This is a genomic window from Anoxybacillus sp. J5B_2022 (assembly GCF_026847645.1).
In the GTDB taxonomy this organism is placed as follows: Bacteria; Bacillota; Bacilli; order Bacillales; family Anoxybacillaceae; genus Anoxybacteroides.
Window position 1 is genome coordinate 1 of record NZ_JAPSMC010000014.1, and the last position, 57,309, is coordinate 57,309.

Sequence of the window (57,309 nt, forward strand, 5' to 3'; positions counted from 1 at the left end):
ACTGCATATTGTTTTTGAATCTTTGCTTGATCTGTAGTAAAATGAAAGCGCTCTTGCATGGGGATTCTCCTTTCGAATGTTGGATAACACTTTCATTCTACAGGAGATCCACAAGCAAGGGCTATTTTTATGCTTACTCGATTTTATCTAGCACCACGGGTTAAACAATGTTAAAAAAACGAACAAACATTCCTTTTGTGATATAATAAACAAAAATCATTACGTTTGCAGGTGATCCAAATTGCGTTATCATACTCACATTATCACGTCGCTCTGTATTGGGGCGGCGGTAGCATCATATACATCCTTGCCGTTTACCGCGAGCTATACGGCAGGAGTGGTAATAGGGAGCTTGCTTCCGGATATTGATGAGCCGAAGTCGTATGTCGGACGGCGTTCGCTCGGAATGTCTCATAAAGTGAAGGAAGCGTTTGGTCATCGGGGCATGACGCATTCGCTGTTTGTATGGGCAGTCATTGCTTTCATTGTGACGGTTGAATCGTCTTCTACATTTTCGATCGGATTGGTGTTAGGATATTTGTTTCATATTATCGAGGACTTTTTGTCGGTTCAAGGAGTGCCGCTTTTATGGCCGTTTCAAACAAAACGTTATAAAATTCCGCTCTATCGAACGGGAAGTGCGTTAGAAACCGTGTTGTTTTACGGAGCGTTTGCGCTGTTGATTTACATAGGAAGCCAATATCATTTGTTTTATGAATGGTGGCGATCGTTTCTATTACTGCTGCGCCAATGGATGTGAGTGGATAAATTCTTCTTTTCTTTGTCAGTGGAATCTGTTATGTTTATGTATGTAAGTTGAATGAAGAGAGGTGGGGCTGATGGAAACGCCCTTCGATTTATTGCCGTATTTATTTTTGTTTAGTGCGTTTTTCGTAGCGATGAAATGCTACATGAATCAATATAGAAAAAATAAAGCATTTCTTGGCCACGTTACGTTTTATGATGTCAAACGATTTGATCATCATCAATACGATTGCGTTGTATTGTTTCCAATTTATCGCTTGTTTACATCGCAACAACGGAAAATCCCTGTGCGGGAACGATCGAACGTTTCCGATGAGGAAGGAAGGCCGCTCCTTGTTCGTTTCATCAGTCATTGAACAAACAAGGAGGATCAATATGAAGAAAAAATGGGTTTTCGTTTTACTCACGCTGGCAGCGCTGTTAAGCGGTTGCAGTAACAATGCACCGATTAATGAACATAGCCAAGGAATATGGGATCATTATTTTGTTTATCCGATGTCAAAATTGCTTTTGATGCTCGGAAGCGGATTTGGCGGAAACTACGGGTTAGCGATTATTGCTGTGACGCTAATCGTTCGCTTTGCGTTATTACCGTTAATGTTAAAGCAGTTCAAAGCGTCGCTGGCGATGCAAAAACTTCGTCCAGAAATGCAAAAGTTGCAAGAAAAGTATAAAGGCAAAGATATGGAAACACAACAAAAGCTACAGCAAGAAATGATGCAGCTGTATCAGAAGCATGGGGTAAATCCGGTGAGCGGCTGCTTACCGGCGCTCATTCAAATGCCGATTTTTATGGCGCTTTATTACGCCATTCGGCGTACGGAAGAAATTACGACGCATTCGTTTTTATGGGTGGAGCTCGGTCATCGTGACCCATATTTTATTTTGCCGGTTTTAGCGGCGGTGACGACGTTTATTTCAATGAAGCTGTCGCCATCCATGACAGATCAGCAAATGCCGCAAATGGCGATGATGATCTATATTATGCCGCTCATGATTTTTATGGGGGCAAGCTCTGTTCCGTCCGCTTTATCGCTCTATTGGGTCGTCGGCGGGTGCTTTTCGATCATTCAATCATTGATTTTGCGAATGCAGTTGAAATCGGTGAAAGTAGCAAAAAAAAGACATATAGGGTAAAAAAGCACGCTGCTTCTTGCTAAGGGAAGCAGCGTATTTGACCGTTTAAGATATGGTAGTTATTCTTTTTCGTTTTGGACCTTTTTTATCCATATCTGTAATTCTGTTTTTTCGGTGAGTGTTTCAGTATGGTTGTATAAGTAGTCAAGGTCGATTTTTTCAAAATACGTATAAAGCAGGCGATAGCCCCATTCGCGATCGACCCCGCTTTTCCAATGCACAGCTGCACGAAGACGATCTAAAATAATATCTTCAATTCCAATCACATACACTTTTCGTTGACCAATAGGAAAGACCGTTACTTTGTTATAGTCCCCAGCTAAAGTACGATCAGGGATTTCGATGGCTAGCCCGATGTCTGGATGAACCCAATATCGCCCTTCTTTTTCAAAGCCTAGATCGAGCAAAATTTTGTCTGCCTTTTCGCTGCCGCTAAGGACAAAATCAATATCTTGTGTCGTGTATTCTTGCAGTGTATAGATTTCAACAGAAAGTCCGCCTACGATAATTGGCTTTAGCTTTTCTTGTTCCATTATTTCGGTAATAATGGCCGCTGCTTCAATCATTTTTTCGAATTTGTTTTTATGCTTTAAATTGACAAGTTCCTTCCTTGCTTTTGCAATATTTTGCAATGATAAACACCCTGCTTTCTGGATCATATGTTATGTCTCCGTTTTTTATCGCCCTCTGAATTTTTTGCCGACAAATGCGATTTAGCGCACGAATTTCATCCTCATCTCTAGGGCGTCTTCGTTTCATATCCCATCCTTCCTCTTTTGTTTGGGCACGAAATTTACCGACCGCATAATCAACTGTCCGTCCTACGTCTCCTAACAGGCGTTTCACTTCATCTAATGACATATTGCGCATACATACCACATCCATATAGAATATTGTCATTGTGTTTGGTCATGCCAAAACTTTTAAAGAGGTTTGCTCACGGGTGTTGATTACTCATTATTTTATTAAAAAACATAGAATTATATGGCCGAACACAAGCTTTTCTGCCTTTGCCCTCGAACAAGAACGCCGGCGGGCAAATGTCATTTGTCCGCAAAGCGTCCATTGTTCGACAACGGCAGAAAAGATAGGAATAGAGCGATGTCAACTGGTTTTTATTGGTTAATCAACACGCCTGATATTTGCTACAAAAACTTTAGAAATAGCTACTTGAAATCAATCGTGCGAGTGGCATGATCCTTGTGTCATACAATATTATAGCACAGCTAAAAAGTCCGTTCACAGAAAATGCTACAGTTTCCTTTGTTTGCGTAAAAGTTGTTCCATTTCGTCAACGAGCGAGTCGAAGTAGGTGAGAAGGTTGTTGAGCGGCTTCGGTGACATCATATCGACTCCGGCTTTTTTCAATAACGGAATCGGATCATCAGATGTGCCGGAGCTTAAAAACTGCAAATAACGTTTCGTCGCTGTGCCGGATCGATCTTCTTTTATTTGTTTCACGAGTTCGAATGATGCAGCCAAAGATGTTGCATATTTGTAGACGTAAAACGCATCGTAAAAGTGAGGGATGCGCAGCCAGCCGAGCGCTGTTTCCGAATCGACGGCATACGCAGGTCCGTAATATTTTTTCAGCAAGCGAAGCCACATCTTATTCAGTTCTTCCGCAGTTAAACTTTCCCCGTTGCGCACTTTCTCGTGAATGGCCTGTTCAAATTCGGAATACATCACTTGCGTATATAATGCGCCACGAATTTGGTCGATTTGTTGGTTCAGTAAGTACAGTTTTTCTTCATCTGTTTTCGCCTGTTGCAGTAAGTACTCCATCATGAGCCATTCGTTCGCTGTTGAGGCGACTTCGGCGGTAAAGATCGACTGGCCGGAATAATGGTACGGCTGCGTTTTATTTGTAAAGACGGAGTTCATCGCATGGCCGATTTCGTGGGCAATCGTCAGCACTTCATCTAGCGATTGATCGTAGTTTAATAAAACGAACGGGTGCGTATCATACGCGCCTGTATTATACCCGCCTGTATATTTTTTTGGACGCGGATAAACGTCAAGCCAGCGATGGTGAAAAGCATATTGGACTTGTTTTACATATTCGTTTCCTAGCGGTTTTAATCCTTCCAGAATAAGCGCTTGCGCTTTTTCGATCGGAAATTTCATGTTGTTCGCGACAGATGGCGATATAAGCGGAACATATAAATCGTAGCTATGAACTTGTTCCAGTTGTAACGCCTTTTTTCTCAGTTCGATATAGCGATGCAGCGACGGCAATCGATCGTTGACGGTGGAAAGCAAATTGTCAAATACTTGTTTTGGCACGTCATCGGCAGCGAGCGCCGCCTCAAGGCCAGAGTTGTACCGCCGCGCTTTTGCGTATAGTTCGTCTGCTTTTACAGAGGCGTATAATGTGGCGGCCGCCGTGTTTTGTATCCTTTCAAAGCTGTTAAAAAATGTTTGAAACACTTGTTTGCGATACGCGCGGTTAGGATGTTCCAACGCTCTTAAAAAGTTTCCTCCGGTCAAAGATACCGCTTTTCCGTCCGCATCTTTCATCGTTGGCGGAGTGTAATCGCCGCGCGCAGCATGGTTATAAATGTTTTCTGCCTCATCAGCGAGCGGTGAAAGCTTAGCGAGTAGTTGTTCTTCTTTTTTCGATAATGTATGTTGCTTTCGTTCTAGTAGTTCGGCAAAATAGCGAGCATACGGCTTTAATTGCTTGCTTTTTTGCCATTTCACTAGCGTTTCTTTTGGAAGCGATAAAAGTTCTGGTTCGATAAAAGCGGTCGCTGTGGCGTAATCGGCAGCGAGCGTTTCAACTTTTGCTTTTAAACGTGCCGCTTGTTTGTCTTCAATGTCTAAGTCTTGTTGCAGCTGGGCATACAGTGATAGTTTTTCGAGTTTGCGCGCTACTTGTTCGTGTGTGGCAAATAGTTGAGCGACAGTGCTTTCTTTCTTTAGCTTTCCTTGATACGATGATAATAGCGGCAGCATGTTCGCCACGAGCTTATAATCTTGATTAAAATCGTGCTCGGAAGGGTAAATGTCAGCAAGATTCCATGTGTATACCGAATCGTTTTTTATTTCTGCCGCTTTCGTTTCGCTAGGCAAGATGATCGATAGCGCAAGAGCGATGGAACATAATCGTTTCATGTGGCAGCTCCTTTCCTTATTTTTCTATTGTACAGGTAGTATGCACAAAATGATCATGTTTATGAAAGGAAGAAAAAATAGATGAAAGTCATTATCGCGGAAAAGCCGGATCAAGGCGCGACGTTGGCGTCGATTTTTCAAACAAAAAAGCATCAAGGTTATATCGAAATTTTTCCGAATGAGCTTTTTCCAAAAGGGGCGTACATGACATGGGCGGTGGGGCATCTTTTGCAGCTCGCGCCTCCTGAACGGTACCGTCCGGAATGGAAGCAGTGGAAGCTTGAAACGTTGCCGATTATTCCTGATCGCTTTCAATATGAAGTCGAAAAAGCGAAAGCAAAGCAATTTCATATTGTGAAAGAGTTACTTCGAAAACCGGAAGTGACGGAAATTATTCATGCCGGAGATGCCGGAAGAGAAGGGGAATTAATTGTTCGCAACATTATCCATATGAGCGGTGTGAAAAAGCCAATGAAACGGCTTTGGATTTCGTCGTTGACACCAAAGGCGATCGAAGAGGGGTTTCGAACGCTTTTAGAGGAGAAAGAAACGCGTCCTTTATATGAAGAAGCGTATGCGCGCGCGTGCGCCGATTGGCTCGTCGGCATGAACGCCTCGCGCGTTTATAGCATTTTATTAAAACAAAAAGGCATGAACGACGTCTTTTCCGCCGGACGGGTGCAAACGCCGACATTGGCGTTGATTGTGAAGCGGGAAAAGGAAATTGAACGATTTCAGCCGGAGCCGTTTTGGGAAGTAATGGCGACGTTCGATATCGGGGGCAAGCGCTATGAGGGCAAATGGGTAAAAGATGATGAGTCGCGGGTCAACGATCCAGAATTGGCGAAAAAAATCGCCGCGTTTTGTGAACAAAAGCAGGCAGAAGTGAGCGAAGTGAAAACAGAGCGAAAAGTATTTCAGCCGCCGCTTTTATTTAATTTATCTTCGCTTCAAGCAACGGCGAACAAGCTGTACCAATTTTCGCCGAAAAAGACGTTGGATATTTTGCAAAAGTTATACCAAAAAGGAATCGTATCGTACCCGCGGTCGGATTCGAACTATGTGACAAAGGGAGAAGCGGAAACATTTCCCGAGATTTTGCAAAAATTAAGCCAATTTCCAGCATACCAGCCGTTTTTCCCGCTGCCAACTAAAACAATTTTACATAATAAACGTTATGTTAACGAAAAGAAAGTAACCGACCATTATGCGATTATCCCGACGGAACAAGTGGTCGATCCAGAAAAATTATCTGCCGACGAGCGCAACATTTATGACTTAGTCGTCAAGCGTTTACTTGCGGCGCATCATGAAGATGCTATTTTTGATTACACGACGGTGACGACGCTTGTCGATGGACGGGCGACATTTATTTCAAAAGGAAAACAGCAAATTCAAGAAGGGTGGCGAAAAATTATTGTTCAGCGTGATGAAGACGATGCCGCGATTCTTCCGCCTCTTGCCGAAGGGGAGCACGGACATGTCGTAAACGTTCATGTGAAAGAGGGAAAAACGCAGCCGCCGAAGCGATATACGGAAGGACAACTCATTACGCTGATGAAAACAGCAGGAAAGTTTTTAGAAAACGAAGAATTGGAAAAAGTGCTGGCGAAAACGGAAGGGCTCGGCACGGAAGCAACGCGGGCCGGCATTATTACGATGCTGAAAGAACGAAAGTATATCGAGGTCAAGAAAAATCAAGTATATGCGACCGACAAGGCGAAAGTATTGATCGAGGCGATCGGCGATAAAATTTTAGCGTCACCGGAAATGACGGCGAAATGGGAACAGCGTTTAAGCGAAATTGGCGAAGGGAAGGCGTCGGCTTCCGCGTTTATGGAACAAGTCAAAAAATTATCGGCGAAAATCGTTGCCGATGCGCTGGAAATGTCGAAAGCATGGGATTTCACCGGTCTTGATACCGCTTCGATTCAACGGACGACGTCAAAAGCAACGCTCGGAAAACCGGTCGGTACATGCAAATATTGCGGCGGTACCGTCATTGACAAGGGGCAGTTTTACGGCTGTACCAACTATGGCAAAACGAAATGTACGTTCACGATTTCGAAAATGATTCTCGGGAAAAAAATATCGCAAACGAACGTAAAAAAGCTGTTGCAACACGGCAAAACCGATTTAATCAAAGGATTTAAAAAAGGCGAAAAAACGTTTGATGCGTATCTTGTATGGGATGACAACGAGAAAAAGATGATTTTCTCGTTTCCAAAAAAATAGCGTTGCTTCTTCAAGGAGTAACGTTATTTTTATACGATAATAATGTTATGTAAACTTAAAAAATCGTACATTTTAGCAGGATTTTGCCGATCCGTATCAAATAATAATAATAGAAAAGAAAATGGGGAAGGAGATTTTTGTGAAAACGGCGGATTTATGTGATCAATTTTTAGAAAAGTTGCAAGTTTGTCAATTGCCTCTGCATTCTTACGGAGGGAAAAAAGAGTTTTCCGGACCGATTGCTACGGTCGATGTGTTTGAAGATAATGTGCTCGTCCGCGAGGCGCTTGAAACGGTTCCAGCAGGGACGGTTTTAGTCGTCGACGGAAAAGGATCGCGAAATTGTGCGCTTCTTGGCGACCGTCTGGCACAAATTGCTTGCGAGCGCGGTCTTGCTGGTGTCATTATCAACGGCTGCATTCGCGATTCGGCGGAAATCGCCGCGATGCCGCTTGGAGTCATGGCCATTGGTACATGTCCGGTCAAAAGCAAAAAAGAAGGAAAAGGATTGCGCGATGCCGTACTTGAATTTGGCGGCGTGCGCTGGGAGCCGGGCACTTATGTATATGCTGACAGCGATGGCATCGTTGTTTCGCAAACAAAACTTTCTGAAAAATAAAAAATAGTTGACTCTTTTCCAAAACTTATCTTATTATTGTGAATGAACAACTTGTTCCGTAAAAACTGAATAAATCGTCAAAAGCAAGTAAGGTGCCTTTCTCATGTGAGAAGAGGCTTAAAAGGGAAGTACGGTGAAAAGCCGTCACGGTACCCGCCACTGTGATGGGGAGTTTCATTGCAATCATGTCACTGAAGAACACTTCGGGAAGGCGCAATGAAGCGATGATCCTAAGTCAGGAGACCTGCCTTATTTGCTCGGACGGATACCTACGGGATTATAGGTAGACGTGCGGGGGAATCGTATACTTTTTTGGATCATTTGTATGCATTTTTCTGCACCTCTACATATAGAGGTGCTTTTTATTTTGGAAAAAAGGAGAGGGTTTGTATGGCCACATGGAATTTAGTAGGGACGAAACATCATGTATTGATTTGCAACGGCGGAAGCTGCATGCGAAAAGGGGGAGAGGAAGTCACGAGCGCCATTCGTGAAGAAATTGCACGGCTTGAACTACATAGCGACGTCCATACAACACGGACGCGCTGCAACGGCCGTTGCGAAGATGCGTGCGTTGTCATCGTGTATCCAGAAGGCATTTGGTACAAGGGGATTACCCCGGAAGTCGGAAAAAAACTTGTCCAGCAACATCTTCTGAACGGTCAGCCGCTAGTGGAAGCGATCACGTATCAATACGAACAAATGAAAGGATTTGTTCGTTCAGAAATGACAGATGTTTCCCTTGGAATTTCAAAATGAGGTGAGGAATAATGGAATTTATGACGTATGCCATGTTAGCGATTTTTCTTGGAATGAGGCATGGAATGGACAGCGATCACGTGGCGGCGATTGCTGATATGGTAGGGAGTGAGTCGCATCGCAAAAAACAAGTGTCGTTAGGGATTATGTATGCATTTGGTCACGGGCTGATCGTATTTTTAATGGGGCTGACCGCAATTTTTATCGGATTTCATCTTCCTGCCCAAGCTGTCCGTGTGGTAGAGGCAGTAGTAGGGTGCACTTTGGTCGTTCTCGGAGGGATGATGCTCTTTTCGCTCTTTTACAAAAATGAAGTAAAAAGCCGAATCAAAGTGCTCCATGAATTAATCGATGCCATACTTCGGCGTTTGCAAAGAAACAACGGTTCTAATCGCTCTGTTTCATTGCTTCGCTTCGGTTGGATCAGCGCCTTTATCATTGGCATTATTCATGGAATTGGTGTCGAAAGCCCGACTCAGCTCGCTATTTTAACGCGTGCAGCGGGGAAAGCGGACATGAGCGCGGCGATGTTGCAATTGTCCTTATTTGTCATTGGTCTATTGATTGCGACAATTGGGATGACATTTTGTTTATCATGGGGATTTATGAAAGCGAGAATGAGAGAAACATTGTTTTTTATTCTTGGGACGGCAACGAGTTTTTACAGTTTATGGTTAGGGGTATCCATCATTATTGAAACGTGGAAAGGGGGCATGTAAGATGAGCGGAAAATTGCTCGTCATCGGATTCGGACCAGGGAGTGTCGACCACATGACAAAACGGGCGCGGGAAGCCATTGAAGAAAGCGATATAGTCATCGGTTATAAGACATATGTGGAACTTGTTTCCGATTTGATCGGAGATAAACCAATCATTAGCACTGGCATGACGGAAGAAGTAAGCCGGGCGCAAGAAGCAGTGAAGTGGGCGGAACGAGGAAAAAAAGTAGCGGTCATTTCAAGCGGGGATGCGGGCGTATACGGAATGGCAGGTCTTATTTATGAAGTACTAATTGAAAAAGGATGGACGAAAGATAGCGGAATCGAAGTGGAAGTCATTCCTGGCATTTCCGCGATTCATTCATGTGCGGCGCTATTAGGCGCACCGATTATGCATGATGCATGTACCATTAGTTTAAGCGACCATTTAACGCCATGGGCGCTCATCGAAAAGCGCATCGAAGCAGCGGCAGCAGCTGATTTCGTGATCGCTCTTTACAATCCGAAAAGCGGCAGACGAACGCGGCAAATCGTCGAAGCGCAACGTATTCTTTTGCGCTACCGCTCACCGAAAACACCTGTTGGCCTAGTGAAAAGCGCCTATCGCGAACGGCAACAAATTGTTTTGACCGATTTAGAGCATATGCTCGAGCACGACATCGGCATGTTAACAACGGTCATTATCGGCAACTCGTCGACATTTGTTCACGACGGCTTGATGATTACCCCGCGCGGCTATCAGCGAAAATATACGTTAAATGCTCTTGAACAACCGCTAAAGCCGCATGAACGCCTGCGCAAAGAAGCGGAGCCGTGGGCGCTCGATCAAGTAAAAGCGAATGTTCGCGATACAGCAGAGGAAGCATTGCAGAAAGTCGCCATTCAGCAACGCAAACAGCTAACGATGGCGCCAGCGATTTTAGAAATAGCCGTCAGTTCGGGAATAGCGAACAAAACGTTTACACCGAAGCAAATGATGGTGCTTGCTGAAATCGTCGGGGAACAAGGAACGATGATGTACACGCCAGACCATTACTTGAAGCTTGCAATACCAACTTCCGACCCTGACCGCATCATCGCTAGATTGAAAGAAGCCGATCTTATGATCGCTCCGATTGGCGATGTATTGACGGTAAAAGCGTGCGATTTTTGCGATGGTGAGAAAAAAGATTCGATTCCGTACGCTGAGCAGCTGCATGAGCAGCTTAGCGGGCTCGCGCTGCCAAAAGAATTAAAACTCGGCTTTAACGGCTGCGGCATGGCATGTTACGGAGCAGTGAGAGAAGATATCGGCATCGTCTATCGAAAAGGAGCATTTGACTTGTTTTTAGGCGGGAAAACGGTCGGACGGAACGCCCATCCAGGACAGCTCGTGGCGGAAGGAATCCCGCCTCATGAAATCGTGCCGATTGTGACTCGCATTATTCAAGAATATAAGGAACACGGACATCCGAATGAGAGATTCTATAAGTTTTTCCAACGTAAAAAGCAAGTAGGAGGATTTGTTTATCAAGAAGAACATTCAACAGCAAAGATTGAAGTGCCCGCATGCGGGGAATGAGGGGGAAGAGATAACGTGAAAGCTATTTTATTTGTCGGACACGGGAGCCGTGATCCGGAAGGAAACGAGCAAGTATTTCAATTTGTCGAACAGCTCCGTCCGAGTATCGATGTTCGTTTTCATGTGGAAACATGCTTTTTAGAGTTTGGTTTGCCGACGATGCTTGAAGGAATGAAGCGCTGTGTCGATGCAGGAGCCGATGAAGTCGTTGTTATTCCGCTTATTTTGCTACCGGCTGGCCATTCAAAGCTTCATATTCCAGCGGCGATTGACGAAGCGAAGCGACATTATCCGCACGTGAAATTTACGTACGGCCGCCCGATCGGCATTCATGAACAAACATTTACAATTTTACAAGAAAGATTGCGAGAAATCGGCGAACATGTGGAAACGCCTGATCCAAATACAGCGGTTCTTTTACTTGGGCGCGGTGGAAGCGATCCGGATGCGAACAGCGATTTGTATAAAATTTCCCGCCTCTTTTGGGAGTGGACAAACTATTCGCTTGTTGAGCCCGCGTTTATGGGAGTGACAAATCCGCTTTTAGATGAGGGAGTAGAACGCTGTATCAAGCTAGGAGCAAAAAAAGTAGTCATTTTGCCGTACTTTTTATTTACTGGTGTGTTGATTAAAAGGCTTGAAAGAAAAGTGGACGAGTTTCATAGCCTCTACCCGGACGTGCAGTTTTCGTTAGCCGGATATTTCGGCTTTCATCCGAAGCTGAAAACGATCGTGCTTGACCGTTTAGAAGAAGCGCTCGGCCAAACCGTCACGATGAACTGCGATTTATGTCAATATCGTCTTCATATGACGGAACACCATCATCACCACCATCACCATCATCATTAAGGAGGATGTTATGATTATCGTTTTAGCAGGAACGAGCGATGCGCGCCAATTGGCACTTGAAATTCAAAAGGCCGGGTATCATGTCATGGCGACTGTCGTGACCGAACATGCGGCGGAACAATTGCAGCATGCTGGTTTATCGGTACACCTCGGGAGGCTAACAGCCGCGCAATTGACAGAGCTCATTCAGCAAAAGAAAGCGAAGGCGGTCGTAGACGCAAGCCATCCGTTTGCGGAAGAAGCATCGAAAAACGCGATGCAGGCCGCCGCTGATGCGAACGTTCCGTACATTCGTTACGAGCGAAAAGCAACGCCAGTCGCTTCCGAATATGTAACGTTTGTCGACAGCTATGAAGAAGCAGCGGAATACGCAGCGCAGAAAAAAGGGGTTGTGATGCTCACAACGGGAAGCAAAACACTGCATATTTTTGCAAAAAAATTGCTCGGTTTACCGGATGTGCGCGTCATTGCCCGCATGCTTCCGCGCAAAGACAATATGGAAAAATGCGAACAACTGCAATTTCCGCAAGAAAATATCGTCGCGATGCAAGGACCGTTTACAAAAGAATTGGATATCGCGCTTTTCAAACATTTTGGCGTCACGCTATTGATTACGAAAGAAAGCGGCAAAGTCGGGTTTGTCGATGAAAAAATTGCCGCTGCCGAAGAGTTAGGAATTGAAACGGTGATCATTCGTCGTCCAACGATTCAGTACCAAACCGTGTATTCGGAATTTTCTGATGTCATTGCTGCATTGCGCCAGCATGTACCATTATCGATTAATCAATGAAAGGGGTTTTATTAGTGGATTTTCGTACAGAGTTTCGTCCTATAACTGTTCAACCGCAACAAATTGAAGAAAAAAGTTTTCAAATCATCGATGAAGAAATCGGGGAGCACCATTTTACGAAAGAACAATATCCGATCGTTCAGCGCGTCATTCATGCATCGGCTGATTTTGAGTTAGGCAAAAGCTTACTGTTTCATCCAAACGCCATCGAAGCGGGCATTCGCGCGATTCGCTCTGGAAAAAAAGTCGTTGCCGATGTGCAAATGGTGCAAGTCGGTGTGAATAAAACACGTATCGAAAAATTTGGCGGAAGCGTTCATGTATACATTTCCGATCCAGATGTGATCGAAGAAGCAAAAAGGCTAAACACGACACGCGCCATCGTGGCGATGAGAAAAGCTGTCAAAGAAGCAGAAGGCGGCATTTTTGCGATCGGCAATGCGCCGACGGCACTGCTTGAACTCATTCGTTTAATTAAAGAAGGAGAAGCGCGTCCCGGTTTAGTGATCGGCCTGCCGGTCGGTTTTGTATCCGCGGCAGAATCGAAAGAAGAGCTGGCGAAATTGGATGTTCCGTTTATTACGAACATCGGCCGCAAAGGGGGAAGCACCGTTACGGTGGCGGCGCTTAATGCGCTTTCGATTTTAGCAGAGCGAGGGTAGACAATGGGAGAAAAACAGTTGCGTGAAGGATATACGACAGGGGCTTGCGCAACCGCCGCGACGAAAGCGGCATTAACGGCTCTCATTACCGGCATTCCGCAAGCGGAAGCAAAGATCTATTTGCCGGTTGGGCGATGGGTGACATTCTCAGTAGAACGATGCGATATTCAAGCTGATTCCGCAACAGCTGTCGTAATGAAAGATGGCGGCGATGACCCAGATGCAACGCATGGAGCATCCATTGTTGCGACCGTGTCATGGACCGATGGAACGGACGTTGAACTAGATGGCGGGGAAGGCGTTGGACGGGTGACAAAGCCAGGCCTTCCCGTTCCGATTGGCGAAGCAGCAATCAATCCAGTGCCACGCAAAATGATGATGGAAGTAGCGCATCAAATACTGGAGCAATATGGAATTGAACGCGGTGTGCGCATCGTCATTTCCGTTCCAAACGGGGCTGAAATTGCGAAAAAAACGTTAAATGCCCGGCTTGGTATTATCGGCGGCATCTCGATTTTAGGAACGCGCGGCATCGTCGTTCCGTTTTCGACGTCCGCCTACCGCGCAAGCATCGTTCGGGCGATACAAGTGGCTAAAGCGACCGGCTGTGAACATGTGGTCATTACAACGGGTGGCCGAAGCGAAAAATACGCAATGAAACAATACGCTCATTTGCCAGAGGAAGCGTTTATCGAAATGGGCGATTTTGTCGGCTTTACGTTAAAACAATGCAAAAAACACGGCATGAAAACAGTATCGATGGTCGGGATGATGGGGAAATTTTCGAAAGTCGCTCAAGGCATTATGATGGTTCATTCCAAAAGCGCACCTGTTGATTTTCACTTTTTAGCAGCGATTGCCGAAGAAGCGGGTGCTTCCTCTGAGCTCATTCATTCGATTCGCGAAGCCAATACGGCCTCACAAGTCGGCGATCTTATGCAAGAAGCAGGAAATACGCTATTTTTTGAAAAGCTATGTGATTACTGCTGCCTTGCAGCATTAAAAGAGGTTGGCGGCGGACTCGTCATCGAAACAACATTATATACGTTAAGCGGTCAATTTTTAGGAAAGGCGGTGCGAAAAGATGCAACCGATTAAATTGATTGGCATTGGGGCCGATGGAAAACAAAGTTTGCCTTCTTTATATGAACATTGGATTTACGAAAGTGAGTTGTTAATAGGGGGAGAGCGCCATTTATCATTTTTTCCAGATTATCAAGGAGAAAAAATCGTCATTCAAGGCGGTCTCTCTTCCCTTGTCGAGCGATTGCGTCATGAAGCGAAACGAACGGTCATTTTAGCTTCCGGCGATCCGTTGTTTTACGGCATCGGCAGCTATTTATCCCGCAAACTCCCGATTGAAGTGTATCCGGCAGTTAGCTCCGTGCAGTGGGCATTTGCGAAAATGGGTGAAAAATGGCAAGATGCAACATTTATTAGCGTCCATGGCCGAAGTATGAAGGGGCTTGCTCAGCGCATTGATGGTCGGGAGAAAATAGCCATCTTAACAGATGATACGAATTCACCGAATGAAATTGCGAAATATTTGCTTTCGTACGGGATAACTGAATATCGCGCATTCGTTGGAGAAAATCTTGGCAGTAAAGACGAACGCTGCCGCTTTTTTGAATTGGAAGAGATGGCTGAGACCGAGTTTCTTCCATTAAATGTAGTCATTTTACAAAAAGTAAAAGTTGGTCCGACTTGGTCACTCGGGATCGACGATGATGAATTTTTTCAGCGCAAACCGGAAAAAGGATTGATTACGAAAAAAGAAATTCGTATTTTAAGCATTAGCGCGCTTCAGTTGCGGGAAACGAGCATCGTTTGGGATATCGGCACATGCACCGGTTCGGTGGCGATTGAAGCGGCGAAAATCGCGCGCGAGGGAGCAGTATTTGCGATTGAAAAAAATGAACATGATATCGAGATTTGCCGGAAAAATATGCAAAAATTTCGCACCGATTTTACGCTTGTTCACGGTCGGGCGCCGGACCATTTACATGAATTTCCTGATCCTGACGCCATTTTTATCGGCGGAACGTCTGGAGAAATGGATCGACTTCTTGATGTTTGTTGTCATCGCTTAAAGCCAAACGGACGCATCGTTGTCAATGCAGTGACGATCGAAACATTGCATGAAGCGGTTGAAGGTCTTAAAAAACGCGGTTTTCATGTGGAGATTACACTAGCTCAATTATCAAGAAGCAAACCGATTTTACAATTAACGCGCTTTGACGCATTAAACCCGATTTATATTATTTCTGCGTACAGAAAGGACGAAAGCGAATGATTGGGACATTATATGGTATCGGCGTTGGTCCGGGCGATCCGGAATTGTTGACGGTGAAGGCGTTTCGCCGCTTAAAAGAAGCAGATGTGATTGCGTATCCAAAAAAGCAGCGCGGCAGCAAAAGCTACGCCCAACAAATTGTTGAAGCGTATTTTTCGCCAGACGAAAAAGAAATGCTCGGTCTCGTTTTCCCGATGACGAAAGACAAAACGGTTTTACAGGAAAAATGGAACGAAACGGTGAATGCCGTATGGATGCATCTTTCATCGGGAAAAAATGTCGCGTTTGTGACGGAAGGAGATCCGCTCTTATATAGCACATTTATTCATTTTATGCGAACGATGCAGCAACACTACCCAAACGTTCCGATTGAAATTGTGCCAGGGATTTCATCGATTAACGGAGCAGCGGCTCGTCTGCAGCTACCGCTTGCTGACGGTGATGAACATGTGGCGATCATTCCGGCGCGGGATGATTATGAGGCAATGAAAAAAGCGTTGGAAGATCATGATTGCGTTGTCTTTTTGAAAGTCGCGAAAGTGATCGATATGGTGTTACGGCTGCTGCGTGAATTGGATTTAGTGCAAAACGCAGCTGTTGTGACGAAAGTAACGTCCAATGAAGAAATCATTTGGAACGTTGAACAACTTGAAGGAGCAGAGCTCGAATATTTAACGCTCATGGTGGTGAGAAAATGAAGGTGTATATTGTCGGTGCCGGTCCGGGAGATCCACAACTGATCACAGTAAAAGGAATGACGTTATTACAAGAAGCTGACGCGATTTTTTATACCGACTCGCTCGTCAATGACGCTTTATTGCAATACGCCAAGCCGGAAGCAGAAGTGTTTCAAACAGCGGGGATGCATTTAGAACAAATTGTTGCGATGATGGTTGAACGAGTGAAAAGAGGAAAAAAAATAGTGCGCCTTCACACCGGTGATCCATCGATTTATGGAGCGACACTCGAGCAAATCGCTCTACTAAAAAAAGAAGGAATCGGAGTGGAAATCGTCCCTGGCGTCAGCTCGGTCTTTGCCGCTGCCGCTGTTGCGCAGGCTGAGCTTACCGTTCCCGATTTAACCCAAACGGTTATTTTAACGCGTGCAGAAGGCCGGACGCCTGTTCCAGAAAAAGAAAAACTCGAGGAATTGGCGAAACACCATTGTACGTTGGCATTATTTTTAAGCGCCACGTTAACAAAAAAAGTAACGAAAGCACTGCTTGAAGCAGGGTGGAGTGAGGATACGCCAGTCGTTGTCGTGTACAAAGCAACATGGCCTGATCAAAAAATCGTTCATTCAACGGTCGGAACACTTGATGAAGATATGCGCGCAAACGGCATTCGTCAACATGCGTTGATCCTTGCTGGATGGGCGCTTGATCGGTCAATTACAGAACATAACTACCGTTCGAAATTGTATGATAAAACGTTTACGCACGGATATCGGCGAGGGGAGGGATAAGAATGTACGCTGTCGTTGCCATTACGAAACATGGGGTCGATATTGCGCGCCGCCTTGGCGAACAGCTTCCGGGCGCCCACGTATACTATACGAATAAGTTTGCCAAAGGCGATGAAGAAGAAAAAGGCATTCGTCTATTTGAAGGAAATGTTCGGCTTTTGTTGCCGTCTCTTTTTGCTACATATCGTGGACTGATTTTGATTATTTCGCTCGGAGCGGTTGTGCGCATGATTGCACCACTATTAAAGGATAAAAAAACCGACCCGGCGGTTGTTGTCATTGATGATAAAGGCGAGCATGTCATCAGCGTCTTATCCGGCCATCTTGGTGGAGCGAACGAATTGACGCGCCAAGTCGCTCATCTATTACAAGCGCATCCGGTTATTACAACGGCGTCCGATGTGCAAAAGACGATCGCCGTTGATTTGTTCGGACGGTCATTTGGCTGGGTATGGGAATCCGATGAAAAATTGACACCGGTAAGCGCCGCCGTTGTCAACGAACAACATGTGGCCATCGTCCAAGAATCGGGCGAGCGGAACTGGTGGAACTATAATACGCCGCTGCCTGAGAATATTCGTTTATATTCATCGATTGCCGCGGCGCTTGCGGCAAAACCGGATGCCGCCCTCGTCGTGACGCATCGCCTTCTTTCAAAAGACGAAGAAGCGATTTTGCAAAATGGCGTCTTGTACCGGCCGAAAGTGATTGTTCTTGGTATTGGCTGCAACCGCGGCACGTCCGCTGATGAAATCGAAACGGTCATCATTGAAACGTTAGAAGAGCTTCAGTTTTCGCTGAAAAGCGTCAAAGCGGTATGCACGATCGATTTGAAAAAAGATGAAGAAGGATTGCTCGAGGTGGTACGAAAATACGGCTGGGAATTTGTTTATTACACACCGAAGGAATTGAATCGCGTCGAAATCGAGCAACCTTCCGAAACCGTTTTTCGTTATACCGGGGCATACGGCGTCAGCGAGCCTGCGGCGAAATTGTATAGCGGTGCCAAACAACTTGCGCTTGTTAAGAAAAAGTCAGGCAACGTCACCATTTCCGTTGCTTTGTTCAAACATGAGGGGGAGTAGAATGCGAAGAATCGTCATCGCAGGGACAGGAAGCGGCGTCGGCAAGACGACCATAACGATCGGGCTTATGGCCGCATTAAAGAAAAAAGGATACACCGTGCAAGGATTTAAATGCGGTCCGGATTATATCGATCCGACATATCATACTGCCGTGACAGGGCGCCCATCGCGCAACTTGGATAGCTGGATGGGCGGAGAGGATGTTGTGAAAGCGGTATGCGAAAAAGGGAGCGAAGGAGCGGACATTGCGATCATCGAAGGAGTGATGGGGCTTTTTGACGGCAAACAGGCAACGACGAATGAAGGAACGACAGCGGAAATAAGCGTCATCACAAAAAGCCCTGTGTTGCTCATTGTCGACTGTTCCGGAATGGCCAGAAGCGCAGCGGCAGTCGTACGCGGATTTCAATTATTGGACGAGCGTGTGAAGATCGCGGGAGTGATTGCCAACCGTGTCGGGAGCGAAGGGCATTTTCGCTTAGTTAAAGCAGCGGTTGAACAAGCATGCAGCATTCCTGTCATCGGCTTTTTACAAAAAGATGAGGAGCTATCGATTCCTGAACGGCATTTAGGACTTGTTCCATCGATTGAGCGCGGCGAATTGGATGATTTTTTTATGCAGTTAGGGGAACGGATCACCAAAACCGTCGATCTAGAGGCGTTATGGCAATTGGCAGAAGCGCCCGATTTAGATGCTGAGCATTCATTTTTGTCGGTTGACCGGACGTACAATGTGCGCATTGCAGTGGCGAAAGATGCCGCATTTCACTTTTACTATCCGGAAAATTTAGAGCTGTTGGAAGCGTACGGCGCCGAACTTGTTTTCTTTTCCCCGCTTGCTGGAGAGCTGCTTCCTGATGATGTGCACGGATTATATATCGGCGGGGGATTTCCAGAAGAATTCGCCGAACAGTTATCAAAGCAAGAACATGTGAAACAATCGATCAAACAAGCGATTGACCGCGGACTGCCAACGCTTGCTGAATGCGGCGGGTTTATGTATTTAACAGAAGGAATTGAAACGACAGACGGTCACCTTTACGACATGGTCGGCATTATTCCGGGAAACGTTCGCATGCATACGAAGTTAGCGGCGCTTGGTTATCGCGAGGTAAAAGGAGAGGAAGGGAATTTTTTGCTGCCAAATGGTATAATGGCGAAAGGGCACGAATTTCATTATTCGACGTTTACTCATGCGGAGCCAACTAATTTTGCCTATGAAACGAGAGGATTGCGCGGCACGAAAAAGGATGGCTATATGAAAAAAAATTTGATCGCTGGATATGTTCATTTTTATTTTCCGTCATGTCCGCCAATGGTTGAACGGTGGCTTGCACGATGCGAGCAGGTGAAGAATGATGGGTAAAGCGCTGCCGATTATGTTTCAAGGAACACATTCTGACGCGGGAAAAAGCGTGATTACGACCGCATTTTGCCGCATTTTTGCCCAATCCGGCTGGAAAACTGCACCGTTTAAATCGCAAAACATGTCGCTCAATTCGTATGTGACGATCGATGGCAAAGAGATCGGCCGCGCCCAAGGGATTCAAGCGGAAGCAGCCGGGATTGTTGCGACGACCGATATGAATCCAATTTTAATTAAACCGAGCCGCGAAAACGAATCGCAAATCGTTGTGCACGGACGTCCGTATGCGAATATGAAAGCAAGTGCGTATCGGACGGAGTTTTTTCATATCGGCCTGCAAGTGATTGAGCACTCGCTAAAGGCGCTCATGAGCCAATATGAACGGCTTGTCATCGAAGGAGCAGGAAGCCCAGCGGAAATTAATCTCAATGACCGGGAACTTGTCAATATGCGTGTTGCCCGCATGGCCAATGCGCCGGTTGTTTTAATTGGCGACATCGAACGCGGCGGCGTGTTTGCGAGTTTAGTAGGGACGTTGCAGCTTTTAGACGAAGAGGACCGAAAGCGCGTCATCGGTGTGATTATTAATAAGTTTCGCGGCGACCGCTCGCTTTTACAGCCTGGATTGGATTGGTTTGAGCAGTATACCGGCGTGCCGGTGCTCGGCGTTGTTCCATACGTGAGAGATTTATATATTGATGCGGAAGATTCCGTTGCCCTTGCCCAATTTTCAGCGAAAAAAGATCAAGAAAAAGCCATTGATATCGCCGTGATTCAATATCCGCGCATTTCCAATTTTACGGACATCGATCCATTTTTTGCCGAGCCGGATTGCAGCGTTCGCTTTGTTACGAAGGCTGATGAAATCGGACAGCCAGATGTGTTGATTTTGCCGGGAAGCAAAAATACGATTGAAGATTTGCTTTATGTGAAAGAAAGCGGAATCGCTGTTGAAATCAAGCGTCTGTATGAGCAGACAGAGACAATGATCATCGGCATTTGCGGCGGCTATCAAATGCTTGGCGAGCGTGTCCGTGATCCTTTTTGTGTAGAAACAACAATCGGGTATATCGAAGGCCTACAGCTCCTTCCCATTGACACGACGCTAGAACAAGAAAAAACAACCGTTCTTTCGGAAGGAATGCTGACATTTGCGGGTGAACGATTCCAAGTAACAGGGTATGAAATTCATATGGGACGATCCGCTCGTTGTGAAGGCTATGTTCCGCTCATTCAGATCAACGGACGAACTGATGGATGTAAAACAGAAGATGAACGCATCTTTGGTACATATTTTCACGACCTTTTTCATAATGACACATTCCGTAAACATCTGCTAAATGAAACTCGGCGGAAAAAAGGGCTTGAACCTTTATACGATCGTCCTTTGTATCGAACGCTGCGCGAGCAAGCATTCGACCGACTTGCCGATTGTGTCAAACAACACGTACAAGTCGAAATGATCGAAAGGAAAATGATGGAGTTTCAAAGGAGGAAAACAAATGTTTAACGTCCCATCATTAAACAAACAAATCGGAAATGAAGTGAGCGTATATGTTGACCAGTTAACAAAACCTGCCGGAAGCCTTGGACGTTTAGAACAACTCGTCGTTGAACTGGCAGAAATGACGGAAGCGCACTTTCCAACGGTTACTCCGCCTGGCGTGCTTGTATTTGCTGCGGATCATGGCGTGACAAAAGAAGGGATTTCGGCATTTCCGCAAGAAGTAACGGCACAAATGGTGCTTAATTTCGTGAACGGTGGTGCAGCGATTAACGTTTTCAGTAAGCAAATTGGGGCTTCGTTTGCTGTCATCGATGTCGGAGTGGCAACGGATATTCTAGGAGAAGGCTTTGTCAATGAAAAAGTTAAATATGGAACGAACAATTTTTGTGAACAAGAAGCGATGACGAAGGAGGAAGCGAAGCAAGCATTATTTGTCGGCCATCGTCAAGCGAAAAAAATGATAGAAAACGGTATTCGCTGCTTAATTGTCGGTGAAATGGGCATTGGCAATACGACGACGGCAAGCGCTCTTTTAGCTGCCATTAGTCGAAAGCCAGTCGATGTGCTTGTCGGAAAAGGAACAGGAATTTCTGATGAAATGGTTGCACACAAAAGAAAAGTGATTGAACGGGCATTAGCGCTTCATCAGCCTGACCCTTCCGCTCCGTTTGAGCTTTTATCGAAAATTGGTGGTTTGGAAATCGCAGCGATGGCAGGCGCCATGTTAGCAGCAGCTGAAGAGCGTATTCCAATTTTGCTTGACGGATTTATTTGCACAACGGCCGCCCTTGTCGCGAACTTGTTTCATCCGCATGTTGGCGACTATATGATCGCCGGTCACCGCTCACAAGAGCCGGGACATCGAGTGGCGTTAGAGCTGTTAGGAAAAGAACCGCTTGTTGATTTAGGAATGCGTTTAGGAGAAGGCAGCGGAGCGGCTGTCGCGTTTCCGCTCTTGCAGTTCGCTACGAACATGTTAAAGATGGCGACTTTTACATCTGCCCAAGTGTCACAAGGTGGTGAATAAGCGTGAGTAAAGGAACTGTCTATTTAGTTGGAGCGGGACCTGGAAATCCGAAACTGATTACCGTTTACGGCATGGAATGTATCCAAAAAGCAGATGTCATCATTTACGACCGGCTCGTGAGCAAAGAATTGCTTCAGTATGCAAAAAAAGAGGCAGAATTGATTTATGCCGGAAAAGAACCAGGAAAACACGGGAACATCCAAGAACAAATTCACGAATGGCTTGTGGAAAAAGCGCTGCAAGGAAAAACTGTCGTGCGGCTAAAAGGAGGGGACCCGTGCGTATTTGGACGGGGAGGAGAAGAGGCGGAAGTACTAGCGAAACAAGGCATTCCTTTTGAAATTGTTCCCGGTGTCACTGCAGGAATTGCTGCTGCTGCTTATGCCGGTATACCGGTTACGTATCGAAACGTGGCGACTTCGTTTACGATCGTAACTGGGCATGGCCGAAAAGAGAAAGGGGAAGACCGGATTGATTGGAAAGCACTAGCAAATGGCAGTGACACGATCGCCTTTTATATGGGTGTAGGGAACTTATCGTACATTTGCCAGCAATTGATCGCTAACGGAAAACCTTCCGATACAAAAGTCGCCGTCATTGAATGGGGGACGACGGAGAAGCAGCGAACAGTGGTCGGGACGTTACAAAATATTGAAGAAACGGTAAAAACCGCTCATATTTCTCACCCAGCGATTATTCTTGTCGGGGAAGTCGTTCGGTTGCGGGAGAGCATCCAATGGTTTGCGGAGTTAGAGGGTGAGTGGATTGAATCAACATAAAGGACGGGTAATTGTATATACGGGAGATGGAAAAGGAAAAACGACAGCCGCTCTCGGGTTAGCGCTGCGAGCGGCTGGAAGAGGAAAAAAAGTCATTATCATTCAGTTTATCAAGTCGCCGCAGCGGACATATGGTGAGCACATTATGTTTGCCAAATTAGGGATTGAAATGCATCAGATGGGCGCTGGGTTTACATGGACGAAAACGCCGGAAGAGCATCGCGAAGCATTAAAAAAAGCATGGCAATTCACAAAAGAAAAAGCGATGTCTGGAATGTATGATATGATGGTGTTAGATGAACTGAACAATGCGCTAGCCATTGACCGCTTCTCGGTTGACGATATCCTTTCAGTTGACGATGTCATTCAATTTGTTCAAACGCGCCCTTCTTCTCTTCACCTTGTGATTACAGGCCGTTCAGCTAAAAAAGAATTGATCGACATCGCTGATATCGTCACCGATATGCAAGCGGTGAAACACGACTATCACGAAGGTGTGTCCGCTGTGAAAGGGATTGAGTTTTAACATGTTCACCGAGAAGTCTCCCACCTCTAAGCGAAGTGTAGGTGGAAGAGGTTCATTTTTGTGATTTTTTTCGTTTATTTCCTTTGCTGTTGTCACCGCTAATTGCTTCTTGTGAGAAAATCGACGGATCTTGAATTGGCGAATTTTGATTGTCGCTTCCTTTTCGGTTATATTTTTTCGTCATTGATAACGTCCTTTCGTTAAAATGTCAGAAAAAAGTAGGCAAATCATCTACATGGTTAATCGGGCTTTCGCGGGGAGTAGTGCGAATGGGACATTCACCGTTTTCGCCGCTCCAAACGTACGCCCCAGAGATTGCTCCGTTTTCAACTTCCATCATTGCTTTTCGATAGGACAGCACGCGCCCTGTCGACGTCTTAAAGTTAATGATCGCCCCTTCGTGATTTTTTTGCACAGCGACAAATGTTTCTTGTTCGTTCATCGTCAGCATCACTCCTTTATGTACAGCTTGGTCGTTTTGATTGATTTTTATGCAGGCGTGTTGATTAATCAATAAAAACCAGTTGTCATCGCTCTATTCCTAGCTTTTCTGCCGTTGTCGGCAAACGAACCGTTTGCCGACTGAGCATGCTGTACGCATGCCCTCCTCGAACAATGAACGCTTTGCGGGCAAATGTCATTTGCCCGCAGGCGTTCTTGTTCGAGGGAAAAGGCAGAAAAGCTTGTGTTCAGCCATATGATTCTATGTTTTTTAGTAAAATAATGGATAATCAACACTCGTGATTTTTATGCAAACGAGGTGTAGAAGATGGAATCTTTTATTTGGCATGAAGAAGCAAAAAAGCAATGGGATGAACGGGCGGAGTTTTGGAATCAAGCGAGTGAAGAAATGTGGGAGCGCGGCAGCCGAAAAACAATTTTGCCATTTTTCACGTCTTATGTTCCAAAAGGAAGCGAAGTCGTTGATTTAGGGTGCGGTGACGGGTACGGTGCTTGGAAACTATCGCAATTAAAGTATCGCGTCATTGGTGTCGATTTGTCGCAAGAAATGATTGAAAAGGCAAAAAAGCGAGGGGAAGGCGAATCGCTTCAGTTTATCCAAGGAGATTTAACGAATTTGCCGTTTGCGGATGAAACGTTTTCGGGGGCTATGGCGATTAATTCACTTGAATGGACAGAAGAGCCGTTGAAAGCGTTGAATGAAATGAAGCGGGTGCTGAAATCAGGGCATTATTTATGTGTCGGTTTGCTCGGGCCGACGGCGGCGCCGCGTATTAACAGCTATCAGCGTTTATACGGGAAGCCGGTCATTTGCAATACGATGATGCCGTGGGAGTTTGAACGGCTTGCACAAGAAAATGGCTGGGATCTTGTCGATGGTCAAGGAGTATATAAAAAAGGAGTTCATGAACCTTTGCTTGCTAGTCTTTCGCCGGAATTAAAGCAGGCGCTTACGTTTATGTGGCTGTTTATGTTACGAAAGAAATAAAGAGCTTGCCCATGAAAACGAGCAAGCTCCTTTTTGTGATTAATAGCCTCTCATAAACGCAGCACCGACGATAATTAACAAGATAAATAAAACAACGATTAACGCAAAGTTATTGCCACCATGATAACCTCCACTCATACTTTCACCCCCTATATGCAGGTTAGTACATTTTATTGATTTAGGGGGAGAATGGTCACGGACAATGGCGGACAAGCAAAAAAATGGTGAAAAACCCTTGGTTGTTGAACCAAGGTTTTTATTCCCAAATATATGGCGTTTCTTGGTAGACGTAGTAGTTCAACCAGTTGACGAACAATAAGTTGGCGTGCGACCGCCATGTGTTCAGCGGCTCTTTTGTTGGATCGTCGTTCGGAAAATATGACTCTGGAATATGGATCGGCAATCCTTTTGCCACGTCGCGCTCGTATTCTTCTTTTAACGTTGTGGTGTCATATTCTGGGTGACCGGTTAAAAAGATTTGTTTTCCGTCGTTCGAAGCCACCAAACATACGCCTGCTTTTTCGGAAACGGACAAAATCGTTAATTCAGGCACTTTTTCGATATCTTCTCGCAACACATCGGTATGGCGAGAATGTGGAATGCGAAAGACGTCGTCGAACCCGCGCAACAATTTCATATTTTTTACTTCTAGCGTATGTTCAAAAATACCGAAGCATTTTTGCGGCAGCATATATTTCGGAATTCCGTAATGATAATATAGCCCTGCTTGCGCGCCCCAACAAATATGTAGTGTAGAAGTAACGTTTGTTTTTGTCCATTCCATAATGTCAGTAAGCTCGTTCCAATAAGTGACTTCTTCAAAGGGCAAATGCTCTACAGGCGCACCGGTAATAATCATTCCGTCAAATTTGCGATGACGAATGAGCGGAAATGTCGTATAAAATTGGTCGAGATGGTATTGGCTCGTCGTTTTCGCTTCGTGCGTTTCCGGACGCAAAAACGTAATATTGACTTGTAGCGGAGAGTTGCCGAGCAGCCGCAAAAGCTGAGTTTCCGCCTTTTCTTTTTGCGGCATTAAGTTTAAAATCACTATATTTAACGGACGAATATCTTGCGAGTACGCCCGCTCTTCATCCATGACGAAAATATTTTCTTGTTCTAACACTTCTTTTGCTGGTAAGTTTTTTGGAATGTTAATAGGCAACGGTCTCATCCTCCATTTCCTTATTTTTTTAAATAACTTAATTATAAAAACATTGCGATCATTATTCAATGAATTTTTTTCCTTTCCTTTTCAATGATAAAATAATCTAAACATGAAAATAGCTTATTTTCGCAAAAGGAGATGGGCAGATTGGATCCAACGGCGTTTGATAATTTGAAGACTGTGTTAGAAGGAGCGATTTATGACCTTGATTTAGACGGTACGGTGGTGGTGACCGATCGGCACGATTGGCTTGATTTAGCCCATTTTTCGCGAACGTATCGCCTGACGTTTCGTTTGCCGGAGGAAATCGATGTCGTATGTACGGTAACGCTGGAAATGCATTTAGAACAAATCGCGCGGGAGTTGTTGCAACAAGCCACCGATGCAGGCTGTGTGCTAACGATTACGTTTCTTATGCCAATCAAGTCGGATGAGTCCGTTTGTCCGCTGATCGAAGAAACGATGCGTAGCATTTGGGGGAAAACCCGCTTGATTCGCCAAGTGTTGCGGCGCGATTACAATAGCGGTCATTATGAAAATGAAATCACCGTTCAATTCGGTCGGCTTATTCGCGAAGAAAATGTCGACGATTTATTGGAGATGGTACCGTACATGCTCGAATCATTGCGAAAGCTATTGTTGATGACGTGAACATAGGGCATAAAAGTGGAAAAATTCTCTGTTCTTCTTTAAGATGGAGAAAAGGAGTGATCACGAATGAGTATTTACGACTTTACAGTGAAAACGATTCAAGGGGACGAAAAAACGTTAACAGAGTATAAAGGAAAGGTGCTGTTAATCGTGAACACCGCAAGCAAATGCGGCTTTACACCGCAGTACAAAGAGTTGCAAGAGTTGTATGAGCAGTATCGTGATAAAGGGTTCGTTGTGCTTGGTTTCCCATGCAACCAATTTGGCCATCAAGAGCCGGGGACGGAGGAAGAAATCGCCCAGTTTTGCGAATTAAATTATGGCGTTACGTTCCCGATGTTTGCCAAAGTGGACGTGAACGGCGAGCACGCGCATCCGCTGTTTGTTTATCTAACCGAAAAAGCACCAGGCGTGTTCGGAACGAAGACAATTAAATGGAATTTTACGAAGTTTCTTGTAGACCGGAACGGAAATGTTGTCGAGCGGTTTGCGCCGCAAACAAGGCCAAGCGAACTGAAAAAGGAAATTGAAAAACTATTATAGCGAAGGAAGTTACATGGAGAAAGAAACGATCATTCGCAAAACAGAACAATATGTAAAAGCGAGATTGGAACACGATGCAAGCGGTCATGATTGGTCGCATATTGAGCGTGTCCGCCGGTTAGGGTGCTGGCTGGCGAAGCAGGAAGGGGCGGATTTGTTTATCGTCGAAATGGCGGCGCTTCTTCATGATATCGCCGATGAAAAAATGGCAGGCAGCGAAACAAACGGAATGCAGGCGGTGCAACGATGGCTTTGGCAACTTCCACTCCCTACCGAAGAAAGCGAACATATCGTGTCCGCCATTTCCACCGTTTCGTATAAAGGTGGTCACGGAAGTCCGCCGCAAACGCTTGAAGCGATGGTCGTGCAAGATGCCGACCGATTGGATGCGCTTGGCGCGATCGGTATTGCCCGTGCGTTTATGTATGCAGGAAATCGGGGGCATCTTTTATATGACCCAGCGCTTGCTGTGAGAGAAACGATGACGAAAGAAGAATATCGGCATGGGCGCAGTACAGCGATTCATCATTTTTATGAGAAATTGCTGAAGTTGAAAGATTTGCTGAATACCGAAAGCGCGAAAAAGCTGGCCGTGGATCGTCATCAATTTATTGAGCAATTTTTGCGACAATTTCATCGAGAATGGAACGAAGCAAGTGTTGACTAATGCCATCATGTTCCTGAAAATAACAAGAAAAAGGTTGAATAGAGTGAACACTTTCATTGATTTTTTGCCGATGAAATAGTATGCTGTTTTCATGGAGTGTTGTAGGAGGGGTTAGTATGTCCATGGCTTATGAAGAATATATGCGCCAGCTCGTTCAGCCGATGCGCGATGAACTTGTCCGCGCCGGATTTCAAGAGTTAAGGACGAGCGAGGAAGTCGAAAACTTTATGGAAAACGTGCAAGGAACGACGTTTGTTGTCGTCAACTCCGTGTGCGGCTGTGCCGCCGGATTGGCTCGTCCAGCGGCAACGCAGGCAATTTTGCGCAGCGAGAAAAAACCAGATCATTTAGTCACCGTATTTGCTGGGCAAGATCGCGAAGCAACCGCGAAAATGCGCGAATATTTTGTTGGCATCGAGCCATCTTCCCCATCGATGGCTTTGTTGAAAGGGAAAGAAGTCGTTCATTTCATTCCGCGCCATGCAATCGAAGGAAATTCGATGGAAGCAGTGATGGAAAACATTATGAACGCACTAGAAACTCATTGCGAGTAGGATGCTTTTTTAGCATCCTATTTTTCGTGGAGGAAATCATGATCGTCACAACAGCAGGAAGAACGGACAAAGCAATGATTCAAAAAGCAAAGCAAATTGCCGCAGAACTTACCATTTCGTACGTGCCGAGGCGCAAAATGTCGGTAGAAGCGATCCAAGAACAATATGCGGATGATGTTATTGTCGTCGGCAAAAATCGGCTCGAAATGTATCCAGCGGATCGATCGCCGTCATTCTTCTTTCACCCGAACTCCGCCATGTTTCGCGTCAAACGAATACTGCGCGGCGAGTCGGATCCGTTTTTAGAAGCGACAAAATTACGAGAAGGAATGTCGCTGTTAGATTGCACGCTCGGATTAGCGTCTGACAGCATTGTTGCCAGTGTTGCGGTAGGCAAAAACGGCAAAATAGTCGGACTAGAAGGAAATCGCTATATTGCTTATTTAGTCGAGCAAGGACTGCAGCAATGGGATTCGGGAGTTGCCGCCATGAACGAGGCAATGCGACGCATCCAAGTCGTTCATGCTGATCATCGCTCATTTTTATCTTCTCTCCCAGACCGTTCCTTTGATGTTGTCTATTTTGATCCGATGTTTGAACAGGCGATTGTCGAATCAGACGGCATTCAAGGCGTCAAATCATTTGCGCTTTATACAGAATTGACGGAGGAAGTCATCCACGAAGCGAAACGGGTCGCACGCAAGCGCATCGTGTTAAAAGATCATTGGCAAAGCTCGCGGTTTAAACGGTTTGGCTTTTCCGTCTATGTCCGCAAAACGGCGAAATTTCATTTTGCGACGATTGAACTTTCGCAGGAATCGAAACGCAAAACGACGGGCACGTTAAAAACGGAGGTGACAAACGTGTCAAACCGAAAAAAAGACCCGTCGAAAACCGGTGTAAGCGCCCCGAACGTTAAAGGGCAAGGAACGACCGAAACGGAAACGGGAGGATACGCGCTCGATTCCGCCCGCAAAAAGACGAAGCAATAAAAACTCGCAGCCAGCCTGCGAGTTTTTATGATTCAGCAAAGCAGCTATATATAAAATAAGCGACTGTCAATAGACTTGCAGCGAAAAAAATCGCATTCATCTTTTCTCCCTGCCTTTCTATTATGTTGTCGAGCCACGAAAATATGATACACTAATAGTATAGGTTTAAGCGGGAGTATTCCCTATATCTATAATATATATCAAAAAAACAAGAAAAAGAAAGAGGTTTCACAAGTAATGAAAACAGCAGAGCGCATGAAAGCGTTTGGCGTTTCCGTATTTAGTGAATTGGCAGCTTATAAAAAGTCGAAACTTTCTGAAGGGTACGAAATGATTGATTTAAGCATCGGCAGTCCGGATTTACCGCCGCCGTCATTTGTCAGAGAAACGCTTGCGTTTTACGCCAGCCAGCCGGATACGTACGGCTATCCGTTAGCTGGAACGAACGAATTTCATGAAGCCGTTGCCGACTACTATCGCACCGAGCACGGCGTATCGCTAAATCCAGAAGAAGAAGTCGTTTGCTTGATGGGGTCGCAAGACGGGCTCGTTCATTTGCCGATGGCGTTTGCCAATCTAGGCGATCTCATTTTAGTACCGGACCCAGGCTATCCAGCATATGCGGCTGGAATTGCCATGGCACAAGCGGAAGCCTATTTGATGCCGCTTCGAAAAGAAAACGGCTTTCTTCCCGATCTTCGTGCGATTCCAGAAGACGTGGCGAAACGGGCAGTGATGATGATCATTAACTTTCCAGGCAACCCTGTACCAGCGTTAGCAACCGAGTCGTTTTTCCGCGAAGTCGTCGATTTTGCGAAACGATACGACGTTATCGTCGTGTCGGACTTTGCATATAGCGAGCTTTATTATGACGGTCATAAGCCGATCAGTTTTCTGTCGATACCGGAAGCGAAAACGGTAGGCATTGAAATCAATTCGCTTTCGAAAAGCTATAACATGGCCGGTTGCCGCATCGGATACGCGTGCGGAAATGCTGCTATCCTCCACGTGCTTGCCAAATTTAAATCGAACTTAGATTACGGTGTGTTTTTGCCGGTTCAAAAAGCGGCGGTTGCCGCGTTAACAAAAGGAGCCGCATTTTGTGAAGAGAGCCGCCGTATTTATCAATCCCGCCGCAACCTTCTCATCGACGGTCTTGCGGCAATCGGCTGGAACGTAGAGCGCCCGAAAGCAAGCATGTTCGTATGGGCCGAAATTCCGAAAGGGTGGACATCGCTTTCGTTCACCTATGCGTTGATGGACAAAGCTCACGTCGTTGTAACACCGGGGGAAGCGTTCGGACCAAACGGCGAAGGGTTTGTCCGCATCGCGCTCGTTCAAGACGAAGAAAAACTCGAACAAGCGATTCGGAACATCAAAAAGAGCGGGCTTTTTTCCTAAATTTACGCATTTCTCTCCTTTTTTGCGTGTGCTATAGTAAAAACAAGATTCATAGGTTGCTAGCGCACGCATAAAGGTGGGGAAATGACCGTGAAACGGTTGCTTGCTTTCATATGGATAGTCGCGACAGTTGTGCCGCTCCTTTCGTTTTCGCCGTATCCAAATACGCATGGCGTATTGTTAGAGGCGAGTTCGCTTTCATTGGGGAATATTCCGTCTAAGCAAACATTGCAAAAAATCGTCATTGTACCAGATACACCTTTCGATCACGCGAAAGCGGAAAAAATGATTAGAACGTTAGCGCATATTGATCCTGCCTTATTAAAAAAAGTAGCCGACCATCAAATTTATATTAAACTATTTACGGGAAAGTTGACCGATGAGCCGTCCGCACGCTATTTGCGCGGCCAAACACCGCGGGGATATATCTCTTCAATCACGTGGGATGATGTTCCGGGACTTGGCGGTTCGCATCTCGTGTTAGTGAAAATCGGCCATAGCGAAAAAGGAAAAGGGCACGGTTCGGTGAATTTAGAACTGCACGAGCTCGCTCATTCGATTGACTATATTGTTTTTAATCATATTCACGCTACATCGCCTTTTTTAGCGATCTGGCGTGAAGAAGCGAAGCAGTTGTTCCCTCACAACTACTATTTTCTCGATTATCCGGAAGAATATTTTGCGGAATCGTTCGCCTATTACTATTATAACAATGAAACGCGCTTGCGTTTGAAAGAAACTGCGCCAAAGACGTATCAATTTATAAAGCAATTGATCGAAAGAACTCGCCAATGAGTTCTTTTTCGTTTATGATAGAGGATGAGGTGAGGACGTTGCAACAATATTTACAATTACTTGAAGATATTTTGGAAAATGGAGTTCAAAAGGATGACCGGACAGGAGTGGGAACGCTGTCTGTTTTTGGACGCCAACTGCGCTTTGATTTACAAAAAGGTTTCCCGCTATTAACGACGAAAAAGCTACATATTCGTTCGATTATTTATGAGTTACTATGGTTTTTAAAAGGAGATACGAACGTCCGCTATTTGCAAGAAAACAGCGTAACGATTTGGGATGAGTGGGCCGATGAAAATGGAGAGTTAGGTCCTGTTTACGGAGCGCAATGGCGTTCATGGAAAGGTGCCGACGGCAAGACGGTCGACCAAATTAGCGAAGTGATTGAACAAATTAAAACGAATCCGAACTCGCGCCGTTTGTTGGTGAGCGCCTGGAATGTCGCGGAAATTGACAAAATGAAACTGCCGCCGTGCCATTACGCGTTTCAATTTTATGTGGCCAATGGCAAATTATCTTGCATGTGGCAACAGCGTTCGGTCGATACATTTTTAGGCTTGCCGTTTAATATTGCCAGCTACGCGTTGCTCACGCATATGATGGCCCAGCAATGCGATTTGGAAGTCGGGGAACTCATCTTTACGGGCGGAGATGTTCATTTGTATATGAACCATCTTGAACAGGCCAAACTACAATTAACGAGAGAACCGCGCCCGCTTCCAAAACTTATTATTAAGCGAAAGCCGGATTCGATTTTTGAGTATGAATTTGACGATTTTGAAATTGTGGATTACGATCCGCACCCGCACATTAAAGCGCCGGTGGCGGTGTAAAGGGGAATGATGATGATTTCGCTTATTGTGGCGATGGATAACAATCGCGTCATCGGAAAAGACAATCAATTGCCGTGGCATTTGCCGGCAGATCTTGCCTATTTTAAGAAAACGACGATGGGACACCCGATCGTGATGGGACGAAAGACGTTTGAATCGATCGGCCGCCCGCTGCCTGGGCGGGAAAACATTATCGTTACGCGCAACCGCTCATTTCAACCGGAAGGATGTACGGTCATTCATTCGATCGACGACATCAAGAAAATGGCCACAGAACGAAACGATGAGATTTTTATCATCGGTGGTGCGGAGTTATTTCAAGCGTCATTGCCATTTGCCGACCGGCTTTACATCACCAAAATCGACGCGCATTTTCCAGGGGACACGTTTTTCCCGCCATTCGATGAAACAGACTGGCAGCTCATTTCGAGCGAAAAAGGGCCGAAAGACGAAAAAAATCCGTACGATTATACGTTTCTCCTATATGAGCGCAACCATTAGACGTACCTCGTGTTTAGCGGGTACGTTTTTCTATAAATTTTTTTGTGTGATTTCTTAGTCGGATACCTCCCTCGGCGGGGTTTGTCCGCTTCTTTATGATGATGGATCTGGTAAAATTTTTATAAATTTTTATTACTTCGCTTTTATTTTTTTGAAAATTGTGATATAATATTCAAATTAAAAAGACGTGAAGGAAAGGAACAAGAGCTTATGGAACAACAGTTGAAACGAAAACAAGGATCCGTCTATGTGGAAGACATTTTAATCGCATATCATACGTTAAAAGACGTCGTCTATCACACGCCGCTGCAAAAAAATCCGTTATTATCCGAGCGCTACGGCTGTAACGTCTATTTGAAGCGCGAAGACTTACAAGTCGTTCGTTCGTTTAAAATTCGCGGCGCGTACAATCGCATGAAACATTTAACGAATGAAGAACGGAAAAACGGTATTGTCTGCGCAAGCGCAGGGAATCATGCCCAGGGAGTGGCTTATTCGTGCCGGGCGTTAGGGGTGCATGGAAAAATTTATATGCCGGCGACAACGCCACGACAAAAAATTTCCCAAGTTCAATTATTTGGAAAAGACATGGTCGAGATTATTTTAGTTGGCGACACGTTTGACGACTCGTTCAATGAAGCGGTTCAATGTGCCAAACGAGAAGGGAGAACGTTTATTCATCCGTTTGACGATGAACATGTCATCGCAGGTCAAGGGACGATCGGGGTGGAAATGCTGAATGATTGTGAAGAGCCGATTGATTTTGTTTTTGCGAGCATCGGTGGCGGCGGATTGATCGCAGGGTTAGGCACTTATGTGAAAAGTATTTCTCCCGCGACGAAACTGATTGGGGTCGAGCCGGCCGGCGCTCCGTCGATGAAAGCAGCGCTCGAGCAAGGGCATGTTGTCACTTTAGAAGACATTGATAAATTTGTAGACGGGGCAGCCGTTAAAACGGTGGGTGAAACGACGTTTTCACTTTGTAAAGAAATGATCGACGACATTGTCGTTGTGCCAGAGGGAAAAGCGTGTACGACGATTTTAGAACTTTACAACGAAAATGCGATTGTTGTGGAGCCTGCGGGGGCGCTTCCGGTAGCGGCGTTAGATTTATATAAAGAGCAAATTCGTGGAAAAAATGTTGTGTGTATCATTAGCGGCGGCAATAACGACATTGACCGCATGCAAGAAATTAAAGAACGATCGATGATTTACGAAGGATTACAACATTACTTTATCGTTAGCTTCCCGCAGCGCGCCGGCGCATTACGGGAATTTTTAGATGAAGTGCTCGGGCCGACGGACGACATTACTCGGTTTGAATATACAAAGAAGAATAATAAAGAAAACGGACCAGCGTTAGTCGGTATCGAATTGAAGCGGCGCGAAGACTATGCCCCGCTGATTGAGCGAATGAGGAAAAAAGGCTTCCCATTCCAAGAAGTGAATAAAGATCCAAACTTGTTCCATTTACTCATTTAAAGCCGGCGTATTGCTTTCGTGTTTTTTCGGCAAAAAATTTATAAATATTTCGCGCAATCCGACATACTTTTGCACCAATTTCGTGTATAATAATAATAAATCGGTCAAAAAAGAGGATTGATATTTTGCTATTCAAAAGTCTGGAGTTCAAAAATGCTTACGGACAGAAGGTAAAGATTATCGAAATTCCAGTATTGGAGGAAGATAACACGTATCGATTTATGATTCAATTGCGTTTAGAAACGTTTATTGCGAAAGTATATCGGTCCCGTGAAGCCCGTTCTGTTTATTCATTTCGTGACTATTTAAAAAAAGTGTTAAAATGGCCTGTCTATGAGCAAATCTTTAAGACAGATATTTTAAAAAACAATGCATAGATGCTTGTGAGTTGTTTTGCTTCAGCAAAACAACTTTTTTTGCGTTTTTTATAGGCATTGCAAGAATTTCATTGTATAATAATCATTAAGCTTGGATTAGGAAGTGAAGAAATGAACAAAGTTAAAATTGTGACAGATTCCACCGTAGACTTACCAAATGAAACATTAGAAGCGTATGGAATTGAAATTGTTCCGTTAACATTTACAATTGGGCAAGAAACGTATACGGATCGCGTCGATATTACATCGGAACAATTTATGGAAAAAATGCGCCAGGCAAACGAACTGCCGAAAAGCTCACAGCCCGCTGCCGGGCAGTTTGTAGAAGTGTATAACCGGTTAGGTCAAGAAGGATATGACATCATTTCGATTCATATGACAGCGCAATTGAGCGGCACGGTTCGTTCTGCTGAACAGGCTGCTAGGATGGCGGAAGCGAATGTAACGGTGATTGATTCACAATTTATTTCACTAGCACTAGGGTTTCAAGTGTTGGAAGCGGCTAAATGGGCGAAGGCAGGAAAACGTGTGGAAGAAATTGTGGAGCACCTTACCCACATTCGGCGCCATACGCATTTGTATATCACGGTGGATACGCTTGAAAATTTAGTAAAAGGTGGGCGAATTGGCCGCGGCAAAGCACTAATCGGCTCGCTGTTGAACATTAAACCGATTGCCGCACTCATTGATGGAGTTTATACACCGGTTGCGAAAGCGCGGAGCTATTCGCAAGTCGTGAAATATTTAACGGAACGATTCGTGGAAGATACAGCTGGAAAAACGATTCGGGCAGTAGGGATTGCCCATGCCGATGCTCTGTCGTTAGCGAATCGTCTCAAACAATCGCTCATCGATGCAACGGGCTATGAAAAGATTGACATCGTTTATACGACACCGATTATTTCTACCCATACAGGTCCAGGGGCGATCGGGTTTATGTATTATGTTGAATAGGCTTTTTTAAGCTGATAAAATAAAGCGGGGAGATCAAAAACGGGTGGATGAACGATGAGAAAAGCAGGAATCATCATGCTTATGAGCTTATTATTGTTTGCTGCTGCGTGCGGAAAAGAAATTCCAGACGCGAAAAACTGGCCGGTTGCTTCATTTACGTTCACCGACCAAAACAATCAGCCGTTCGGTTTGAACGATTTAAAAGGGAAAGTATGGGTTGCGAATTTCATCTTTACGCGCTGTGCCGATGTATGTCCGCCGATGACTGCTAATATGGCGAAATTGCAGCGAATGGCGGAAAAAGAAGGACTGCAGGTGGAATTTGTTTCGTTTAGCGTCGATCCGGAAAACGACCATCCGGAGCAATTAAAGGCGTATATCGAGAAATTTCATGCCGATACTCGCCATTGGCATTTGTTAACGGGATACACACAACAAGACATCGAAGCATTCGCGCAAAAAAACTTTAAAGCAGTAGTACAGAAGCCCGCGGGCCAAAGCCAAGTCATTCACGGAACCGACTTTTACCTTGTCGACCAAAACGGGAAAATAGTCCAATATTATAACGGAATTAACGATGTGCCGTATAAACAAATTTTAGAGCACATTAAAATTCTCCAATCATCATAAAGAGGCAAAAATGTCTTCGCATTTTTGCCTCTTCGCATTTTCCGTAGGCAGGTGATGTACATGAAAAAATGGGGGATCGTGCTTGCGCGCTTTCTTTTGTGCGTCGGTTGTTTGTCGACAACCGCTACGAAGATAACGGATATTCCGCAAAGACAAACAGGTCTTCCGAACCGGTTAACGATTGCCGCTGATTTTGTTCCGAAAGATTTGCAGATCGTGGCGATTGGCGATTCGTTAACAGAAGGAGTTGGCGATGTAGACGGTGGTTACGTTGCGGATGTAAAGGAAAAACTAATGCAACATAAAGCAGTCCGCTCGGTGACGGTGACGAATTTAGGAAAAAGGGGATTGCGAATTTCTCAGCTTGATGAGGTGATTAACGAACACCAACAGCCGATCAAAGAAGCGGATATGATTTTCATAACGATCGGTGGGAACGATGTGATGAAAATCGTTCGTTCCCACTTATTCGATTTAACGTATTCTTTATTTGAACAAAAGCAAAAAACGTTTGCCCAAAAGCTGAATCGGTTGATAAAAACGCTTCGTTCGTTAAATCAAGAAGCGACGATCGTTCTCGTCGGTTTATATAATCCGTTTTCCAATTCACTGCAGACGATTCCAGAAATCGATGAAGTCATTAAAATGTGGAATGAAGGAAGCAAAGACGTACTAAGCCATTATGATCATACGATGTTTGTCGATGTAAAAGATTTATTTGATGACCGTGATGATTTGCTTTCTAGCGACCAATTCCATCCGAACGAACAAGGATATGCCTTAATTGCAACACGCGTGTATCAACAACTAGTAAGGAGTATGGAGCGATGAATAAAAAATGGAAAATAGCTTTTTTTACGTTGTTAGCGGCAAATGTCGTAACGGTAGGTAGTCTACTTTTCTTTCTTTTGCAGCCGTCCGAACTGTCGATTACGGCACCGAAAACAGTAAAAGGCGCGACGTTTCTCGTTCATTCATCGAAAGAAGACGTCAATGCCACGATTAATCATTATATTCAAAGTAAAATGAAAAAACAGGCGCTTCCGTATCGCGTCTGGATTAGCGATCGTGTATATGTTGCTAGTCAAATAGAAGTTTTTGGAAGAAATGTTCCGTTAACGGTTTCGTTTCTGCCGAACGTAGTAAACGGGGATTTAGAATTGCGTGATCCGGATTTATCATTAGGAGAGTTGCGCATTCCGGCACAATATGCGCTAAAATATTTGCGAACACACGCCAGCTTGCCGGAAGGGGTGATCATTGATCCGGACAACAATCGCATTTATGTGGCGTTGACGAATATGCGCCTAAAAAACGGCTATCGCCTTTCCGTCAAAGCGTTTGATTTGCCACATGACAACATCGTGTTTACATTAACCGTGCCATTAAAATAAAGGGGCTACATTCTTAGCCCCTTTGGATAAAAATTTTTCAATGTTCCTTTTACTTCTTTGCCCCAGCCGAGCGGATAGCCGTCGATGGTGACGATGACCCAGCCGCGGTCGCCGCCCGTTTCGAGCGTTTCGCCGCGCAAATACTTCTCATATTCCTGCCCGCTGCTTTGCAAATCCACCGAATGAGTGACATCCTCTTTTTTTAGCGCTAATGCGAGCGCATGGTTCGGCTCAAACCGTTGTTTTTTCAGCTCGCCTAAATGCAAGCCGGCGCGAACGACTTTTAACCCATCAAAATTAGGGCAGCCGTCGGGCAAGGCAAAAAGGTGTTGCTGGAACGCATAAATGGTTTTCGCGATTTCTGTTGTCAATACTGCTTCAAATGTCCGATAATCGCGCAACGATTGCTTGGAGACATTGGACGTAGCGTTTTTCCCTTTCCATGTTGGTGCTGTCCCTGTTTTTTGAAGTTTGGCGACAAAATGCCCTTCGCCTTTCAGATGATGCGGCCAAAGCCGCGCTGTTTTTTCGATTGCGTCAACCCTTGCTTTTGTCCATTCCGGCTTTCCGGATTGCACTCCAGCGACTTTCCCGATCGATATTAATTCAAGATCATTATATTTTTGCAAAAACGCTTCAATCGTTTGTTCGTTTTCCTCAGGGGAAAATGTGCAGGTCGAGTAGACGAGAACCCCACCTTCTTTTAACATTTGGTATGCGCAATCTAAAATGTGGCGCTGTTTGATGGCGCACTGTTGAACGTGCTCTTCACTCCAATAGTGAATCGCTTCTTCATCTTTGCGAAACATTCCTTCTCCCGAACAAGGTGCGTCTACTAAAATTTTGTCAAAATAGCCGGCAAACCGAGTTGCCAGTTTCTCCGGCGTTTCGTTTGTGACGAGCGCATTGGTAATACCGAATCGTTCGATATTTTCCGATAAGGCTTTGACACGTTTTGGATGAATTTCGTTCGCAAGCAGAAATCCAGTATTATCCATCATTGCCGCTAGCTGCGTCGTTTTTCCGCCAGGAGCGGCGCAAAGGTCAAGAACTTTTTCGCCCGGCTTCGGCTGCAACGTTTCAGCGACAAACATCGCACTCGGCTCTTGAATATAATAAAGCCCTGCCGCATGGTACGGATGTTTTCCGGGCTGTTCATCCGCCTCGTAATAAAAACCGGTCGGACAAAACGGAACAGGGGACAGCGTAAACGGAACGAGCGATAAAAACGTATCCCGCTCGATTTTCAGCGGATTAAAGCGCAAGCCGTTTGCCTTTTCTTCTTCATACGCAGCGAAAAACCGCGGTGCTTCTTCTTGTAAAAGTGCGTTCATTTTTTCGACGAATTCGTGCGGTAATTTCAACGAATAAACTCCTCTCTATTGCAATGTTCGGCAAAAGAGGCTGTCCGAAAGTAGGACAGCCCGTTGGCTTTTATAACCACTTGATTTTTGGTTCGGTTTTATTGATAATTCGTTTAATGTTTGCGCGGTGGCGATAAAAAATAAACGCCGTTAAGACAGACACAACGATCATCAGCGGAATGTCGTCCGTAAAGAAAACGGTGTACACGATCGCGTATACTCCGGCCAACATGGACGAAAGGGAAACATATTTTGAAAGATAGAGCACGAGAAAGAAAACAGCGATCAACGTAAAAAATAAAAACGGAGAGTAAAACAGCATGACGCCTCCTGATGTCGCAACTGCTTTTCCCCCGCGAAATCCGGCAAACACCGGATACATATGCCCGATCACCGCAAAAATCCCAGCTAATAGCGGATGCATATCGACTGCAAATAATACCGGTAGGCTGGCTGCTAATGTTCCTTTTAAAATGTCGCCAATTGTGACGATCATTCCGGCTTTGACGCCGAGGACGCGAAACGTATTTGTTCCACCTAAGTTTCCGCTTCCGTGTTCCCGAATGTCGATGCCGTAACCGACTTTTCCGACAACAAGCGCAAACGGAATCGAACCAAGAAGGTAAGCAGCCGCCAATATGAATAGTTTTGTCACCAATCTTCATACACCCTTTACTCATCAATTTCGTGCATGTTTTTATTTTACCATGCAGCGAAAAAAATGCCAGATAAGAAACTGGAATTTGCGGGAAGAATCATTGTTGATACACATTTTTTAAAAGCTTGTCATGCAGCTTTGAGAAAATAAGCAGCGTGATAACTGAACCAATGAAGCAAAATAACATATCCCATTGCGTATCCCATGGATCGCCTTGTGTGCCTAAAAAATCTTTGACGGCTTTTATTTGTTTAGCGGCAGCACCGACGAGCCATTCGATGATTTCATACAAAGCGGCGATCGCAAGCGACATGCTGATGACGATCGTCACTAACCAGCCGCCTTTTGTGAGCGGAGTTTTTCGCAATAAAATTTCTCTCAGCACAATCGCAAACAATCCTTTCAACAAATGCCCAAAGCGGTCGTAATGATTGCGTTGCCAATGAAACGTTTCTTTCATCCAGTTAAACAGCGGAACTTTTGAATAAATGTAATGCCCGCCGATGAACATACTAATCGCTAAAATGGCAATGATGACATAAGAAAGGGTCGTCAAACGAAAGCGATGATATGTGGCGATGACGACAATCAACCCCACAACCGCAGGGCTGACTTCGAGCACCCACGTCAAATAGCTCGCCGGCTTGACCGCTGACCAAATCAAAACGGTGATAACGGTTAGAAATAAAAAGAGATGAGTTTTGGAATACACACGTTCTCTCACATGACGCACTCCCTATCAACAGTTTACGTTTAGTATTGGAAAAAAAGAGATTTTTAATACAAAAACCCTCCGCTTCCAAAGAAGGGAGGGTTAACGGAATTACATTATTTGGTCGCTGCTTTTTGTTCAAACAATTTCACGATTTCAATAATAACATTCACTGCTTTGGCCATGTTGTCGACGGAAATATATTCATAGCGACCGTGGAAGTTTTCGCCGCCCGTAAAAATATTTGGCGTAGGCAGCCCCATATAGGATAGCTGTGAGCCGTCTGTTCCGCCGCGGATTGGTTTAATGATTGGTTCAATCCCTAAGTTTGTCATTGCCTCATACGCAATATCGACGACTTCTTTGACCGGCTCAATTTTTTCGCGCATGTTGTAATATTGATCGCTCATTTCGATATGGATGCGTTCTTTTCCATATTTCTCTTGGAGTTTCGCGGCAATTTCTTCAATAGTTGCTTTTCTTGCCGCAAATTTTCCGCGGTCAAAGTCGCGAATAATGTAATGGAGCGTTGTTTGTTCGACATCGCCTTGGCAGGAGAGAAGGTGGTAAAATCCTTCGTATCCTTCGGTATGCTCCGGCGCTTCGTTCCTAGGGAGATGGGCGTGAAATTCCATCGCTAGTTTTAGCGAGTTAATCATTTTTCCTTTCGCGGAACCTGGATGTACGTTTTTCCCTTTGAATGTAATTTTTGCTTGTGCGGCATTAAAGCTTTCGTATTCCAATTCGCCGAGCGGACCGCCATCGACGGTATAAGCATATTTCGCGCCAAATGCGGCAACATCAAATTTATGAGGACCTCTGCCGATTTCTTCATCTGGCGTAAAAGCAATCCGCACTTTGCCGTGTTTGATTTCTGGATGTTTGATGAGGTATTCCATCGCTGTCATAATTTCGGCGATTCCTGCTTTATTGTCTGCTCCTAAAAGCGTGGTGCCGTCCGTTGTGATTAATGTATGTCCTTTATAACGCGAAAGTTCTGGAAAATCCGTCGGAGAAAGAATGATATGTAAGTCTTTATTCAATAAAATATCCCCACCGTCATATGATTCGACGATTTGTGGATTGACGTTCGCGCCTGTAAAATCTGTCGCTGTGTCCATATGTGCCAAAAAGCCGATGGTCGGTACGGCTTTGTCTGTGTTCGCTGGCAACGTTGCCATTACATAGCCGTTTTCATCGACCGTTACTTCTTCCATGCCGATTGCTTTTAATTCTTCGACCAACATGTTTGCAAGCGTCCATTGACCTTCGGTGGAAGGGCATGTGTTGCTTGCTGGGTCAGATTGGGTGTCGATTTTAGCATATCTTGTTAACCGTTCGATTAGTTCTTGCTTCATACGTAACCTCCTCTACTTCATTCGTTCGTATTATATCACAAAAATAAAAGATGCACATGATTGCTTGTGATGCAACCGGGGTTAAAAAAAGGAGCGAAGCCACTCGCTGGGTGAAGCAAAGCGTTCTTCTTTAAATGGATTGGCAGTCATAGAATAGCCGCGCTGTTCCCAATAACCAGGTTCATCTTTTTTCATAAAACAAATGCCTGTCGCCCATTTCGCTCCTTTCCATAAATAAAATGATGCAGGCGGAATAAAACGAAGCGGGTAGCCATGTTTTGGGGAAATGTCTTGCCAATCGTTTTGTGCATCTTTCCAGCGATAAACAAAAAGCGCATCATCCCCCATTAACGCTTCTAACGGTAAATTTGCCGAATAGCCAAGCGGATTTTTGTTTAAATAGCCGTAAATTTTCACGTATTTCACATCCGGCTCAAGTTCGACGAGGCGTAAAAACTCGCGAAAAGCAATTCCTTCAAATGTTGTATCAAACTTCGACCATGTCGTGACGCAATGCATATCGATCGACGAGATCGTTTTTGGTAACTTCATTACTTGTTCGTAGGGGAGGATTACTTCTTTTTTCACTTCACCAAATAGCCGAAATGTCCACGTTTTTTCATCAAATTCGTACACGTCGCCTTCATGAAGGATCGGCCATTTATCCGTTTCAAATTGCCCAGGAGGAAGCTGTTTTTTCACGCCAAACATCCTTTCTACTAGTTTTATTAACATGATACAGTGAGAAAATGGAAGATGCAACGACAGAAGATGTGAAGAAAGGGAGACATATGTTTTGCTCGTTTGGTTCATAATGAAACATAGAGAGAATGAGGCGGTGCATCAAATGAAAATAACGGAGTTAACAGCGGAGCTTGTGATCGGATTTGTCATGCTATTTCTTGTTGTAAAAGTGGCCGGAAAAAAGATGATTCATCAAATTCCCCCATTATCCCTTTTTTCCTATTTTTAAGAACATATATTCTTATTCCGGTGATTTATGATATAATAAACATGCACAGTTGTATGCAGGGTGGGCAGTGGCTACTCCCTTAAAGAAGGGAGGTGCTACTGATGATGACCGTTACCGATGCGCTGACATTAATGATTGCGTTTGCATCGCTGATCGTAACCGTTATCGCTGTATCTAAAGACAAAAAGTAACCCACCCTGCTCGGCCTAAGTGAGGGTGGGTTACGATCTGCTTTTCTAGGTCACTGCACTCCTTGCAGTAAGCGGTGTATGGATGGGACATTGGTTGCCGCCAATGTCCTGTTTTATTTTATGCTGTTCAACTTTATTATACGCACACAGTGGATGGCATGACAAGAAAATTATCTTTGTGTTATTGTTTTTTTCGAACTTTTTAAGACAAAACAACAATGTAAAAAATGTTAGACAAGCTACCGTAAACATAAAAATATAGGCATCGGCAGGATTTTTCTTGTTTGATAAAGAAATACTACAAAAAAGCGTTCGAAAGGAGAAAAAACATGCCGATTATGAACCCAAGCCGCGAAGAAATCGCGGAAATTTTACAAAAAGCAAAACGTATTGCCGTTGTTGGCTTATCCAACAATCCCGACCGCACGTCATATATGGTCGCAAAAGCGATGAAGGACGCTGGGTATAACATTATTCCAGTCAATCCAACGATTGAGGAATGGGAAGGGATTCCGGCGGTGAAATCGTTAAAAGACATTGAAGGACATATCGATATTGTCAACGTGTTCCGTCGTTCGGAGTATTTGCCAGAGGTGGCTCGTGAGTTCGTCCAAATCGATGCCGATGTGTTTTGGGCGCAGTTAGGTGTTGTCGATGAAGACGTGTATGAGTTTTTAAAAGAAAAAGGATATACGGTTGTGATGGATCGCTGTATTAAAGTAGAGCACGCTCTAACGAAAAAAAGTTAAACGGAATTCGGCCATCTTTTGAGGAAGATGGTCATTTCCATTTTCAGAAGTTTGGATCAGCTGACAAAATAGGCATAGACGTTTCCGAAATTTATGCTAAAATAAAACAGAAACAAATGTTCTTGTTTTTGAAAGGGGTATGTGCGTGACAAAACAGCATGTCTATGAATATAACGATGATGCCATTCAAGTGCTCGAGGGGCTTGAAGCGGTACGGAAGCGGCCAGGGATGTATATCGGCAGCACCGATAGCCGCGGGTTGCATCATCTCGTCTATGAAATTGTCGACAACTCCGTCGATGAAGCGCTGGCGGGATACGGAAACTATATTCTCGTCAAAATACATAAAGACAACAGCATCACCGTGTTAGACGAAGGACGAGGCATGCCGACGGGAATGCATAAACTCGGAAAGCCGACGCCGGAGGTGATTTTAACCGTCCTTCATGCCGGTGGAAAATTTGGACAAGGCGGCTATAAAACGAGCGGTGGATTGCACGGGGTCGGCGCCTCCGTCGTCAACGCCTTATCCGAATGGCTCGTCGTCACGATTCATCGCGACGGATTTATTTACCAACAGCGATTTGAACATGGCGGAACACCTGTCACGACATTAGAAAAAATCGGAACAACGAAAAAGACAGGAACAATGATTCAATTCAAACCAGACCCGACCATTTTTAGCACGACGACGTTCAATTACGAAACATTAAGTGAACGGTTGCGAGAATCCGCTTTTTTATTAAAAGGGTTGAAAATTGAATTAGTCGATGAACGAACCGAGATGCGTGAATTGTTTCATTACGAAAATGGAATTGAAGCATTTGTCGCCTATTTAAACGAAGAAAAGGACGCCCTTCACCCAGTCGTTTATTTTGAGGGGCAACAAGGCGGCATTGAAGTCGAGTTTGCCTTTCAATTTAATGATGGCTACTCGGAAAACGTGCTGTCATTCGTCAATAACGTTCGCACAAAAGATGGCGGAACGCATGAAGCGGGCGCCAAAACAGCGATGACCCGCGTTTTTAACGAATATGCGCGCAAAACGGGCCTATTAAAAGAAAAAGATAAAAACTTAGAAGGTTCTGATATTCGCGAAGGATTATCCGCGATTGTGTCGGTCAGAATTCCGGAACATTTATTGCAGTTTGAAGGACAAACAAAAGGAAAACTTGGAACAAGCGAAGCCCGCTCTGCCGTCGATTCCGTTGTGTCCGAACATTTAACGTACTTTCTTCAAGAAAATCCGGATATTAGCGCAATGCTTGTGAAAAAAGCGATTAAAGCGTACCAAGCGCGCGAAGCGGCACGGAAAGCGCGTGAAGAAGCACGAAGCGGGAAAAAGAAAAAAGGAAAAGAAGCGGTGTTAAGTGGAAAACTAACGCCGGCGCAAACGCGCAATCCGAAGAAAAATGAGCTCTATTTAGTAGAAGGCGATTCGGCAGGCGGTTCAGCGAAACAAGGGCGCGACCGCCGCTTCCAAGCGGTGCTTCCGTTGCGTGGAAAAGTCATCAATACAGAAAAGGCGAAGCTGGCGGATATTTTTAAAAATGAAGAAATTAATACGATTATTCACGCAATCGGCGGCGGTGTCGGAGCTGATTTTTCGCTAGAAGATATTAACTACGACAAAATCATTATTATGACAGATGCCGATACGGACGGCGCTCATATTCAAGTGCTGCTTCTAACGTTTTTTTACCGCTACATGCGTCCTTTAATTGAAGCAGGAAAAGTATACATTGCCCTTCCGCCGCTTTATAAAATTAGCAAAGGCACCGGAAAAAAAGAAATGGTGGAATATGCGTGGACCGATGAGCAACTAAAAGAAGCGATCAAAAAACTAGGCAAAGGCTATACGATTCAACGGTATAAAGGTCTTGGCGAGATGAACGCGGACCAGCTGTGGGAAACGACGATGAATCCGGAAACGCGCACGCTTATTCGAGTGCGGATTGATGATGCCGCAAGAGCGGAGCGGCGTGTGACGACGCTCATGGGAGATAAAGTCGAACCGCGGCGCAAATGGATTGAAGCAAATGTCCAATTCGGCTTAGCGGATGATCCGAATATTTTAGACAATGAACACGTATCGGTCGCAGAGGAGGGAACATTATGACAGAAAGATTGTTAGACTTGCCATTAGAAGATGTATTAGGCGACCGTTTTGGACGTTACAGTAAATATATCATTCAAGAACGGGCGCTTCCCGACGTGCGCGACGGGCTGAAGCCTGTTCAACGCCGGATTTTATATGCGATGTATGTGGACGGAAATACGGCTGATAAAGGATTCCGCAAAGCGGCGAAAACGGTCGGAAACGTGATCGGAAACTTCCATCCGCACGGCGATTCATCCGTGTACGAAGCGATGGTGCGGATGAGCCAAGACTGGAAGCTGCGCAATATTTTAATCGAAATGCACGGAAATAACGGCAGCATCGACGGCGATCCTCCAGCGGCGATGCGTTATACAGAGGCGCGCCTATCAGCGATTGCCGCGGAATTGTTGCGGGATATTGAAAAAGAGACGGTCGAATTTGTGCCAAACTTTGACGACACAAGCCAAGAGCCGGTCGTGCTTCCTGCCATGTTTCCGAATTTGTTAGTGAACGGTTCGACCGGCATTTCGGCAGGGTATGCGACAGAAATTCCGCCGCATCATTTAGGCGAAGTCATTGATGCAGTCATGATGCGGATTGACAAACCGAATTGCACCGTCGATGAGTTAATGACCGTTTTGCACGGACCAGATTTTCCAACCGGCGGCATTATTCAAGGAAAAGACGGAATTAAAAAGGCGTACGAAACGGGAAAAGGGAAAATAATTATCCGCGGAAAAGCGGTGATTGAATCGGCGAAAGGCGGAAAACAACAAATTGTCATTACGGAAATTCCATATGAAGTCAATAAAGCGAGCCTTGTCAAAAAAATTGACGAACTGCGGTTTGATCGGAAACTCGATGGCATTTCCGACGTCCGTGATGAAACGGACCGAACCGGCCTCCGTATCGTCATTGAATTAAAGAAAGACGCCGACGCAGAAGGGATTTTAAACTATTTATATAAAAATACCGATTTGCAAGTGCCGTATAATTTTAATATGGTCGCGATTCACGAGCGGCGCCCGAAACTGTTGAGCCTTCCAGAGTTGCTCGATGCGTATATTGAACATCAAAAAGAAGTCGTGACGAACCGCTCGCGCTATGAATGGAAAAAAGCTCGCGATCGAGCGCATATCGTCGAAGGGCTGATGAAAGCTTTATCGATTCTCGATGAAGTGATTGCGACGATTCGCGCATCGAAAGATAAAAGAGATGCGAAAGATCAGCTCATCGCTCGCTACGATTTCACTGAAGCACAAGCGGAGGCAATTGTGACGTTGCAATTGTATCGATTAACGAATACGGACATTACGGCTTTAAAACAGGAAGCGGAAGAACTTTCGAAAAAAATTAGCGAATTGACGGCCGTTTTAGCAAGCGAAAAAAAATTGCTGTCGGTGATTAAATCGGAGCTGAAAAAATTAAAAAAGACATACGCTGACGAGCGAAGAACGGTCATTCAAGAGGAAATCGAAGAGATTAAAATCAACCTTGAAGTGATGGTACCGGCAGAAGACGTCATCGTCACCGTGACGAAAGAAGGATATGTCAAACGGACGAGCCTTCGTTCGTATACAGCGTCAAACGGCCAAGATTTCGGCATGAAAGAATCCGACCGTTTATTAGCACAATTAGAGATGAATACAACGGATGTGCTGCTTCTGTTTACGCGAAGAGGAAACTATATTTATTGTCCGGTTCATGAATTGCCTGATATTCGCTGGAAAGAGCTTGGTCAACATATTTCCAACCTCGTTCCGTTAGACAGGGATGATGATCTCGTGTCGGCCGTTTCAATCCAAGACTTTGAACAGCCGCTCGATCTTATGTTTATTACGAAACAAGGAATGGTGAAGCGGACCGAAATGAAACAATATAAAGTGCAGCGTTACGGCCGTCCGTTGGCAGCGATTAACTTAAAAGAAAACGATGAAGTAATTAACGTCTATATAACAGATGGCAGCTGTGATTTATTCCTTGCGACGCACCAAGGTTACGGTTTATGGTTCAGCGAAGAAGAAGTGAGTGCCGTCGGCGTGCGCGCTGCTGGAGTAAAAGGAATTCAATTGAAAGACGGGGATTTTGTTGTCGCCGCTTATCCAATTGTTGCGGCGGATTCTCCAATGATTGTCATTGTGACACAGCGAGGGTCGGTCAAAAAAATGCCGCTTAGCGAGTTTGAAAAATCATCGCGAGCAAAACGGGGGCTTGTCATGCTTCGGGAGTTAAAAACGAATCCGCATCGTGTAGTTGCCGCGCTCATAACAGAAAACGACAGCGGCCGTGTCATCGTGCGAACAGAAAAAGGCGAAACGGAAGACGTTGACGTAGCGTCATTGAAACGTTCCGATCGATACAGTAATGGAACTTTCGTCATCGACAGCGAGGAAGCAGGAGAAATAAAAGAAATGTGGTTATATAAGTTGCAATAAAGAATTTCCGATTTTTCGTTTCCGTTTTCATCTAAATACAAACCGATATGATATAACGTGGTGAAGTGATCCGCTGGATGTAAAACAAAATTTCAACTTATATAGATATTCACAATTGAAGGAAATCCATATATAATGAGGTTAGTTTTGGCTGAGTATGAAAAAAGCTAGCGATAAATCGTTATATTTTTGGAAAAGAGGGGATTTTCGTGCGATTTAAACGACAAGAAGCATTCCGCTACCAATTTGGGCAGCCTCTCCCTTGTACGTTCCGCATTGTGCGTATCGATAATAGAGAGATTGAAAGCGACAAAGGAGCGGCGGAAATTCACGACATTAGTCCGCGAGGGATGAGAATGAAAACATCCCTTGATATCCCCCCTCGTCCACGAGAAATTCATATTGAAGTGACATTTATGTTAAATGATGTAGAGTTTAGTTTTATAGGAACGTTAGTGTGGCAACGAAAGACAGCCAACGATTACTATTACGGATTGCAGTTGCTTCTTTCTTTCCAGCAGGAAGAAATATTAATCCGTGAAATTAAGCGGTATGCCGTGCTTCATAACAGCCGACAAAACCACCCTTCTAAATAAAAAGCAAGCGGTCAATATATCGATTGCTTGCTTTTTATTTTTTGAACAAAATTTTTTATTGACCAACTTGTATATACAAGTTAAAATAAAACTGTAAGTCAACATGTATATACATGTTTGTGTAAGCGCTTAAGAGGGGGACTTATATGATCGTCTGGCAAGGGGAAGAAACGATATTCGCACCGTTGAATGGAAATGTGATCCCGATTGAAGAAGTGCCAAGCCCTACGTTTTCTCATAAGCTGTTAGGTGACGGGGTGGCGATTGTACCAAGTGAGGGGAAGGTGGTATCACCAGTAGACGGCCGAGTCATTAACATTTTTCAATCGAAACATGCGATCGGCCTTTTATCATCCAAAGGATTGGAGATTCTTATTCACATCGGGTTAGAAACAGTACTGTTGAATGGCGAAGGGTTTACGGTTCATGTGAAAAAAGGAGAAAGGGTAAAGAAAGGGGATTTATTGCTTTCTTTCGATCTCGGTCTCATTAAAAAGAAAGCAGCCAGCATTGTTACCCCAGTGATTATTACGAATAGTGAAGTAGCAGAAAATATGGAACCGATTACTTATGAAAGATGCATTGCCGGTCAAAGTGCGTTATTGCAAGTGACGATGAGAAAGTCTTATTTGTTTCGAATGAAGTAATTGGAGGTTTGGAAAATGAATAAACAATCAGTTGAACTATTATCGAATTACGAGGATGCACCGGAACATTTTCAACAAATCAAATTGCGTCCGTATGAATCGATTGTGTATTATTTAACAAAATGATACAATACAAGTCGGTGATAGTGATGAAAGAAAATAAGTTTTTAGCGATTTATAACGATCTTTTGCTTCAAATTCGTAAAGGAATCTTTCAGCCGAACGATAAACTTCCGTCTGAACACGAATTATCGCAACAATACGAGACATCGCGGGAAACGATTCGCAAAGCGCTAAATTTATTATCCGAGCACGGCTACATTCAAAAAATTAAAGGAAAAGGTTCAATTGTGCTGGATGTCGGCAAATACGATTTTCCTGTGTCGGGATTAGTAAGTTTTAAAGAACTGGCCCAAAAAATGAAAAAGCGTGTTCGAACGATCGTTCATGAACTGCAAGTCGTGAAACCAGATGACTATATCCGAAAATATTTAGATGTAACAGCGAAAGACGAAGTATGGAAAGTGGTTCGCTCCCGGGAAATTGAAGGAGAAAAAATTATTTTAGACAAAGATTTTTTGCATCGGAAATTTGTTCCTTTATTAACGCACGAGATTTGCGAAAACTCTATTTATGAATACTTGGAAAACGAGCTCAAACTGAAAATTAGCTTTGCGAAAAAAGAAATGTTTGTGGACAAAATCACCGACGAAGACCGGAAGTATTTAGATGTAGATGGATATGAGCATATTGTCGTTGTGCAAAATTATGTGTATTTAGAAGATGCGAGCTTATTTCAATTCACAGAATCGCGACATCGGCTGGATAAATTTCGGTTTGTCGATTTCGCTCGGCGCACGCATTAATGAGGGTGTCCCAAAAGTAACGGGGCACCCTTTCTTATCACTATATATACGCACGAAACACTTTCGTAAAACTATATATTGTATCTTCCTTGAAGAAAGACGACCTTTTGAGACAGCCTCTTTTTTTATCAAACAATGTTCTAAATAATCAATAAGCGTAATAGTTTTAAGCATTTATGGCCATCCTTGTAACGAAAGGAGTTGGACATATTGGAAGGAACATGGGTGTCGTTATTGCCATTTTTGCTCGTTATTCCGTTGGCAATATGGCTTCAAGAAATATTGCCTGGCCTTGTCGTTGGTTTATTTGTCGGGGCGTTTTGTTTAGAAGGCCATTGGTTCCGTGCGATCGAGCGAGCAGTAAGTGCATTATTGCAGACAGCAACGGACATCGGCCATATGAAAGTGATGGCCTTTCTGTACTTGTTTGGGGCGCTCGTTGGTATGATGCAAATTACAGGCGGAATCAAAGGGTTTGTGCAATGGATTAGCCCGAAAATTCATTCGAAAAGACGCATGATGTGGTTTATATGGTTGACGATCCCGTTTACATTTTTTACGCCAATGTTTCGGATTATGCTGCTTGCTCCGGTAATGAAACCGCTCATCGAAAAGTTTCAGATTGATAAACGGAAAATGGCTTATATGATTGATGTTTCCACGGAACCGACTATTGTTCTTTTGCCGCTTGCCACCGCGTTTGTCGGGTTTATGACATCTGTCGTGGAAGGGGCGCTCCGGCAAAACGGAATCGGTCAATCAGCGTATCATCTTTTTGTGGCGAGCTTGCCATACAATTTTTTTGCGGTCATTGCGCTTTTTGTTGGGATTGTGACAACGTTTAAACATGTTCAGATCGGAAAAGAGGAACGCGAACAAGCAGAAAGCGAAACGAACTACTTTCACCGGCTAGGGTTAAAAAAAGAACTGGCGTTAGTCGTTGGGGAGCCGCTTCATTTGTTTTTCCCGCTTTTGCTTATTTTACTGTTCACGATGTTTTTTCTTTGGTATGACGGAACAAAAAAAGGGGCTGCGACAATGATCGCTGCTTTTTCCAATGCAGATGCTACGTTTGTGATGTTAGTAGCGTTATTTGTGACCATTTTTATTACCGCGGTATTTTACTTTATTCGCCGCCAGAAATTCCATGAGCTCATTTATCATTTTTTTGAAGGTGGCAATGAACTGATGGCGCCAATTAGCATGCTTCTTCTTGTTTGGGCGCTATCGTTGACAGCGGAACAATTAGGTTTTTCCAGTTACATTAGTGCAACGTTCGGAACGTTTTTACCAAAGGAGATTGTTCCAGCAGCCATGTTTATTCTCGGTTCTTTCATTTCTTATTTTATCGGCACATCATGGGGGACGTGGGGATTGTTTATGCCGCTCGGTGTGACGTTTGCAGCGGCAACAGGAGCTTCATTGCCGATGACGATAGGCGCTGTATTTGCGAGCGGGACATTTGGTGCGTTCGCTTCGCCGTTAGGAGATACAACGATTACCACTGCTTCGATTATGGATTTAGATTTAATGGAGTACGCGAAGTACAAGCTGCGAATTTCGTTATTGTGCGGCATTTTAGCGCTCATCGGCTACCTTGTGATCCCGTTGTTTGTCCGCTAAACCTATCCGGTGGGGTACCCCATCGGTCTTTTGTTTACAAAAATAAACTATGTTCTAAATAATCAATATAACCTATTCATTTTCTTTTTCCTTAAGAGCGAGTAAAATGGAAGCAAACAAAAGAAAAGGGGAGAACCATGAGCGATTTATATCACTTATTTTTACGAACAGAGAAAGAGAAACAGTTACAAACCAAAGCGTGGCAGCTGGCTGAGCAGTTTCAAAAACGGGCGCAACATTACGATGAGCAGGCGGTTTTTCCATTTGAAAATTTCGCCGAATTGAAAAAAGCGCGCTTTCTTTCGCTTACCGTTCCAAAACAATATGGAGGCGAAGAAATCTCGTTATATGAATTTTTGCTTGTGCAAGAAACGATTGCGCAAGGAGATGGTGCTACTGCCTTATCGCTCGGTTGGCATTTAGGCATCGTGATGAATTTAGCGGAACAGAAAAAATGGCCTGAACCCGTGTTTGAGCGCATTTGTCACGAAATCGTCCATCAGCAAGTACTACTAAACAGCGCTCAGTCAGAAGCGGCAACAGGAAGTCCAGCGCGCGGTGGGAGACCGGAAACGACGGCAGAAAAGCAAAATGGACGCTGGATTATTTCTGGAAGGAAGACGTATACTTCGCTTGCTCCTGCGCTTGATTATTTTATTGTATCCGCGACGATTAAAGAAACAGGGGAAGTGGGTAACTTTTTAATCCCGAAAACCGCTCCCGGTCTCCAAATTGAAGCAACGTGGGATACGCTTGGAATGAGAGGGACGAGAAGCGACGATCTAATATTAGAAAAAGTGGAAGTCGACGAAACGGCGCTTGTCGAAATTCTTCACTCGCCGCAAGCAAAAGGAAGAGCGCAAGGTTGGCTTTTACATATACCGGCTTGCTACCTCGGGATCGCCATCGCAGCCCGTAATGAGGCGATTGCATTTGCCGAAACGTATCAGCCGAATACGTTGCCGCATCCAATTGCCGAAGTGCCAGAAGTACGGCGAAAAATAGCCGAAATTGATCTTCAATTAATGGCAGCCCGCCACTTTATGTATTCGGTTGCTGATCAATGGGATCGTTATCCTGACAAGCGCCAAGCAATGAAGGAAGAACTGGCAGCGGTGAAATACGTAGCAACGAATACGGCGATTCATATTGTCGATATGGCCATGCGGGTTGTCGGCGGACATAGTTTATTCGCCCATCATCCGCTGCAACGCCATTATCGTGATGTTCGTGCAGGGCTTCATAATCCGCCAGCAGACGATTTAACGCTTTCCATCGTCGCTAGCCGTTCTTTTACAAAAGGGAATGAATGATCTTCTACTTAAGAAGAAAAAATGCAAAGTAACCACTTATCGGCGAAGATCGTATAAGCCCCGCTGAGGAGAGGAGCGACTTGAGCCATCTTGCAAAACAGGGCTCCCTAAATAAGGAGCCCTGTTTTGTTATGACAATGCTTTTTTCATAAATTGAGGCAATTGAAAACAATGTTTTAGTACGGCATCGTTCACATATTTGGTGTCAGCTGGAAGCGACGATGCATTAGGAAGGGAAAGAGGAATTTTCGCGCCAATCGTAAAGCTCCATAATCCGCCCGGATATGTTGGAACAGTTGCGGTATAGACAGCCGCGTGTGGAAATAGTTGGCGAATGTTTGTATACGTTTGTTTTAAAATATCCATATGGAAGATCGGAGATTGACTTTGACATACCATGAGGCCACCTTCTTTTAATGCGCGATGGACATGCTTGTAAAAATCATACGAAAATAATTCTTTTGCTGGTCCAATAGGATCGGATGAGTCAATAATAATGACGTCATACGTATTTGCACGCTCTTTCACAAATGCGACTCCATCTGTATAAATAAACTGAACGCGCGGATCTGATAAGTTTCCTGAGACGTCTGGTAAATGTTTTTTACAAGCTTGTACCACTTTTTCATCAATTTCTACCATGTGAATTTCTTCCACATGTTTATATTTTGCTGCTTCCCGCGCTGCTCCGCAGTCACCACCGCCGATAATCAGCACTTTTTTTGGCGCTGGATGAAATTGAAGTGGAACATGTGAAATCATCTCATTGTAAATATGGCCATCAATCGAAGTTGTTTGCACAACCCCGTCAAGCACGAGCATTTTGCCAAAATCGTACGAATCTAAAATCATTACATGTTGAAACGGAGATTGCTCAGAAAAAATGATTTCTTTAATTCGATAGCTGATTTTTAAGTTTTCACGGTCATCTTCTGTCAACCAAAGTTCACCATTTTCCATTTTTAAATAAGGTGGTAGCGATGTCAATGTCTGTTTCATTTTGACCTCCTTTGAACGTTAGTTTTTTGCACACCTTTCTAATATTAATATATTTTGCGAAAGGTGACAATTGAATACGTTTGTTACACTCGTTTTTGTTGGAAGATAGATTGCAAATGGTTTTTATTGGCAAGTAAATCGGCCAATGTATACGAGTCTAACACGCGTAAAAACGCTTCTAACGCTTCGTGGAGCACATGCTTTAACCCACAAACAGGGGTGATAATGCAATGGTTTCCATGACCAGCAAAACATTCAACAAGCGATAAATTGTCTTCTGTATGGCGAACGACGACGCCAATTCGAATATCTTCTGGTTTTTTCGCGAGGCGAATACCGCCGTTCCGACCACGAATCGTTTCGATAAATCCTTCTTTCCCGAGCTCATATACAATTTTGCTTAAATGATTTTCTGAAATGGAAAATGCACGAGAGATTTCTTTAATATTCGTTTTTTCCCCAGGTTCTAACGCACCTAAAAAGAGAAGCACTCGTAGCGCATATTCGGTATAGTTTGTCAACTGCATCGTTTGTCACACCTTTAATCTCTTTGTCTATTCATTATCTTACCATATGTTCTCTTTAGGCGCGAAATTGTGAACATTTTGTTAAAGATGTATTTTAAATATTGCTTTTTTATGAAATGATATGATTCAATAAACATGTATGTAAAATACATGTTTTGGTGAGGGGATGTATTCATGAGTACGACAAAAACATTATTAAGCAAAAAAACGATCGAAATCATTCAATCGACCGTTCCTGTGTTAGAGCAATTCGGGGAACAAATTACGAAACGTTTTTATCAATTGATGTTTTCTAACCATCCAGAGCTGTTGAACATTTTTAACCACGCCCATCAAAAACAAGGGCGTCAGCCAAAAGCGCTAGCCGCTTCTGTATATGCCGCTGCGAAACATATTGATAATCTTGAAGCGATTTTGCCGTTTGTGAAGCAAATCGGCCATAAACATCGCAGCCTAGGCGTGAAAAAAGAGCATTACCCAATTGTAGGAAAATATTTACTACTGGCAATTAAGGATGTATTAGGCGATGCGGCGACCGATGAAGTGATCGAAGCGTGGAGAGAAGCGTACGGAGTGATTGCAGACGTATTTATCCAAGTCGAGGAAGAAATGTATCGCGAAGCGGAAGGAAAAGCAGGGGGATGGAAAGATTTCCGCCGCTTTACGGTGCAGAAAAAAGTAAAAGAAAGCGATGTCATTACATCGTTTTATCTCGTTCCAGAAGATGGCGGAGCGGTTAGCGATTTTCTCCCAGGTCAATACGTGAGTGTCAAAGTCAACGTTCCGGGGGAAACATATACGCACATTCGCCAATATAGTTTATCTGACGCTCCAGGAAAAGGCTATTATCGAATTAGCGTGAAAAAAGAAGCCGCAACAGATACACAACCAGCTGGCATCGTTTCGAACTACTTACACGATCACATTCAAGAAGGGGACGTGCTTGAATTAAGCGCGCCAGCTGGTGACTTCACCCTTGACATGACGAAAGAAACGCCAGTCGTATTGATTAGCGGAGGGATTGGGATTACGCCATTACTAAGCATGGTAAACACGTTAGCGATGAATCAACCGCAGCGGAAAGTAACGTTTATTCATGCAGCGATCAACGGAAGTGTACATGCTTTTGATTCCCATATGACCCATCTTGCTAAAGAACATGAATCGCTGTCTTATTATATTTGCTATCAATCACCGTCTGAAATGGATCGGCAAAAACCGCATTTTGCAAAAGAAGGATTGATTAATCTAGAATGGATTCAATCCGTTGTTCAAGACCCACAGGCTGATTTTTATTTCTGCGGTCCTGTTCCGTTTATGAAAACGGTCTACCATGCGTTAAAAGAATGGGAAGTTGCGAAAGAGAACATTCATTATGAGTTCTTTGGCCCAGCTGGCGATTTAACGAAATAATTTGGTGTATGGCTGGTTATTTACGAAAAAACGGTTGGAATTCCAGCCGTTTTTTTGTATGATGATGAAAAATCAGACTTACATAGGGGGAGATCATCTATGCACACGTTTCGCGAACGTCGTCTGCAAAACTTTCTGCAAAATTACAAACATCGTGCTCGGCTTGTCATCTCATGTCCTGATCAACCTGGCATTGTAGCTGCAGTCACTTCTTTTTTATATGAGCAAGGCGCGAACATTGTCGAATCGAGCCAATACTCCACCGATCCGGAAGGGGGAACATTTTTTTTACGAATTGAATTTGATGCTCCTGAAATGGCGGCACGAAAAAAACAAATAGAGAAAGAATTTGAAACGGTTGCCCAAACGTTTCAAATGAATTGGCGTTTTCGTTTACATAACGACCTACAAAAATTAGCGATTTTCGTTTCGAAAGAAGAACATTGTTTATTAGAATTGTTATGGGAATGGCAGGCAGGGGAATTATTGGCGGATATCGCCCTTGTTATTAGCAACCACGAATATATGAAAGAAAGCGTGGAATCGATCGGTATTCCTTACTACTGTATTCCGGTGACAAAAGAGAGAAAAGTAGAAGCGGAGCAAAAACAGATCGCGCTATTGAAAGAATATGGTGTTGATACGATTGTGCTCGCACGATATATGCAAATTTTATCTCCGGAATTTGTCGCGCAATTTCCGGCGCGAATTATTAATATTCATCATTCGTTCCTCCCAGCCTTTGTCGGCGCAAGACCGTATGAACGCGCGTATGAGCGCGGGGTAAAATTAATTGGAGCGACTTCGCATTATGTAACCGATGATTTGGACGAAGGGCCGATTATCGAACAAGATGTTGCCAGAGTAGACCACCGTTACCATCCAGAAGATTTAAAGCGGATCGGGCGCATCATTGAAAAAACCGTTCTTGCGCGGGCGTTAAAGTGGCATCTTGAAGATCGTGTCATCATTCATCAAAACAAAACGATTGTCTTTAACTGAGCGAAGAAAAGGAATACTCGCAAGCGAGTATTTCTTTTTTTACCTCGAAATAATAAAATAAAACTATGTTCTAAATTAAAAAACATCTAAAAAAGAAGGATTTTTATAAAGAAAATGGAATAATTATGA

At 44.4% G+C, this 57,309-nt stretch carries 63 protein-coding genes, 1 pseudogene and 1 riboswitch; of the genes and pseudogenes, 50 read left to right on the forward strand and 14 right to left on the reverse strand.

Annotated features, from left to right (window positions below; translation table 11 throughout):
• Positions 1–241 precede the first annotated feature (241 nt).
• From M4I42_RS05810 to yidC, 3 genes are all read left to right on the forward strand, one after another.
• A complete protein-coding gene (locus M4I42_RS05810) occupies positions 242–760 on the forward strand; it encodes a metal-dependent hydrolase (protein ID WP_268851287.1) in 519 nt (172 codons plus the stop codon).
• A 79-nt stretch (positions 761–839) separates the two neighbouring features.
• Positions 840–1,121 (forward strand): hypothetical protein, encoded by a 282-nt coding sequence (locus M4I42_RS05815; protein WP_268851288.1) that lies wholly within the window; start codon positions 840–842, stop codon positions 1,119–1,121.
• A 19-nt stretch (positions 1,122–1,140) separates the two neighbouring features.
• A complete protein-coding gene (gene yidC / locus M4I42_RS05820) occupies positions 1,141–1,902 on the forward strand; it encodes a membrane protein insertase YidC (RefSeq protein WP_268851289.1) in 762 nt (253 codons plus the stop codon).
• Between the two features lie 59 nt (positions 1,903–1,961).
• Here yidC and M4I42_RS05825 read toward each other — a convergent pair whose 3' ends face one another.
• From M4I42_RS05825 to pepF, 3 genes are all read right to left on the reverse strand, one after another.
• A complete protein-coding gene (locus M4I42_RS05825; RefSeq protein WP_268851290.1) occupies positions 1,962–2,534 on the reverse strand; it encodes a hypothetical protein in 573 nt (190 codons plus the stop codon).
• Positions 2,485–2,772: a hypothetical protein gene (locus M4I42_RS05830; RefSeq protein WP_268851291.1), complete on the reverse strand. Its 288-nt coding sequence runs from the start codon at positions 2,770–2,772 to the stop codon at positions 2,485–2,487. The genes M4I42_RS05825 and M4I42_RS05830 overlap by 50 nt, the downstream gene beginning before the upstream one ends.
• A 381-nt stretch (positions 2,773–3,153) precedes the next feature.
• Positions 3,154–5,019: an oligoendopeptidase F gene (gene pepF, locus M4I42_RS05835; protein WP_268851292.1), complete on the reverse strand. Its 1,866-nt coding sequence runs from the start codon at positions 5,017–5,019 to the stop codon at positions 3,154–3,156.
• An 81-nt stretch (positions 5,020–5,100) separates the two neighbouring features.
• Here pepF and M4I42_RS05840 point away from each other — a divergent pair, with 81 nt between their 5' ends.
• From M4I42_RS05840 to cobO, 18 genes are all read left to right on the forward strand, one after another.
• Positions 5,101–7,254 (forward strand): DNA topoisomerase III, encoded by a 2,154-nt coding sequence (locus M4I42_RS05840; protein WP_268851293.1) that lies wholly within the window; start codon positions 5,101–5,103, stop codon positions 7,252–7,254.
• A 139-nt stretch (positions 7,255–7,393) separates the two neighbouring features.
• Entirely contained in the window at positions 7,394–7,873 is a 480-nt protein-coding gene (rraA, locus tag M4I42_RS05845; protein WP_268851294.1) for a ribonuclease E activity regulator RraA, read from the forward strand.
• A 73-nt stretch (positions 7,874–7,946) separates the two neighbouring features.
• Positions 7,947–8,139, forward strand: a riboswitch (cobalamin riboswitch).
• A 124-nt stretch (positions 8,140–8,263) separates the two neighbouring features.
• A complete protein-coding gene (locus M4I42_RS05850; protein WP_268851295.1) occupies positions 8,264–8,632 on the forward strand; it encodes a (2Fe-2S) ferredoxin domain-containing protein in 369 nt (122 codons plus the stop codon).
• A gap of 11 nt (positions 8,633–8,643) precedes the next feature.
• On the forward strand, positions 8,644–9,351 hold the full coding sequence (locus M4I42_RS05855) for a HoxN/HupN/NixA family nickel/cobalt transporter (RefSeq protein ID WP_268851296.1): 708 nt from the start codon (positions 8,644–8,646) through the stop codon (positions 9,349–9,351).
• Between the two features lies 1 nt (position 9,352).
• Complete coding sequence (cobJ, locus tag M4I42_RS05860; RefSeq protein WP_268851297.1) at positions 9,353–10,912, forward strand: precorrin-3B C(17)-methyltransferase; 1,560 nt, start codon at positions 9,353–9,355, stop codon at positions 10,910–10,912.
• Positions 10,913–10,927: 15 nt separating this feature from the next.
• A complete protein-coding gene (locus tag M4I42_RS05865) occupies positions 10,928–11,761 on the forward strand; it encodes a sirohydrochlorin chelatase (protein ID WP_268851298.1) in 834 nt (277 codons plus the stop codon).
• Between the two features lie 10 nt (positions 11,762–11,771).
• Entirely contained in the window at positions 11,772–12,551 is a 780-nt protein-coding gene (gene cobK / locus M4I42_RS05870; protein ID WP_268851299.1) for a precorrin-6A reductase, read from the forward strand.
• Positions 12,552–12,565: 14 nt separating this feature from the next.
• Complete coding sequence (locus tag M4I42_RS05875; RefSeq protein WP_268851300.1) at positions 12,566–13,213, forward strand: precorrin-8X methylmutase; 648 nt, start codon at positions 12,566–12,568, stop codon at positions 13,211–13,213.
• Between the two features lie 3 nt (positions 13,214–13,216).
• Positions 13,217–14,311: a cobalt-precorrin-5B (C(1))-methyltransferase gene (locus tag M4I42_RS05880; RefSeq protein WP_268851301.1), complete on the forward strand. Its 1,095-nt coding sequence runs from the start codon at positions 13,217–13,219 to the stop codon at positions 14,309–14,311.
• On the forward strand, positions 14,298–15,506 hold the full coding sequence (gene cbiE, locus M4I42_RS05885; RefSeq protein ID WP_268851302.1) for a precorrin-6y C5,15-methyltransferase (decarboxylating) subunit CbiE: 1,209 nt from the start codon (positions 14,298–14,300) through the stop codon (positions 15,504–15,506). The genes M4I42_RS05880 and cbiE overlap by 14 nt, the downstream gene beginning before the upstream one ends.
• Positions 15,503–16,204, forward strand: coding sequence for a precorrin-2 C(20)-methyltransferase (gene cobI / locus M4I42_RS05890; protein ID WP_268851303.1), 702 nt, complete (start codon positions 15,503–15,505; stop codon positions 16,202–16,204). Before cbiE ends, cobI begins: the two co-directional genes overlap by 4 nt.
• Positions 16,201–16,971, forward strand: a complete 771-nt coding sequence (cobM, locus tag M4I42_RS05895) for a precorrin-4 C(11)-methyltransferase (RefSeq protein WP_183255479.1) — start codon at positions 16,201–16,203, stop codon at positions 16,969–16,971. The genes cobI and cobM overlap by 4 nt, the downstream gene beginning before the upstream one ends.
• A gap of 2 nt (positions 16,972–16,973) precedes the next feature.
• A complete protein-coding gene (locus M4I42_RS05900) occupies positions 16,974–18,056 on the forward strand; it encodes a cobalt-precorrin 5A hydrolase (RefSeq protein ID WP_268851304.1) in 1,083 nt (360 codons plus the stop codon).
• A gap of 1 nt (position 18,057) precedes the next feature.
• Positions 18,058–19,422, forward strand: coding sequence for a cobyrinate a,c-diamide synthase (locus M4I42_RS05905; RefSeq protein WP_268851305.1), 1,365 nt, complete (start codon positions 18,058–18,060; stop codon positions 19,420–19,422).
• The gene (locus M4I42_RS05910; RefSeq protein WP_268851344.1) at positions 19,415–20,932 is read left to right on the forward strand and encodes a cobyric acid synthase; all 1,518 of its coding nucleotides are present in this window, start codon (positions 19,415–19,417) and stop codon (positions 20,930–20,932) included. Before M4I42_RS05905 ends, M4I42_RS05910 begins: the two co-directional genes overlap by 8 nt.
• The gene (gene cobT, locus M4I42_RS05915) at positions 20,925–21,956 is read left to right on the forward strand and encodes a nicotinate-nucleotide--dimethylbenzimidazole phosphoribosyltransferase (RefSeq protein ID WP_268851306.1); all 1,032 of its coding nucleotides are present in this window, start codon (positions 20,925–20,927) and stop codon (positions 21,954–21,956) included. Before M4I42_RS05910 ends, cobT begins: the two co-directional genes overlap by 8 nt.
• 2 nt (positions 21,957–21,958) lie before the next feature.
• Positions 21,959–22,735, forward strand: coding sequence for a uroporphyrinogen-III C-methyltransferase (cobA, locus tag M4I42_RS05920; protein ID WP_268851307.1), 777 nt, complete (start codon positions 21,959–21,961; stop codon positions 22,733–22,735).
• Positions 22,722–23,261, forward strand: a complete 540-nt coding sequence (cobO, locus tag M4I42_RS05925; protein ID WP_442864077.1) for a cob(I)yrinic acid a,c-diamide adenosyltransferase — start codon at positions 22,722–22,724, stop codon at positions 23,259–23,261. The genes cobA and cobO overlap by 14 nt, the downstream gene beginning before the upstream one ends.
• A gap of 52 nt (positions 23,262–23,313) precedes the next feature.
• On the opposite strand, the gene M4I42_RS05930 is transcribed toward cobO, so the two are convergent.
• Together M4I42_RS05930 and M4I42_RS05935 are read right to left on the reverse strand one after the other, a co-directional pair.
• Positions 23,314–23,445 carry a hypothetical protein gene (locus M4I42_RS05930; protein WP_268851309.1) on the reverse strand — a complete coding sequence of 44 codons (132 nt, stop codon included), beginning with the start codon at positions 23,443–23,445 and terminating at the stop codon, positions 23,314–23,316.
• A 24-nt stretch (positions 23,446–23,469) separates the two neighbouring features.
• Positions 23,470–23,703 carry a DUF3892 domain-containing protein gene (locus tag M4I42_RS05935; protein WP_268851310.1) on the reverse strand — a complete coding sequence of 78 codons (234 nt, stop codon included), beginning with the start codon at positions 23,701–23,703 and terminating at the stop codon, positions 23,470–23,472.
• Between the two features lie 327 nt (positions 23,704–24,030).
• Here M4I42_RS05935 and M4I42_RS05940 point away from each other — a divergent pair, with 327 nt between their 5' ends.
• The gene (locus M4I42_RS05940; RefSeq protein ID WP_268851311.1) at positions 24,031–24,711 is read left to right on the forward strand and encodes a class I SAM-dependent methyltransferase; all 681 of its coding nucleotides are present in this window, start codon (positions 24,031–24,033) and stop codon (positions 24,709–24,711) included.
• A gap of 39 nt (positions 24,712–24,750) precedes the next feature.
• Here M4I42_RS05940 and M4I42_RS05945 read toward each other — a convergent pair whose 3' ends face one another.
• Together M4I42_RS05945 and metA are read right to left on the reverse strand one after the other, a co-directional pair.
• Positions 24,751–24,849 (reverse strand): YjcZ family sporulation protein, encoded by a 99-nt coding sequence (locus M4I42_RS05945; RefSeq protein WP_268851312.1) that lies wholly within the window; start codon positions 24,847–24,849, stop codon positions 24,751–24,753.
• Positions 24,850–24,967: 118 nt separating this feature from the next.
• A complete protein-coding gene (metA, locus tag M4I42_RS05950) occupies positions 24,968–25,876 on the reverse strand; it encodes a homoserine O-acetyltransferase MetA (RefSeq protein WP_268851345.1) in 909 nt (302 codons plus the stop codon).
• A 141-nt stretch (positions 25,877–26,017) separates the two neighbouring features.
• Between metA and M4I42_RS05955 the strand changes: the two genes are divergently transcribed.
• The 16 genes and pseudogenes from M4I42_RS05955 (at position 26,018) to M4I42_RS06030 (ending at position 37,653) form a co-directional block, all read left to right on the forward strand.
• The gene (locus M4I42_RS05955; protein WP_268851313.1) at positions 26,018–26,530 is read left to right on the forward strand and encodes a hypothetical protein; all 513 of its coding nucleotides are present in this window, start codon (positions 26,018–26,020) and stop codon (positions 26,528–26,530) included.
• 66 nt (positions 26,531–26,596) lie between these two features.
• Positions 26,597–27,073, forward strand: coding sequence for a glutathione peroxidase (locus tag M4I42_RS05960; RefSeq protein ID WP_268851314.1), 477 nt, complete (start codon positions 26,597–26,599; stop codon positions 27,071–27,073).
• 13 nt (positions 27,074–27,086) lie between these two features.
• Entirely contained in the window at positions 27,087–27,740 is a 654-nt protein-coding gene (locus M4I42_RS05965) for an HD domain-containing protein (RefSeq protein WP_268851315.1), read from the forward strand.
• Between the two features lie 116 nt (positions 27,741–27,856).
• On the forward strand, positions 27,857–28,294 hold the full coding sequence (locus M4I42_RS05970) for a BrxA/BrxB family bacilliredoxin (protein ID WP_268851316.1): 438 nt from the start codon (positions 27,857–27,859) through the stop codon (positions 28,292–28,294).
• A 38-nt stretch (positions 28,295–28,332) separates the two neighbouring features.
• Positions 28,333–29,100: pseudogene (locus M4I42_RS05975) on the forward strand (class I SAM-dependent methyltransferase); the annotation flags it as partial.
• 57 nt (positions 29,101–29,157) lie between these two features.
• On the forward strand, positions 29,158–29,286 hold the full coding sequence (locus M4I42_RS05980) for a YuzL family protein (protein ID WP_268851346.1): 129 nt from the start codon (positions 29,158–29,160) through the stop codon (positions 29,284–29,286).
• Between the two features lie 237 nt (positions 29,287–29,523).
• Complete coding sequence (locus M4I42_RS05985) at positions 29,524–30,687, forward strand: LL-diaminopimelate aminotransferase (protein ID WP_268851317.1); 1,164 nt, start codon at positions 29,524–29,526, stop codon at positions 30,685–30,687.
• 90 nt (positions 30,688–30,777) lie between these two features.
• Positions 30,778–31,482 (forward strand): anthrax toxin lethal factor-related metalloendopeptidase, encoded by a 705-nt coding sequence (locus tag M4I42_RS05990; RefSeq protein WP_442864078.1) that lies wholly within the window; start codon positions 30,778–30,780, stop codon positions 31,480–31,482.
• Positions 31,483–31,520: 38 nt separating this feature from the next.
• The gene (gene thyA, locus M4I42_RS05995) at positions 31,521–32,315 is read left to right on the forward strand and encodes a thymidylate synthase (RefSeq protein WP_268851319.1); all 795 of its coding nucleotides are present in this window, start codon (positions 31,521–31,523) and stop codon (positions 32,313–32,315) included.
• Between the two features lie 9 nt (positions 32,316–32,324).
• Complete coding sequence (gene folA / locus M4I42_RS06000) at positions 32,325–32,816, forward strand: type 3 dihydrofolate reductase (RefSeq protein WP_442864079.1); 492 nt, start codon at positions 32,325–32,327, stop codon at positions 32,814–32,816.
• 210 nt (positions 32,817–33,026) lie between these two features.
• The gene (gene ilvA, locus M4I42_RS06005) at positions 33,027–34,298 is read left to right on the forward strand and encodes a threonine ammonia-lyase IlvA (RefSeq protein ID WP_268851321.1); all 1,272 of its coding nucleotides are present in this window, start codon (positions 33,027–33,029) and stop codon (positions 34,296–34,298) included.
• Positions 34,299–34,423: 125 nt separating this feature from the next.
• Positions 34,424–34,675 carry a YpmP family protein gene (locus M4I42_RS06010; RefSeq protein WP_268851322.1) on the forward strand — a complete coding sequence of 84 codons (252 nt, stop codon included), beginning with the start codon at positions 34,424–34,426 and terminating at the stop codon, positions 34,673–34,675.
• 111 nt (positions 34,676–34,786) lie between these two features.
• Complete coding sequence (locus tag M4I42_RS06015) at positions 34,787–35,629, forward strand: DegV family protein (protein WP_268851323.1); 843 nt, start codon at positions 34,787–34,789, stop codon at positions 35,627–35,629.
• A gap of 54 nt (positions 35,630–35,683) precedes the next feature.
• Entirely contained in the window at positions 35,684–36,259 is a 576-nt protein-coding gene (locus tag M4I42_RS06020) for an SCO family protein (RefSeq protein WP_268851324.1), read from the forward strand.
• Positions 36,260–36,319: 60 nt separating this feature from the next.
• Positions 36,320–37,090, forward strand: a complete 771-nt coding sequence (locus M4I42_RS06025) for a GDSL-type esterase/lipase family protein (RefSeq protein WP_268851325.1) — start codon at positions 36,320–36,322, stop codon at positions 37,088–37,090.
• Positions 37,087–37,653: a YpmS family protein gene (locus M4I42_RS06030; protein ID WP_268851326.1), complete on the forward strand. Its 567-nt coding sequence runs from the start codon at positions 37,087–37,089 to the stop codon at positions 37,651–37,653. The genes M4I42_RS06025 and M4I42_RS06030 overlap by 4 nt, the downstream gene beginning before the upstream one ends.
• A gap of 5 nt (positions 37,654–37,658) precedes the next feature.
• Here the strand turns inward: M4I42_RS06030 and M4I42_RS06035 are convergent, their stop codons facing one another.
• From M4I42_RS06035 to M4I42_RS06055, 5 genes are all read right to left on the reverse strand, one after another.
• Positions 37,659–39,017, reverse strand: coding sequence for an RsmF rRNA methyltransferase first C-terminal domain-containing protein (locus M4I42_RS06035; RefSeq protein WP_268851327.1), 1,359 nt, complete (start codon positions 39,015–39,017; stop codon positions 37,659–37,661).
• Between the two features lie 70 nt (positions 39,018–39,087).
• Positions 39,088–39,672, reverse strand: a complete 585-nt coding sequence (gene plsY / locus M4I42_RS06040) for a glycerol-3-phosphate 1-O-acyltransferase PlsY (protein WP_268851347.1) — start codon at positions 39,670–39,672, stop codon at positions 39,088–39,090.
• Positions 39,673–39,772: 100 nt separating this feature from the next.
• The gene (locus tag M4I42_RS06045) at positions 39,773–40,399 is read right to left on the reverse strand and encodes a DUF2238 domain-containing protein (protein WP_268851328.1); all 627 of its coding nucleotides are present in this window, start codon (positions 40,397–40,399) and stop codon (positions 39,773–39,775) included.
• A gap of 104 nt (positions 40,400–40,503) precedes the next feature.
• Positions 40,504–41,745: a peptidase T gene (pepT, locus tag M4I42_RS06050; protein WP_268851329.1), complete on the reverse strand. Its 1,242-nt coding sequence runs from the start codon at positions 41,743–41,745 to the stop codon at positions 40,504–40,506.
• A gap of 81 nt (positions 41,746–41,826) precedes the next feature.
• The gene (locus M4I42_RS06055) at positions 41,827–42,447 is read right to left on the reverse strand and encodes a molybdopterin-dependent oxidoreductase (protein WP_268851330.1); all 621 of its coding nucleotides are present in this window, start codon (positions 42,445–42,447) and stop codon (positions 41,827–41,829) included.
• A 145-nt stretch (positions 42,448–42,592) separates the two neighbouring features.
• Here M4I42_RS06055 and M4I42_RS06060 point away from each other — a divergent pair, with 145 nt between their 5' ends.
• From M4I42_RS06060 to M4I42_RS06105, 10 genes are all read left to right on the forward strand, one after another.
• On the forward strand, positions 42,593–42,718 hold the full coding sequence (locus tag M4I42_RS06060; protein ID WP_268851331.1) for a hypothetical protein: 126 nt from the start codon (positions 42,593–42,595) through the stop codon (positions 42,716–42,718).
• A 101-nt stretch (positions 42,719–42,819) separates the two neighbouring features.
• A complete protein-coding gene (locus tag M4I42_RS06065; protein ID WP_229706051.1) occupies positions 42,820–42,909 on the forward strand; it encodes a putative holin-like toxin in 90 nt (29 codons plus the stop codon).
• Between the two features lie 329 nt (positions 42,910–43,238).
• Positions 43,239–43,658 carry a CoA-binding protein gene (locus tag M4I42_RS06070; RefSeq protein ID WP_268851332.1) on the forward strand — a complete coding sequence of 140 codons (420 nt, stop codon included), beginning with the start codon at positions 43,239–43,241 and terminating at the stop codon, positions 43,656–43,658.
• A gap of 145 nt (positions 43,659–43,803) precedes the next feature.
• A complete protein-coding gene (gene parE / locus M4I42_RS06075) occupies positions 43,804–45,777 on the forward strand; it encodes a DNA topoisomerase IV subunit B (protein ID WP_328284591.1) in 1,974 nt (657 codons plus the stop codon).
• Complete coding sequence (parC, locus tag M4I42_RS06080; RefSeq protein ID WP_268851334.1) at positions 45,774–48,194, forward strand: DNA topoisomerase IV subunit A; 2,421 nt, start codon at positions 45,774–45,776, stop codon at positions 48,192–48,194. Before parE ends, parC begins: the two co-directional genes overlap by 4 nt.
• Positions 48,195–48,403: 209 nt before the next feature.
• Positions 48,404–48,790, forward strand: coding sequence for a PilZ domain-containing protein (locus tag M4I42_RS06085; RefSeq protein WP_268851335.1), 387 nt, complete (start codon positions 48,404–48,406; stop codon positions 48,788–48,790).
• Positions 48,791–48,936: 146 nt separating this feature from the next.
• The gene (locus M4I42_RS06090; protein ID WP_268851336.1) at positions 48,937–49,437 is read left to right on the forward strand and encodes a PTS sugar transporter subunit IIA; all 501 of its coding nucleotides are present in this window, start codon (positions 48,937–48,939) and stop codon (positions 49,435–49,437) included.
• A 149-nt stretch (positions 49,438–49,586) separates the two neighbouring features.
• Positions 49,587–50,303, forward strand: coding sequence for a trehalose operon repressor (treR, locus tag M4I42_RS06095; protein WP_268851337.1), 717 nt, complete (start codon positions 49,587–49,589; stop codon positions 50,301–50,303).
• A 210-nt stretch (positions 50,304–50,513) separates the two neighbouring features.
• The gene (locus M4I42_RS06100; protein WP_268851338.1) at positions 50,514–51,926 is read left to right on the forward strand and encodes a Na+/H+ antiporter NhaC family protein; all 1,413 of its coding nucleotides are present in this window, start codon (positions 50,514–50,516) and stop codon (positions 51,924–51,926) included.
• Between the two features lie 137 nt (positions 51,927–52,063).
• Positions 52,064–53,239, forward strand: a complete 1,176-nt coding sequence (locus tag M4I42_RS06105) for an acyl-CoA dehydrogenase family protein (protein WP_268851339.1) — start codon at positions 52,064–52,066, stop codon at positions 53,237–53,239.
• Between the two features lie 129 nt (positions 53,240–53,368).
• On the opposite strand, the gene speE is transcribed toward M4I42_RS06105, so the two are convergent.
• Together speE and M4I42_RS06115 are read right to left on the reverse strand one after the other, a co-directional pair.
• Positions 53,369–54,238, reverse strand: coding sequence for a polyamine aminopropyltransferase (gene speE, locus M4I42_RS06110; protein ID WP_268851340.1), 870 nt, complete (start codon positions 54,236–54,238; stop codon positions 53,369–53,371).
• Between the two features lie 83 nt (positions 54,239–54,321).
• Positions 54,322–54,765: an Rrf2 family transcriptional regulator gene (locus M4I42_RS06115; protein WP_268851341.1), complete on the reverse strand. Its 444-nt coding sequence runs from the start codon at positions 54,763–54,765 to the stop codon at positions 54,322–54,324.
• 174 nt (positions 54,766–54,939) lie between these two features.
• On the opposite strand from M4I42_RS06115, the gene hmpA reads away from it, so the two are divergent.
• Positions 54,940–56,178, forward strand: a complete 1,239-nt coding sequence (gene hmpA / locus M4I42_RS06120) for an NO-inducible flavohemoprotein (RefSeq protein WP_268851342.1) — start codon at positions 54,940–54,942, stop codon at positions 56,176–56,178.
• A gap of 99 nt (positions 56,179–56,277) precedes the next feature.
• Positions 56,278–57,180, forward strand: coding sequence for a formyltetrahydrofolate deformylase (gene purU / locus M4I42_RS06125; RefSeq protein ID WP_268851343.1), 903 nt, complete (start codon positions 56,278–56,280; stop codon positions 57,178–57,180).
• Positions 57,181–57,309: the final 129 nt, after the last annotated feature.

Bases quoted from the DNA above. Each gene is read 5' to 3' on its own strand.
- M4I42_RS05940 (WP_268851311.1), top strand. From the start codon at position 24,031: ATGGAATCTTTTATTTGGCATGAAGAAGCAAAAAAGCAATGGGATGAA.
- parC (WP_268851334.1), top strand. From the start codon at position 45,774: ATGACAGAAAGATTGTTAGACTTGCCATTAGAAGATGTATTAGGCGAC.
- M4I42_RS05985 (WP_268851317.1), top strand. From the start codon at position 29,524: ATGAAAACAGCAGAGCGCATGAAAGCGTTTGGCGTTTCCGTATTTAGT.
- treR (WP_268851337.1), top strand. From the start codon at position 49,587: ATGAAAGAAAATAAGTTTTTAGCGATTTATAACGATCTTTTGCTTCAA.
- M4I42_RS05855 (WP_268851296.1), top strand. From the start codon at position 8,644: ATGGAATTTATGACGTATGCCATGTTAGCGATTTTTCTTGGAATGAGG.
- M4I42_RS06015 (WP_268851323.1), top strand. From the start codon at position 34,787: ATGAACAAAGTTAAAATTGTGACAGATTCCACCGTAGACTTACCAAAT.
- cobI (WP_268851303.1), top strand. From the start codon at position 15,503: ATGATTGGGACATTATATGGTATCGGCGTTGGTCCGGGCGATCCGGAA.
- speE (WP_268851340.1), bottom strand. From the start codon at position 54,238: ATGAAACAGACATTGACATCGCTACCACCTTATTTAAAAATGGAAAAT.
- M4I42_RS05910 (WP_268851344.1), top strand. From the start codon at position 19,415: ATGGGTAAAGCGCTGCCGATTATGTTTCAAGGAACACATTCTGACGCG.
- cobJ (WP_268851297.1), top strand. From the start codon at position 9,353: ATGAGCGGAAAATTGCTCGTCATCGGATTCGGACCAGGGAGTGTCGAC.
- M4I42_RS06020 (WP_268851324.1), top strand. From the start codon at position 35,684: ATGAGAAAAGCAGGAATCATCATGCTTATGAGCTTATTATTGTTTGCT.
- hmpA (WP_268851342.1), top strand. From the start codon at position 54,940: ATGAGTACGACAAAAACATTATTAAGCAAAAAAACGATCGAAATCATT.
- M4I42_RS05965 (WP_268851315.1), top strand. From the start codon at position 27,087: ATGGAGAAAGAAACGATCATTCGCAAAACAGAACAATATGTAAAAGCG.
- M4I42_RS06105 (WP_268851339.1), top strand. From the start codon at position 52,064: ATGAGCGATTTATATCACTTATTTTTACGAACAGAGAAAGAGAAACAG.
- purU (WP_268851343.1), top strand. From the start codon at position 56,278: ATGCACACGTTTCGCGAACGTCGTCTGCAAAACTTTCTGCAAAATTAC.
- M4I42_RS05955 (WP_268851313.1), top strand. From the start codon at position 26,018: ATGGGCAGATTGGATCCAACGGCGTTTGATAATTTGAAGACTGTGTTA.
- M4I42_RS05850 (WP_268851295.1), top strand. From the start codon at position 8,264: ATGGCCACATGGAATTTAGTAGGGACGAAACATCATGTATTGATTTGC.
- M4I42_RS05830 (WP_268851291.1), bottom strand. From the start codon at position 2,772: ATGCGCAATATGTCATTAGATGAAGTGAAACGCCTGTTAGGAGACGTA.
- M4I42_RS05815 (WP_268851288.1), top strand. From the start codon at position 840: ATGGAAACGCCCTTCGATTTATTGCCGTATTTATTTTTGTTTAGTGCG.
- M4I42_RS06030 (WP_268851326.1), top strand. From the start codon at position 37,087: ATGAATAAAAAATGGAAAATAGCTTTTTTTACGTTGTTAGCGGCAAAT.
- M4I42_RS05945 (WP_268851312.1), bottom strand. From the start codon at position 24,849: ATGAGTGGAGGTTATCATGGTGGCAATAACTTTGCGTTAATCGTTGTT.
- cobK (WP_268851299.1), top strand. From the start codon at position 11,772: ATGATTATCGTTTTAGCAGGAACGAGCGATGCGCGCCAATTGGCACTT.
- pepF (WP_268851292.1), bottom strand. From the start codon at position 5,019: ATGAAACGATTATGTTCCATCGCTCTTGCGCTATCGATCATCTTGCCT.
- M4I42_RS05900 (WP_268851304.1), top strand. From the start codon at position 16,974: ATGTACGCTGTCGTTGCCATTACGAAACATGGGGTCGATATTGCGCGC.
- cobT (WP_268851306.1), top strand. From the start codon at position 20,925: ATGTTTAACGTCCCATCATTAAACAAACAAATCGGAAATGAAGTGAGC.
- M4I42_RS05840 (WP_268851293.1), top strand. From the start codon at position 5,101: ATGAAAGTCATTATCGCGGAAAAGCCGGATCAAGGCGCGACGTTGGCG.
- yidC (WP_268851289.1), top strand. From the start codon at position 1,141: ATGAAGAAAAAATGGGTTTTCGTTTTACTCACGCTGGCAGCGCTGTTA.
- M4I42_RS05930 (WP_268851309.1), bottom strand. From the start codon at position 23,445: ATGACGAAAAAATATAACCGAAAAGGAAGCGACAATCAAAATTCGCCA.
- M4I42_RS06090 (WP_268851336.1), top strand. From the start codon at position 48,937: ATGATCGTCTGGCAAGGGGAAGAAACGATATTCGCACCGTTGAATGGA.
- M4I42_RS05905 (WP_268851305.1), top strand. From the start codon at position 18,058: ATGCGAAGAATCGTCATCGCAGGGACAGGAAGCGGCGTCGGCAAGACG.
- pepT (WP_268851329.1), bottom strand. From the start codon at position 41,745: ATGAAGCAAGAACTAATCGAACGGTTAACAAGATATGCTAAAATCGAC.
- M4I42_RS05935 (WP_268851310.1), bottom strand. From the start codon at position 23,703: ATGAACGAACAAGAAACATTTGTCGCTGTGCAAAAAAATCACGAAGGG.
- M4I42_RS05960 (WP_268851314.1), top strand. From the start codon at position 26,597: ATGAGTATTTACGACTTTACAGTGAAAACGATTCAAGGGGACGAAAAA.
- M4I42_RS06070 (WP_268851332.1), top strand. From the start codon at position 43,239: ATGCCGATTATGAACCCAAGCCGCGAAGAAATCGCGGAAATTTTACAA.
- M4I42_RS06065 (WP_229706051.1), top strand. From the start codon at position 42,820: ATGATGACCGTTACCGATGCGCTGACATTAATGATTGCGTTTGCATCG.
- M4I42_RS06025 (WP_268851325.1), top strand. From the start codon at position 36,320: ATGAAAAAATGGGGGATCGTGCTTGCGCGCTTTCTTTTGTGCGTCGGT.
- M4I42_RS05970 (WP_268851316.1), top strand. From the start codon at position 27,857: ATGTCCATGGCTTATGAAGAATATATGCGCCAGCTCGTTCAGCCGATG.
- M4I42_RS05880 (WP_268851301.1), top strand. From the start codon at position 13,217: ATGGGAGAAAAACAGTTGCGTGAAGGATATACGACAGGGGCTTGCGCA.
- cobM (WP_183255479.1), top strand. From the start codon at position 16,201: ATGAAGGTGTATATTGTCGGTGCCGGTCCGGGAGATCCACAACTGATC.
- M4I42_RS06060 (WP_268851331.1), top strand. From the start codon at position 42,593: ATGAAAATAACGGAGTTAACAGCGGAGCTTGTGATCGGATTTGTCATG.
- cbiE (WP_268851302.1), top strand. From the start codon at position 14,298: ATGCAACCGATTAAATTGATTGGCATTGGGGCCGATGGAAAACAAAGT.
- ilvA (WP_268851321.1), top strand. From the start codon at position 33,027: ATGGAACAACAGTTGAAACGAAAACAAGGATCCGTCTATGTGGAAGAC.
- M4I42_RS06115 (WP_268851341.1), bottom strand. From the start codon at position 54,765: ATGCAGTTGACAAACTATACCGAATATGCGCTACGAGTGCTTCTCTTT.
- folA (WP_442864079.1), top strand. From the start codon at position 32,325: ATGATGATTTCGCTTATTGTGGCGATGGATAACAATCGCGTCATCGGA.